We start from the raw sequence: 56,279 nt of genomic DNA on the forward strand, positions 1-56,279 counted from the left end.
CTTGGCCCATAGCGCATCCTTCCACTCGCGTGAGAAAACTGCACCATCAAACCCTGGGATCAAACACCTAGGGATCTTCGTCCCCTTGCGCGATGAAGCCGCCGGCCTCCTCGCCAGCCTTGCGCCAGCGCGGCCGACCGGGAGCGCATCGGCCGGGCCGTGAGACCGCCCCACATCGCCTGCGGATCGCGCTCCAGGAATTTCGGCTCGCGAGCGTCTCTGCGCTTGTGTCATGTATGGTACCAACGCTAGTGTTCGCGGAATGGCTGGCCGGATCGTGAAGCATTCGATCCGGCCGAAAGCGTCTTCGAAGGAGCGGCATCTGTCGCGTTTGGCGGATGCGAAGTCGGTTACCAGAGGAGCGGCACCGAAATCTCGCAGACGTCGAGACAAACGGGCCAGGCCGCGCGGGCGGCGGCGTATCGTTTCAGCGGTTCACCGGACCAATCCCTGATCTTGCCGAGAGGCGGCATCGCACGGGAGGGCACAGGCGGATGCAGGGCAGCGGGTCCACCGTCTCGTCGGACGCCTTCGTCGCGATGATCGAGGCCGCGGGCCTCACCGGACATTGGAGCTGGTGCTTCGCGACGCGCGCCCATGTCTGGTCGGCGGGCTTCTTCCACATCCTCGGGCTCGCCCCCGGGGCGATCGAGCCGGGCTGGGAGATTCTGCGCGATCGCGTCCATCCGGAGGATCGGCCGGGGCTGCCGGCCTGCGATGCGGCGCTCGCCGAGACCCTGTGCGACCATACCTTCCGGGTCCTGCGCTGGAGCGGGTGCGAGCGGACCTTGAAGAGCCGTGGCGAGCTCGTCCGGGATCTGGACGGTGCCGTGATCGGCGTGGCCGGCGTCGTCTTCGACATCACCGAGCAGGATTCCCTCTGGCGCAGCCGCGAGGCCGACCTGCGGCGCAACCGCGCCCTGTTCGATCACGCCAGCATCGTGTTCTCGTCGATGGACAGCTTTCCGCCCGACGATTACCCGCCGGAGCTTCGGGCGCTCACCGGCCTGCGCAACCTGGACCTGTTGAAGGATTTCGCCCGCTTCGTGCTGCCCGAGCAGCGGGCCTATCGGCGCAACCGGCTGGCGCAGCTGGTCCGGCAGGGCCAGCCCTTCTCCATGACGCCGACGCTCGCCCTCGCGAACGGCCACGGCAAGGCCTTCACGGCCGTGATGGTGCCGGTGGAAGATCCGACCGGCCGGGTCGAGGGCTGGGCCAGCCTGATGGTGCCGGCCGGCCCCGAGCGGACGCCGCCGGACACGGCCCGCGACGTCGATCCCCAGATCGCGGCGCCGCACCTACGCGCCGCCCGCAACCTGCTCGGCTGGTCGATGATGCATCTCGCCAAGGCGAGCGGGCTCACCTCCGCGGTGATCCGCCGGCTGGAGGCGCCGGATGCGCCCTCCGATCCTGATGCCTGCGCGGAGGCGGCCCGCGGGGCCGTGATCCTGGCGCTGCGCAATGCCGGGATTACGTTCGCGCTGATCGAGGGCGGTGCGATCGCGGTGGCGCGCCTCGACTGAACGGCCCTCAGGCGGCGTTGGCGATCCCGGGGCCGGACGCGGCGCCGAGCGCCCGCCCGGCCGGGCTCGCCGCGTAATGCGCCCGCTGGGTGCGGGGATCGCGGCGCGTTACCGTGACGAGCGCCGCTTCCTCCAATTCCGAGAGGCCGCGCAGGGCGTGCGCGTGCGCGAGGGCGAAGGTCCGCGCGAAGGCGCGGGTATCGGCCGCGACCCCGAGGCGTAGGCCGGCCAGGAGCCCGGCGGCCAGCGGCGACAGGTCGGGCCGCTACCGCGCGAGCGCCTCGGCCGCGGCCAGGAACGCCGCGTCGGAGATCGGCGCGGGTTCCGCGTCCCGCCGCGCCGGCATCAGGCCGCCACCGCGGCGGCGCGGGCGCGCAGCGTCACCAGCACCGATTTCGAGGTCGGTGTGTCGCTGCCCGTCCCGAAGGAGGAGAGCGGCACGAGCACGTTCAGCTCCGGGTAATACCCCGCGAGGCTGCCGCGCGGCATCTCGAAGGGCACGAGGCGGAAATCCTCCGCCACGCGGTCGATCCCGTCCGGATGCAGCCCGACGATGTCGACCCGGTCGCCGAGGCGGGCCCGGATCTCCGCGAGGTCGTCCGGATGGGCAAACAGCACCCGGCGCTCGCCGTAGACGCCGCGGTAGCGGTCGTCGAGGCCGTAGATCGTGGTGTTGTACTGGTCGTGCGAGCGGAAGGTCTGCAGCACGAACGTGTCGGGGGCACGCCGCGCCTGCTGGTGCTCGGTCGATTCCGGCAGGGCCTCGGCCGCGAAGCCGGCCCTTCCGGTCTCGGTCTCGAACACGCGCTCGGCCGCGAGGTTGCGCAGCATGAAGCCCCGTGGGCGTCGGACCCGGACATTGTAGCCAGTGAATCCCGGGATGGTGGCCTCGATCAGCGAGCGGATCCGGTCGTAATCCTCGCTGAGCCCGGCCCAATCGACCTTGTCCGAGCCGATGGTGGCCGCGGCCATGCCGGCGATGATGGCGATCTCGGAGCGCAGCGCCTTCGAGGCCGGCTTGTTGATGCCGCCGGAGCCGTGGACCATGCTCATCGAATCCTCGACGGTCACGATCTGGGTCTTGCCGGCGGCGTTGCGGTCGATCTCGGTGCGGCCGAGGCAAGGCAGCAGGTAGCCGACCGTGCCCGGGAGAAGGTGGGAGTGGTTGAGCTTCGTGGCGATGTGCACCGTGAGGCGGCAGCCGGCGAGCGCCCGCGCCACCCGGCACGAATCCGGCGTCGCCCGCGCGAAATTGCCGCCGAGCCCGATGAAGGCCTTGGCCGAGCCGTCCAGCAAAGCGTTGATCGCCGCCACCACGTTGTGGCCGTGCCGGCGCGGCGCCGGGAAGCCGAAGGTCCGCTCCAGCGCGTCGAGGAGGGCGGCCGGCGGGCGCTCGTTGATGCCGACCGTGCGGTCGCCCTGGACGTTCGAGTGGCCGCGCACGGGGCAGAGGCCGGCGCCGGGGCGGCCGATATGCCCGCGCAGGAACATCACGTTGGCCATCTCGCGGATGGTCGCCACCGAATGCCGGTGCTGGGTCACCCCCATGGCCCAGGTGCAGATCGCCTTGTCCGCCCCGAGATAGACCTCCGCGGCGGTCTCGATCTCGTCGCGGGCGAGGCCCGACTGATCGAGGGTGGTCTCCCACGCGGTCGCCTCGACGAGGGCCCGGTAGGCCTCGTAGCCGGCTGTGTGGCGGGCCAGGAACGGCCGGTCGAGCACGGAGGGGCGGCCCGCCCGCAGGGCCGCGTCGTCGGCCGCGAAGATCGCCTTGGCGATGCCGCGGAACACCGCCATGTCGCCGCCGAGGCGTGGCTGGAAATAGTGGCTGGCCACGGGCGCGCTCGCGCCGCGCAGCATCTCGACGGTGTTCTGCGGGTCGGCGAAGCGCTCGAGCCCGCGCTCGCGGACCGGGTTGAGCACCACGACGCGGGCGCCGCGCTGGGCGGCACGGCGCAGGTCGCCGAGCATGCGGGGATGGTTGGTGCCGGGATTCTGGCCCACCACGAAGATGGCGTCGGCCTTCTCGAAATCCTCCAGCAGCACCGTGCCCTTGCCGATGCCGATGGCGGCCTGCAGGGCGACGCCGCTCGCCTCGTGGCACATGTTCGAGCAATCGGGGAAGTTGTTGGTGCCGTAGTGCCGGGCGAAGAGCTGGTAGAGATAGGCGGCCTCGTTCGAGGCGCGGCCGGAGGTGTAGAACTCGGCCTGGTCCGGATGATCGAGCCCGCGAAGCGTCGCGCCGATCTCCGCGAAGGCCGCCTCCCAGGTGACCGGAAGGTAGCGGTCGGAGGCCGGGTCGTAGCGCAACGGCTCCGTCAGGCGGCCCTGGCCCTCGAGGGCGTAGTCGCTCCAGCCGCGCAGTTCCTGGACGGTGTGCCGGGCGAAGAAGGCTGGGGGCGTGCGCTTGTCGGTCGCCTCCCAGGAGACCGCCTTCACGCCGTTCTCGCAGAACTCGAACGAGGAGCCGTGCTCCGGGTCGCCCCAGGCGCAGCCGGGGCAGTCGAACCCGTCCGGCTGGTTGGCCTTCAGCATGGCGCGGGCGCCCGAGAGCGGGGCGCGGCTGCCCAGCAGGTGCTTGCCGCAGCTCTTCAGGGCCCCCCAGCCGCCGGCGGCCGAGGAGCGCTTGGTCCCCTCGACCTTGGCTTCGCCTTCGGTCTCGCCCCGGCCGGGTCCGGCGTGGCGCGTAGCGGTCTTGCGAGACCCGACCGGGTGATCCATCGATGCATCCTGAAACGGGGGGAGCGCGGGCCCCGTCCGGAGGCGGCAGGTCTCGCAGCCGCGAGATAAGCGTCGCTCGGGACGGCGCTCAATCGCACGCGAACGCAGGCCCCTCATGCACCCGGCACCTGAGCGGCGGCTTCCCTTCGGTTTCGCCCTGCGGGGGCGCGCGATCCGAGCGCGCGGAATGGGGGGCATGCGCTGAGGGACGGACGCCCGCGCCCGGTTGAGCCCAGGGCACCGGCGGCCTAACCCATCGCGGTGATGCGGAGGAGCGCGGATGCAGGTGCGGGTGCGGGTTCTGGCGGCGCTCGCGGCGGGAATCGCCGTCGGGCTCGCGGTCATGGCCTATGATCGCGGGCGCGACATCGAATGGGCCGTCACCGCCGCGCAGATCGCGGATGCGCGGACCTACGGCAAGCCCGGCGTCGAGGTGTCGCCCGGCCGCTTCGTCACCGAGCCGATGCGGGCCGAGGGTGCCGGCTGGCTCCCGCTGAAATGGAGCCTGCTCGGCCTCGCGGCGGCCTGCGCGGTGCTCGCCGGGACGGGGGGACGCGGCCTGCGGTGAGGCCTAAGCGGCGGAGCTTCAGAGCCGGTTAAGGCCGGCGATCGAGCGCGCCGGAGCGGTTCCCGATCGCGTTGCCGTCGCGAGCGGCTCTAAGCCTTCGACGCGCTCCCCGCCGCTGAACCGGTCTCCGCTTCGGCGGCGAGCGCTCGCGCGTCGCGCCCGACCGCCTGCGACAGGCCGGTCAGCCCCTCGGCCTTGATCCGGGCGAGGAGGCCGGCCTTGATCTCGGGGATCAGGCCGGGGCCCGCATAGACCAGCGCCGAGTAGAGCTGCAGCAGGGTGGCGCCGGCCCGGATCTTGGTCCAGGCCGCCTCGGCGGAATCGATGCCGCCGACCCCGACGAGGGGCAGCCGGCCGCCGACCCGCAGGTAGGTCTCGGCCAGGAGCCGCGTCGCGGGGCCGAACAGGGGCCGCCCGGAGAGGCCGCCGGTCTCGCGCGCGAGGGTGGTCTCGGCCAGGCTCGCGGGCCGCGCGATGGTGGTGTTCGAGACGACGAGCGCCTGCACGCCCCGCCGTTCCGCCGTGGCGCAGATGGCGTCGAGGGCGCCGAGGGTGATGTCGGGCGCGATCTTCAGGAGGATCGCGGTCGCCGGATGGACCGCGTCCCGGGCCTCGACCACCCGCGCCAGCAGCGTGTCGAGGAAGGCCTCCCCCTGCAGGTCGCGCAGGCCCGGGGTGTTCGGCGAGGAGACGTTGACGGTCACGAAGGCGACGTGCGGTGCCAGCGCCCGGGTGCAAGCGACGTAATCGGCGAGGCGATCGGTCGCCTCCTTGTTCGCCCCGATATTGACCCCGACGAGGCCGGGACGCCGCGCCCGCGTTGCGAGCCGGCGCGCGACCACCGCGAGCCCTTCGCTGTTGAGGCCGAAGCGGTTGATGACGCCGCCGTCTTGGGTGAGCCGGAACACCCGGGGCTTCGGGTTGCCGGGCTGAGGCTTGGGCACCACGCCGCCCACCTCCACGAAGCCGAAGCCGAGGCCGAGCAGCGCGTCCGGCACCTCGGCGCCCTTGTCGAAGCCCGCCGCGAGGCCGACCGGGTTCGGGAAGCGGTGCCCGAGGCAATCGACCGCGAGCCGCGCGTCGTCGGCCGGTGGGCGCCGGGGCGGCATCAGGGCCAGCGCCCGGAGCGTCAGGTTATGCGCGGATTCCGCGTCGAGCCCGTGCAGAACCGGGCGGATGAGAGGGAACAGGCTGCCGATCATGCCGCGATCTCCGCCGGGAACAGGTGGCGGCCATCCGGCCCGAGGGGCAGTTCGGCGACCGCCCGCACCGCGCTCAAGGGGAGGGGGCCGTAGAGATGCGGGAACAGGTCGCCGCCGCGGGAGGGCTCGTAGCGCAGGGCGCCGCCCAGGGCCTCGGCCTCGACCGAGACGAGGAGGAGGTCTTGGGCGCCCGCGAAATGCCGCGCTGCGGTCTTGGCGGCCTGCGCCGCGGTCGAGAAGTGGATGAAGCCGTCGGCGTGGTCCACCGGCGCGCCGTCGAAGCGGCCGGCTTCCTCGGCCTCGCGCCAGAGCGCTCGGGGACAGATTTTGTAGATGAGGGGCATCGGCACCGTCCGTATGACGGGGCGTCGATAGAGCGAGTGGCCTCCGCTGCGCAACAGCGCCGCGCCGGCCCGCCCGGCTCAGCCCCTCTCCGCGAAGTCCCGGGGACGCGTCCGGAGCGTACGGATTCGGGTGCGAAATACGCAGAACGCCGATTGCATTTTGAGCTGTTTAGTTCTACTTTCCTACAACTAGGCCGTGCGTCTTAGCGGCCCGCGCAGGCTCGAACCCCTCATGCTGTCCCACGAGCAGATCTGGACCGCGATCGACCGCCTGGCCGAGCGGCACGGTTTCTCGGCCTCGGGCCTCGCCCGCCGCGCAGGGCTCGACGCCACGAGCTTCAACCGCTCGAAGCGGATCGGACCCGACGGGCGCAAGCGCTGGCCCTCCACCGAATCGGTCTCGAAGGTGCTCACCGCCACCGGCGCCAGCCTCGACGAGTTCCTGCGCCTGATCGAGCCCCGCGAGGGGCCGCCCCGGGCGATGATCCCGCTCATCGGCATGACCCAGGCCGGCGCCGGCCGCCTGTTCACCGACGAGGGCATGCCGACGGGCGGTCCGGGCTGGGAGGAGATCGAGTTCCCCGATCTCGGCGAGGAGCGGGCCTTCGCGCTGGAGGTCCAGGGCGATTCGATGAACCCGCTCTACCGGGACGGCGACGTGCTGATCGTCTCGCCCTCGGCGAGCGTGCGCAAGGGCGACCGGGTCGTGGTCCGGCTCCATGCGGGCGAGGTTCTGGCCAAGGAGCTGCGCCGCCGCACCGCCCGCACGGTCGAGCTCTCCTCCCTCAACCCGGATCACCAGGACCGCGTCGTCAATGTCGGCGAGATCGCCTGGATGGCCCGGGTGATGTGGGTGCGGCAATAGTCCGAGCCTCCGGCAATAGTCCGAGCCTGCGGGATGGGCCGGTGCGTCACCGCGCGGCACCCCGCGCCGGCACGCCTTGGCCATGCCGCGCGTTGCCGCTATCGAGAGCGGGTCGGGAGCGCGGACCCGTCGAGCCGGGATCGATCATGGTGCAGCCCGAAGCGGACGGCCGGTATCAAGCTCCCGCCGACCGCGCGCCGCCGGCAATCCCCGGTGCCTGGGAGCCGATCCTCGCGGCCTCGCCGGTCGCGACCGCCCTGACCGCGCCCGACGGCGCCATCCTGTACGCGAACCCCGCCTTCCTGGTCCTGACCGGCTTCGCGCCCGAGGCGGTGCGCGGGCAGGAGATCCGCGCGCTCCTGCGCGAGGGACCGGGCGCCACCGGTTCGGCCGAGGAATTCCTGGCGCTCACCCGGGACGGCATCGGGTTCTGGGCCTGCGTCAGCCTCGCGCCGATCGCCGGGAGCGATCTCAGCCTGTGTCAGGTCCTCGACGTGACCCGGCGGCGGGAGGCCGAGGGGGCGCTTGCCCTGTCGCGCCAGCGCGAGGCCCTCGGGCTCCTGACGAACAGCGTCGCGCACGAGTTCAACAACTTCCTGCAGATCCTGATCGGCTACGTCGACGGCCTGACGCGGCGGCTCGGCGACCGGCCGGAGCCCTTCATCCAGCGCGCGCTCACGCGCTCGACCGACGCGGTCGAGCGGGCCACGATCCTCACCCGGCAGCTCCTCGCCTTCTCCCGCCGGATCGCCCCGGACGTGTGCCCCGTCGATCTCGCCCGGCTGGTGCGCGACGTGGCCGAGCGCCTGCGCCCGGGCCTGCCGCCGAGCATCACCCTGGACCTCGAGATCGCCAGCGACCTCCCGCCCGCCCTGAGCAACCCGACGCAGGTGGAGCTCGCCCTCGGCCACATCGTCGCCAATGCCTGCGAGGCGATGCCGAGCGGCGGCGCCCTCACGATCGCGGCCTTCCGGTTGCCGCCGGGCGACCGGACGATCCAGCGGCCCGGCGACGGCGCCGTGGGCATCCTGGTGCGCGACACGGGCTCGGGCATGTCCCCCGAGATGCTCGCGAGGGCGCTCTCGCCCTTCGCCACCAGTCACGAGGCTGGGCGCGGGGCGGGGCTCGCCATCGTGCACGGGCTGATGAAGCGCCAGAACGGCACCATCACGCTCGAAAGCCAGCCCGGGGCCGGCACCAGCGTGCGCCTGATCTTCCCGGCCGTGGTGTAGAGGCCGCGCAGGCCTCGATCCGGGCGTACGCACGCTGAATTAACCACCCACGGTCGAAGACCGGGTTTCATCCGAAAAAACTTAGCGGTTGTGCGGACTAAAACTCCGGCACGCACGTCTCCATATTATCGTCGGCGATCACGCCACGACATTTACTCTCGCAGAGGCGAATCGATGCTCACCTCCACCACGCGCCGCAAGCGTACGGCGACCATCCTGGCGCTCGCGGCAGCGCTGACGGTCGCGGCGCCCGTCGTCGAGGCCCGTCCGGGCGGCGGCGGCAGCGCCGGCTCGCGTGGGTCGCGCACCTTCAACGCGCCCTCCGCGACCACCACGGCGCCCGGTGCTGCCGCGCCGATCCAGCGCTCGCAGACCCAGCCCGGCCCGGGCATGTCCAACCCCGGCATGCAGGCGCCCGCCCAGGGCCGCCGCTTCGGCGGCGGCTTCATGGCGGGGCTCCTCGGCGCGGGCCTCCTCGGCGCGCTCATCGGCGGCGGCTTCTTCGGCGGCCTCGGCGGCATCGCCTCGTTCCTCGGGCTGATCCTGCAGGTTGGCCTCCTCGTCCTGCTCGTCTCCTTCGCGGTGCGGTGGTTCCGCCGCCGTCAGGGCCAGCCGGCCGGCGCCGGCGCGCCCTACGCCCGGACCGGGCTCGACAACGGACCGGGCGCGCCGAACCAGGGGCTCGGCAATGCCGGTCCCGGCCTCGGTGCTTCAGGTCCGGGTGCGTCCGGTCCGGGTGCGTCAGGTCTTGGCGGCATGATGGGCGGGGGCGCGCAGCGTCCCGTGCAGCAGCGCCAGATCCAGATCGGCCCCAACGACTTCCAGTCGTTCGAGCGGCTGCTCGGCGAGGTTCAGGACGCCTATTCGCACGAGGACAAGGTCGGCCTGCGCAACCTCGCGACGCCCGAGATGGCGGGCTATTTCGAGGAAGAGCTTCAGGCGAATGCCGCCCGCGGCATCGTCAACCGGATCTCGAACGTCAAGCTCCTGCAGGGCGACCTGTCGGAAGCCTGGGGCGAGGGCTCGTCGGAATACGCGACCGTCGCGATGCGCTATGCGCTGAACGACGTGAAGCTCGATCGCAACACCAACCGGGTGGTCGAGACCGAGCCGGCGGAGGCCACCGAACTCTGGACCTTCGTCCGCCAGCCCGGCCGGCCCTGGATCCTCTCGGCGATCCAGCAGACCAGCTGACGCACCGGTCGGGTCCCGACCGAGCACGGGCCGGCACCGCGCGCGCGGTGCCGGCCTTTTTCATGCGCGTCGCGGGCGTCTTCCGAGTCGCCTCGCCGGGCTCACGCCGCGCCGAGAGTCCGGCGCGCGTCGTAGGCGTTGGCCAGAGCCACGAAACCCGCCAATGGCACCTCCTCGGCCCGGGCGGTCTCGGCGATGCCGGTCGCCGACAGGAGGGCGCCGGGCTCGGGCGTCAGCGCCTTCAGGCTCTGGCGCAGCATCTTGCGGCGCTGGCCGAAGGCCGCCCGGGTCACGGCCTCGAGGGCGCCCGCCCGGCAGGGCAGGGGCGCGGCGCGGGGCACGAGGCGCACGACGCTCGAGGTCACCTTCGGGGGCGGCACGAAGGCGGAGGGCGCGACGTCGAACAGGATGTCGGCCTGCGTGCGCCAGCCGCAGAGCACGCCGAGGCGCCCGTAATCCGCCCGCGCGCTGACATCGGCGACGATCCGCTCCGCCACCTCGCGCTGGAACATCAGGGTCGCCGAATCCCACCAGGGCGGCCAGGCCTCGCCCTCCAGCCAGCCGGTGAGGAGGGCTGTCCCGATGTTGTAGGGCAGGTTCGCGACGATTCGGGCCGGGCGGTCGCCGATCAGCGGGCGCGGATCGAAGGCGAGCGCATCCGCGTCCACGACGGTGAGCCGGCCCGGATAATGCGCCGCGATCTCCGCGAGCGCCGGCAGCGCCCGGGAATCGCGCTCGATGGCGATGACGCGGCCCGCGCCCGCCGCGAGCAGGGCCCGGGTGAGGCCGCCGGGGCCGGGGCCGACCTCCACCACCGTCACATCCGCGAGGGGCCCGGCACTCCGGGCGATGCGTCCGGTCAGGTTGAGGTCGTAGAGGAAATTTTGCCCTAGCGCCTTCTTGGGCTCCAGGCCGTGCCGCTGCACGACCTCGCGGAGCGGCGGCAGGCCGTCGCCGGTGCTCATAGCTCGTCGGTCGGGTCGAAATGGGAGGGCGGCGCCGAGGCCGGCCGCACCCGATCGGCGTAATCGTTGAACGGGACGATCTCGGCGGTGGGGGCCTTGGCCGGCGCGGCGTTCCGGGCGAGCCGGTCGGCGAGGCGCAGGGCGGCGATCAGGCTGTCCGGCCGGGCGATGCCCTGGCCGGCGATGTCGAAGGCGGTGCCGTGGTCGGGCGAGGTGCGGATGAAGGGCAGCCCGAGGGTGACGTTGACGCCATCGTCGAACGCGATGGTCTTGATCGGGATGAGCGCCTGATCGTGGGTGGGGGCCAGCGCCGCGTCGTAGGTCGCCCGGGCGCGGGCGTGGAACAGGGTGTCGGCCGGCAAAGGGCCCCGGATGTCGATGCCCTCGGCGCGCAGGCGCTCCACCGCCGGCGCCAGCACGTCGCGGTCCTCAAAGCCCATGGTGCCGGCCTCGCCCGCATGCGGGTTGAGGCCCGCGAGCACGAGGCGCGGCGCCGCGAGGCCGAAGCGCGTCGCGAGGTCGCGGGCGACGATGCGGGCGGTACGCTCGACGAGGTCCTGCGTCAGCAATTCGGGGACGCGGCGCAGCGGCACGTGGATCGTGACGGGCACGACCGCGAGGTCCTGGCTCCAGATCATCATCACGGGCAGCGGCGCGGGGCTCCCCGGCGGCACCGCGAGCGCCGCCAGGAACTCGGTATGGCCCGGATAGGCGAAGCCCACCTGCGTCAGGACGTATTTGGCGATCGGGTTGGTGACGACGGCCGCGGCCCGCCCGGCCTGCACGAAGCCGACCGCGGCGGTGATCGATTCGAGGGTGGCGCCGGCATGCGCCGGATCGGGCTTGCCGGGCTCCGCCGCGATGGTCGTGCCGCTCGGCAGGGCGACCACCGGAAGGGCGCGGGGAAACACCTCCGCGGCGGTTTCGGGGTCGATCTCGGCCACCGGCACGTGCAGGCCGAGGCGGCTCGCGCTGCGCTCGACGAAATCCGGGTCGGCCACGAGGAAGAACGGCCGCAGGGCCGAATGAGCGCCTTGCGCCGCGCGCCGGGCCCAGGCGGCGAGCGCGAGCTCGGGCCCGATGCCGGCCGGGTCGCCGAGGGTGAGGGCCAGGGGTGTCATGGGCTACCCGAGCGGGTTCGAGGGGGAGGCGGGCCGCCCGGACCGCCTGCGCAACACCCAAGCTCGGCCCGAGCCCGCGAAGCCGGGGCCGGTCGCGTCTGCGACGCCCGGTGCCGGGCTTGCGGCGGGTCCCCGGCTCGCGGCGGGCCCCAGGCCCGCGGCAGGCCCCCGGATGAGCGTTTGGCGTGGTGGCATCCGGCGCTTCTAGCAGCCCCGGTCCGTCGCCGCGAGCGGTTGCGGCTCAGCGGATCGCCGCGATGCCGTCGGCGGTGGTGGCGGTGCCGACGTTCTGGCGCAGGTCCGCCTCGCCGAGCGTCTTCAGCTCGACCCGCAGCAGCACGGTCTGGTTGCGCTCGCGCACCCCGATGGCGGTGGCGATGGGCGAGACGATGTAGTTCAGCGAGACCGTGGTGCACTCGTCCTGGTAGCCGCCGCCGAAGCTCATGCCCGAGAGGTAGAAGCGGCCCGGATTTTGGTAGATCGGCGCGACCCCGACCGGGTTGGCGAGATAGGCGTTGAGGGCGTCCGCGTAGACGTCGCGGGTGTCGAGATAGTGGGTCAGGTCGATGAGGGCCGAGCCGGTGACGAACCAGTTCGGCGTGATGTTGTAGGTGGCCGAGGCGGTGATGCCCTCGCGGCGATGGCTGAAGCCCAGCAGCGGCTGCGCCTCGTAATAGGAGTAGAAGGCCGAGACCGAGAGGGGCAGGAACGGCGCGAAGCGCGCCGTGATGCCGGTCTCGAAGCGGTTCACGCTGAAATCGTTGTGGTCGAACCGGGCGCGGCTGATCAGGCTGATGTTCTGGTTCGGCGAGAGCTGGAAACGCCCGACGAAGTCGGAGCGGCGGGATTCGAGGCCGGAATCGAAACCCACATTGGCGAGGTCGCCCCGGCGGAACGAGTTGACGCCCGCGAGCTGGATCGACTCGCCGAACAACACGTTCGCGTACCAGCCCGCCGGCGTGACCACCGAGTACTGGCCGCCGAGATTCGTGCGCACGCCGCCCTCGACCCGGTCGTAGCCCGAGAACTTGTCCCACTCGAAGAGCGAGGTGTCGTCGAAGACGAGGCTCTGCGCGTCCTCGTTGGGGAGGCGGCCGATGCGGGTCTCGCTCGGGCGCGCGATGATCTGGGCGATCGGCTCGATGGTGTGGACGCCGAGGCGCCCGAAATCGCTGACGAAGGGATAGCGGTAATCGATGCCGAGTGCCGGCATCACCCGGCCGGACGAGCCCTCGCCGATATTGGCGATCGTGGGCGCCAGCGCGTTCTGGTAGCCCGAGAGGCTCGGATTCACGAAGAAGGTGTCGGCGCGCAGATACGCGAAGGGCGTGATCGCCTGACCCAGCGGATCGATGAAGGTGCGGCGCCAGGAGACCTGCGCCGAGGCGCGGGTATCCGTGCCGGCCAGCCCCCGGATCAGGCAGGACGAGTTGTTGAAGATCGTGCAGGTCTCGTAGAGCGGGTAGCTGACGCCGTTGAAGCTTGGGCTGAACAGGTAGCTGCCGGTGCGCGGCAGGCCCTGGAAATCCGTCGCCTCGCGGGTCAGGCTGGTGAGGTTGCCCTCGAACCGGACCTCGCCGCCCAGGAAGCCGGGACCGTTGATGCGCTTGTCGTAATCGATGACGGGCGCGACGACGGGCTGCTCCTTCTGCCAGTCGAAGCTCGACAGGCCCTTGAAGTAGTAGCCCCGCGCCTCGAACCAGGAGCGGTCACCCTGGCCGATCAGGTAGGCGGTCGAGACCGCCTCGCGGAAGTAATCCGTGGTGATGTTCTGGTTGCGGATCCGGTAATTGTCGAGGAACCACTTGTCGGTGACGCCGACTACGTCCCAGCCGGTGCGCCAGCGGTCGTTGATGTAGAACCGGCCCCGGCTCTCGATCGAGCCGCGGAAGTCGCGGTCGCCCGCGCCGAGGGGACCGGGCAGGAAGGCGCTCGGCGTGGTCTGGAAGATGCCGCTGACGCGCAGGTTGTAGAAGCCGGTCTCGAGCCGGTGGCGGAACTCGGCCTGGCCGAGCACGCCCTGCCGGCTCACGAAGGCCGGCGAGAGGGTCAGGTCGTAGTTCGGCGCGAGGTTGAAGAAGTAGGGCACAGCGGCGCCGGTGCCGAGCGCCGTCGAGGAGATGAAGCGCGGCGTCAGGAAGCCGCTCTTGCGCTTCACGGTCGGGTCCGCGGCCTCGAAATAGGGCAGATAGGCCACCGGGATGCCGGCGAGCTCCAGGGTCGATTCCTCGAACGAGACCGTGTGGGTCTCGTTGTTGTGGATGATCTTGGCGGCGCGCACCTGCCACAGGGGCGGCTTCTCCGGGTGGTCCTTACAGGGCTCGCAGGCCGTGTAGGTGCCGTAATCGAAGCTCGTCTGCTCCCCGTCGACGCGCTCGGCGCGCGGCGCCGAGAACCGGGTACGGACCACCTCGCCCTTCTTCTCGACGGTCTGCTGGATGCGCAGGGAATCGATGAAGCCGTTCCGGAAATCGTCCGTCAGCTCCATCCGCTCGCCGGTGACGACGGCGCCGTCCTGGTCGGTGAGGCGGACATTGCCCTCGGCGAAGACGCGGCTCGTGGCCCGGTCGTAACGGACGCGGTCGGCCTGGAGGGTGCGCGGGCCGTAATGCAGCTCGGCATTGCCGCGCGCCGTCACGGTGTTCTTGTCGTTGTCGTAGATGAGCTCGTCGGCCTCGACCAGGAGCTTGTCGCCCGGCTTGCCCGTCGCGGCTTTCGGCAGGGCCTGAGCGGCCGCCGGCACGGGCAGCCCGAGCGGCAGGGCAGCCGTCAGCAGCGCCAGAACGGCGGCCATCCTCGCGATGTCGGCGACCTTACGCAACGCGCGTCACAACTCCAGCCACGGTCATCCCTTCGTCTCCCGTCCGGGCCGCAGCCTCAGCCGTCTTCCTGGTACAGAAGCGTGAGCGTACCGAGAAGACTCCCTACCACGGCCGGGAACCACGCCGCCACCGGCGGAGCCACGATCCCGGACGCACCCAAGCCTTCCATGACCTGACGGGCGACGTAGAGGGCAAACCCCGCCGCCACCCCGCCGAGCACGAGTTTGCCCACACCACCAAAGCGGAAGAACCGTAAGGAAACGGTTGCCGCCACGAGGACCATTGCGACGAAGAGGATCGGCCGAGCCCACAACACATCATACTGGAGTCGGTATCGGGTCGCATCCAACCCGGCCCGCTCGCTGCGCGCGATGGTCTCGGGAAGTTGCCAGAAAGGCACAGATTCCGGGGGTGTGAAGCGCTGCCGCACCTGCCCGGGCTCCAAGGTCGAGGCGATCAGGTAGCTGCCATAGCTCTCGGGAGGCACGCCAGGGGCGAGAACGCGCGCCTCGCTCAACTCCCAGTAGCCGACGTGCAGACTCGCCCGCGCAGCCTCGATCTGGGAGACGAAGATGCCCGCCTCGTCGAAGGTGAAGACCGAGACGCCGGCCAGCGTCGTGGTCCCCTCGATCGCGGTCTCGGCCCGGATGATGGCCTGCCCATCGAGGCTCTTCTGGCGGATCCAGAGGTCCTTGCCGGAGCTGGCCTTGGTCGAGCGGGCGAAGATCTTCGCCTCGATTTCTGTGGAGCGCTGCTTCAGCACCGCCGAGAGCGGGTTGTAGACGCCCACCGTGAAGGCCCCGAGCGCCAAAGCCACGAAGATCCCGGGCTGCAGGAACTGCCAGGCCGAGATCCCGGCGGCGCGGGCCACCACGAGTTCCAGCTTGCGCGAGAGCTGCAGCAGGGCCGCCATCGAGCCGAACAGAACCGCGAAGGGCAGCACGCCCTCCGCCACAGCCGGCGTCCGGTAGAGGGAGAGCTGCGCCATCAGCCCCGTCGTCGCGCCCTCGGCATCGCCCGCGCGCCGCAGGAGCTCGACGAAATCGAGGGTGTAGACCAGGGCGAAGACGGTGAGGAACACGCCCAGCACCGTGCGCACGAAGCGCATGGCGAAGTAGCGCCCGAGGGTCAGGCCGATCAGCATGGGGCCGGCTCCTCAGCGCGCCGCGAGGCGGGGCACGCCGAGGCGCCCGCTCACCGACCGGCGCAGGCCGGCGCCGAGGGCGCGCATGGCGGCCCCCTGGAAGATGATCAGCGCCGAGAGCGCGATGGCCAGGAGCGGCACCGCGTAGACGGCGATGACCGCGCCTTGGCTGCGCGCCGCCGCGCTGCTCGCCGCGAAGCCCGCGATGCGCAGCACCACCACCGCCAGGACGGCGCCCGCCACCGCGAGGCCCCGGCCCTGGCGGGTGGTGCGCGGGTCGCCGAGGGCCGCGAAGGCGATGAAGGCCAGCGCCAGGGGATAGAGCCAGGAGGAGAGCCGGTCGTGCAGCTCCGCCCGGAACCGGCCCTTCTGCAACTGGTAATAGCCCTCGCTCCGGTCGGGGAAGAGCAGCTGCATCGTCGAGCGCTCGCGCGGCTTGTAGACCACGTCGGCATCGGGGGGCGCGAAGGCCGCGAGGTCGATCGTATAGCGCTCGAAGGTGAGGATCGAGGAGTCGCGCGAATCCTTCTGCTGCTGGTGCACGCTGCCCTTCTCGAGGGCGAGGTAGCTCTGGCCGTCGACGTCGATCGCCTGACCGCGCTCGGCGAGGTAGACCTTGGTCTTGCCGGCCTCGCGCCGGTCCTGGATGAACAGGCCGAGCAGCATCCCGCCCTGGCCGCGCTCGCGGAAGTGGAAGGTGATGCCGTTGTCGAGCGCCGTGAACTGCCCCTCCTTGACGACGTTGGCGATGAAGTCGCCGCGCACGCGGGTCACGACGTCGCGCAATTCCTGGAAGCTCGACGGCATCACCTGGATGGTCAGGAAGGACACGAGCACGCTGATCGCCAGCGCCAGGGTCAGGAACGGCCGCAGGAGGCTGCGCGGCGTCATTCCGGCCGCCGACATCACGATCAGCTCGGAATCGCCGTTCAGCTTGTTCAGCGCGTAGATCACCGCGATGAACAGCGCCATCGGGGCGATCACAACCACGAGGGTCGGCAGCGACAGGCCGGTGACGAACAGGAAGATCAGGAGTGTCTGACCCTTGGCGGTGATCAGGTCGAGCTCGCGCAGGGCCTGCGTCACCCAGATCGTGCCGGTCAGGCCGATCAGGCAGGCCAGGAAAGCCGAGAGCGCGATGCGGAATATGTAGCGCTCGATCTGCGTCATCGGGTCTCGCGATCAGGCACCCGCCGGGCTCCTCCCGGCAGATCCCCCCTTGCGTGCGGTGCGCCCCCCACACGGTCGAGCCCCTCTCAGGACCCGGAACTTGGGCCGTTTTAAGGGCAGGCCGGTCGCGTTGCGTTCTCCGCCTCAGCGGCTACACAGGAAGCCGGCCGCGCGCCCGACCGCGCCAGAGACATCATCGCAGGACGGAAAGCAACGACATGGCGGACGGCATCACCATCAGCTTCGGGCCGGTCGGCCCGGCAGGCCCCGGCGATCTCGTCGTGTTCGTTGGCGACGACCTGTCCCTCAGCGGAGCGGCCCGCGACCTCCTCGGCTCCGCCGGCGCCGACCTCGTGGCGCGCGCCGCCGCGAGCGAGCGCTTCAAGGGCCGCTCGCTGACGGCCCTCGCCCTGCCGGCGCCGGCCGGCATCGAGGCCGAGCGCCTCGTGGTGATCGGCCTCGGCACCGAGAAGGATAGGGCCAAGCTCGACTGGCCGGTCCTCGGCGGCTTCACGGCCGGCAAGGTCTCGGGCCGCACCGCCCGGGTGCTCCTCGACTGGCCGGGCGCCCCGGTGAGCGGCGAGAATGCGGGCGAGTTCGCCCTCGGCGCCCGCCTGCGCAGCTACAGCTTCGACCGCTACAAGACCAAGAAGAAGCCCGATGCCGACGAGAATGGCGGCACCAGCCTGACCCTGATGCTCGCCGAGCCCGCGGGCGCCGAGGCCGCCGCCCGGGCGAGCGAGGCCGTCGCCGAGGGCGTGGTGCTCGCCCGCGACCTCATCAACGAGCCGCCGAACGTGCTCTTCCCCGAGGAATTCGCCCGCCGTGCCGCCGAGCTGACGCGCCTCGGCGTCGAGGTCGAGGTGATCGAGCCCGAGCGGATGCGCGCGCTCAACATGGGGGCGATCCTGGCGGTGGCGCAGGGCTCGGCCCGCGAGCCGCGCATCGTGGTGATGCGCTGGAACGGCGCGCCCGACCGCTCGGACCCGCCGCTCGCGCTGGTCGGCAAGGGCGTGGTCTTCGATTCCGGCGGCGTCTCGATCAAGTCGGCCGGCGGCATGGAGGACATGAAGGGCGACATGGGCGGCGCCGCCGCCGTCGTCGGCACGCTCCACGCCCTGGCGAGCCGCAAGGCCAAGGTGAACGTCGTCGGCGCCATCGGCATCGTCGAGAACATGCCGGACGGCGCCGCCTACCGGCCCTCCGACATCGTCACCTCGATGTCGGGCCAGACCATCGAGGTCATCAACACCGACGCCGAGGGCCGCCTCGTGCTGGCGGACGTGCTCTGGCACGTCCAGAGCACCTACAAGCCGAAATTCATGATCGACCTCGCGACGCTCACGGGCGCCATCATCGTGGCGCTCGGCCAGGACATCGCGGGCCTGTTCTCGAACGACGACGAGCTCGCGGCCCGGATCACGGCGGCCGGCGAGGCCACCGGCGAGAAGGTCTGGCGGATGCCGCTGATCCCGGCCTACGACAAGGCCATCGACTCGAAATTCGCCGACATGAAGAACACCGGCGGGCGTCACGGCGGGGCGGCCACCGCCGCGACCTTCATCAAGCGCTACGTCAACGACGTGCCCTGGGCCCATCTCGACATCGCGGGAGTCGGCATGTCGTCGAGCGCCAACGAGATCAACCGGAGCTGGGGCGCCGGCTGGGGCGTGCGCCTCCTCGACCGGCTGGTGCGCGAGCATTACGAGGCCAAGTAGCCCCCGGCGCCCGCGCGTCCTCGGCCGCGGGATGCGGCGGATCGCGTACCGGGCCTTTCGCCCCGCGCCGGGCGGAGCCATCCTCCGGCCCTCCGCATCCCGAGGGCCCGCATGAGACCCGCGACCGTCGCCGTGCCCGCCGCGCCCCTCGCCGCCGCGCTGCTGGCCCTCGCCGCCGTGGCCGCGACGGGCTTCGACCAGCGCAGCGCCCTGCCGCCGGCGGCGGAGCGCGTGTTCTACGGCTTCTTCCTCGACCGCTACCCGCTCTTCGCCTTCGCGCTGGTCTACGCGCTCGCCCGCATCCTGGCGGTCGCGGCGGGGCCCGGGCCGGCGGGGCCGGTCCGGCGGATCCTCGGGGCGCTCGTGGGCCTCGCCCTGGTTCTGACGCTCGGCCTCTACCCGACCTTCGGCGGCATGGTCCTGCGCAGCGGCTTCGCCACCGGCGGCATCGCCTTCTTGAACCAGGCGCCGATGTGGCTCGCCTATGCCCTCGGGGCGGCGGCGGCGGCCGCGAGCTACGGCGCCGCCCTCGGTCTCGGCGTCCTCCTGACGAACCGCGACCCGCGCCCGCGTTCGGGCTGGGGGCGGGCCCTCGCCGCGGGGGCCGGCCGCCTCGCCCTGGGCTTTGGCGCCCTCTGGTTCGCCCTCGCGGTGCTGGGCCTCGCGCGCGACGCCGGGATCGGCCCCTGGCCGCGCCGCGCGCTCACCATACCGGAATTCGGAATTTCCGCCGTCCTGCTGGTCCTGGCCTTCCTGCCGCACAGCGTGGTCGTCACCGGCCTTTCACATACTCGAACCAGTAATCCCTTGATCGAACCACCCCGATCCCGCTAAGCCCTGACTCAAAGGGGCCATAACCCGAAGGCAGATCCATGCTGCCGCGTCATCAGGGAGGATCGCCATGATCCAGGAGTGCCGAGCCACGCGCCCGTGGCTCTCCGCCTATCCGCCGGGCATGCCCGCGGAGATCGACGTCGAGCGGCTGGGCACGCTGGTCGACCTGTTCGAGACCAGCATCGCCCGCTACGCGGACCGGCCGGCGGTGACCTGCTTCGGCACGTCGGTGACATACGGCGCCCTCGGGGCCACCTCCGAGGCGCTCGCGGCCTGGCTGCAGGGGCAGGGCTTCGGCAAGGGTGACCGCGTCGCCATCATGATGCCGAACGTGCCGGCCTACGCGGCGGCCCTGTTCGGCACGCTGATCGCGGGCTGCACCGTCGTCAACGTCAACCCGCTCTACACCCCGCGCGAGCTCACGGCGCAGCTCCAGGATTCCGGGGCCCGGGCCCTGTTCGTGCTGGAGAACTTCGCCCACACGGTCGCGGCCTCCCTGGCGAACCTGCCGCGCCTCGAGCAGATCGTGGTGGCGGGCCCGGGCGACGGCCTCGGGGTCAAGGGGAAGGTGATCGACCTCGCCTCGCGTCATCTCAAGAAGGCAGTGCCGGCCTTCGCGCTGCCGCCGAGCCGCACCACGCGCTTCTCGGCCGCGGTGAAGCGGGGCAAGTGCCTGACGCGCCGGCGCGTGGCGGTCACGCCCGAGGACATCGCCTTCCTGCAATATACCGGGGGCACCACCGGCATCGCCAAGGCGGCGATGCTGACCCACCGCAACATCATGGCCAATGTCGAGCAGAGCCAGCTCTGGTTCGAGGCGACCGACGCCGAGGCCGGCCGCACCATGGTGACGGCCCTGCCGCTCTATCACATCTTCGCGCTCACCTGCTGCTTCTTCTTCTTCATGCGCCTCGGCGGCTGCTGCCTCCTGATCCCGAATCCGCGCGACGCGGACGGCTTCATCCGGACGCTGTCGAAGAGCCGCTTCACGCATTTCTCGGGCGTGAACACGCTCTTCAACCTGCTGGTGAACCACCCCAAGATCGGCACCATCGATTTCTCGCACGTCGATTACGTGGTGGCGGGCGGCATGGCGGTGCAGAAGGCCGTGGCGGCGAAGTGGAAGGCGGTCACCGGCCAGACCATCATCGAGGGCTACGGCCTCTCGGAGACCTCGCCCGTCGTCTGCGTGAACCCGTACCGCCTCGCGGAATGGTCGGGCACGATCGGCTACCCGCTGCCCTCGACCGAGGTGTCGATCCGCGGGCCGGACGGCATGCCGGTTCACACGGGTATGCCGGGCGAGATCTGCGTGCGCGGCCCGCAGGTGATGCGGGGCTACTGGAACCGGCCCGACGAGACCGCCCGCGCCACCACCGAGGACGGCTTCTTCCGCACCGGCGACGTCGCCGTGATGACGGCGGACGGGCAGGTCCGGATCGTCGACCGGATGAAGGACATGATCCTGGTCTCGGGTTTCAACGTCTACCCGAACGAGGTCGAGGACGTGCTGGCCTCCCACCCCGCCATCCTCGAATGCGCCGTCGTCGGCGCGCCCTATCCGGAGACCGGGGAGATGGTGGTCGCGCACGTGGTCCTGCGCGACAAGAGCGTGACCCAGGACGCCATCCGGGCCCATGCCCGGGCGCAGCTGACGGGCTACAAGGTGCCCCGCCAGGTGGTCTTCCACGAGGCCCTGCCGAAGACGAATGTCGGCAAGGTGCTGCGGCGGGCATTGCGCGAGGACCACCCCTCCGCCTGAGCCCGCGTCGCCGGGACGCAGCGCCCGCGCGAACTTTCGGGCCCCGTGCGGCGTAACCCGCGCGGACGCCGCGCCGAATGGCGAGGCAGTGTCACAGGCCCAGCCAATTGCCCCGGCGCGCGCGTCGAGACGGGGCGCGCCGGGAGGGCGCCGGGCGCCCGGAGGAGCCACCATGTACATCAAGCGTCAGCGCGGCTGGGAGATCCCCGAGCATCTCGCGACCCCGGAGGCGGTGTTCCTGAGCCGCCGCACCCTGCTCGGCGGTGCAGCGGGCCTCGCGGTGGCCTCGGCCTTCGGCGGGGGGCGCGCCGTCGCGGCCGCGGAATCCGGCGCCTATCCGGCGCCGCAGAACGGTGCCTACACCCTCGACCGGCCGGTGACGCCCGAGCGCTATAGCGGCGACTACAACAACTTCTACGAGTTCGGTACCTCCAAGACGGTGCTGCCGGCCGCCAACGCCCTCAAGACCGATCCCTGGACGATCAAGATCGACGGCCTCGTGGAGAAGCCCTTCGAGATCGGCGTCGAGGACCTGATCCGGAAGATCGGCCTCGAGGAGCGCCTCTACCGCCATCGCTGCGTCGAGGCCTGGTCGATGGCGGTGCCCTGGACGGGGTTTCCCCTGTCCAAGCTGGTGGCCCTCGCCAAGCCGGCATCCGGGGCGAAATACGTCCAGTTCCAGACTTTCCTCGACAAGGCGATGGCGCCGGGCCAGCGGCAATTCTTCTACCCCTGGCCCTATATCGAGGGGCTCACTTTGGCCGAGGCCGACAACGACCTCGCCTTCATGGTGACGGGCGTCTACGGCAAGCCGCTGCCCAACCAGTTCGGCGCGCCGATCCGCCTCGCGGTGCCGTGGAAATACGGCTTCAAATCCGCCAAGTCCCTGGTGAAGGTCTCCTTCGTGGCCGAGCGCCCAAAGACCTTCTGGGAGGGCCTGCAATCCGCCGAGTACGGCTTCTGGGCCAACGTGAACCCGGCCGTGTCCCATCCGCGCTGGAGCCAGGCGAGCGAGCGCGTGCTCGGCACGGACCAGCGGGTGCCGACCTTGATCTATAACGGCTACGGCGAGCAGGTCGCCGGCCTCTACAAGGGGCTGGAGAAGGAGCGGCTGTTCGTCTGAGCTTAGGCCGTCCCGAGGCCTGCCCACGGGCGGCGGCCTCGGGGGCGCTCAGTAGGTCCAGCGCTGCGCCTTGGTCACCAGGAAATCGCGAAACGCCTGGACCCGGGCCACCGTGCGCATCTCCTCGGCATAGACGAGGTAGCTCTCCAGGTTCGGCATCTCGCTGTCGCGCAGGACCTGGATCAGGCGGTCGTCGCCGTCGATGGCGTAATCCGGCAGGATGCCGATGCCGGCGCCGGTCTCCATCGCGAGTTGCAGGGCCGCGACGTTGTTCACCGTGAAATGGATCGGCCGGCGCTCGCGCCCCTCCCGCCCGACGCTCGCCAGCCAATGGGCGGCCAGCAGGTAGGACGGCTCGTTGCCGCCGAACGACACGAGGCGGTGGTTGTCGAGATCCTCGATGCTCTTCGGCTCCCCGAAGCGCTTGATGTAATCCGGGCTCGCGAAGGCGTGGTAGTGGACGGTGAAGAGCCGGCGCTGGATCAGATCCGGTTGGGCCGGGCGCCGCATCCGAATCGCCACGTCGGCCTCGCGCATGGCGAGATCGAGCTCCTCGTTCGTCAGGATCAGCTCGATGCGCACATCCGGGTAGAGGTCGAGGAACTCGGCCACCCGCTGCGCCAGCCAGGCGGTGCCGAGGCCCACCGTCGTCGTCACCCGCAGGTCCCCGGAGGGGCGCTCGCTCGTCTCGACGAGGCGCGCCTTGGTGTTCTCCAGCCGGAGCTTCATGTCCCGCGCGGCGCGAAACAGAAGGTCGCCCTGCTCCGTCAGGATCAGGCCGCGGGCGTGTCGGTGAAAGAGGGGCGCCTTCAGCTCGCGCTCCAGGGCGCTGATCTGCCGGCTGACGGCCGACTGGCTCAGGCCGATATCGTCACCCGCCCGCGTGAAGCTGCCGGCCTCCGCCACGTTGAGGAAGATCCGGATCTTGTCCCAATCCACGGCGTAAACTCCCGAACCTAGACCGGTCCCGCGGACTCACCTGCCACGCCGCCGGCCCGTGCCGTCGGATGGAGCGCGCCCCATCGCCCTGATCCCGCCCCGGCCCAAGCATTCGCCGCAGTGCCCACAAGGTCCGGGGCGCCGCGTGCGGGACGAGACGGTGCCGGCGCAGGCCGACACCCTGAGGATAGGACTTCCCTCTTGCGGTTTGGTTGCCGCGCAAGGCAAGTCCATTTGCGAAGATATTGTTGACGACCGATCGCGGACGCCCCCAATGAGGCCGGAAAGCGTTCATCGATGTGGCAGGGTTCGGGGCCGGAGCGGCGCCCCGCCATCACTCGGCGGCGGCCTGCCGCGGGGTCTCGCCGATCTCGAGATTGGCCAGGTACTTCTCCGCCTCGAGGGCGGCCATGCAGCCCATGCCGGCCGCCGTGATCGCCTGCCGGTAGACGTCGTCGGTGACGTCGCCCGCCGCGAAGACGCCGGGAATCTCGGTCTCGGCGGTGCCGGGGCGCACCGTCAGGTAGCCGCCGTGGCGCATCGGCAACTGGCCCTCGAAGATCGCGGTGGCGGGCTGGTGGCCGATCGCCACGAACAGGCCGTCCGCCTTCAATTCCGAGATCTCGCCCGTGCGGGTGTCCTTGAGGCGCAGATGCGTCATGCCGGGCGCCGGCTGGGTCTCGCCGCAGACCTCCTCGATGGCCTGGTGCCAGCGCACCTCGACATTCGGGTGCTTGAACAGGCGCTCCTGCAGGATGCGCTCGGCCCGGAACTCGCCGCGGCGGTGGATCACCGTCACCTTCTTGGCGAGATTGGCGAGGTAGAGCGCCTCCTCGACCGCGGTGTTGCCGCCGCCGACCACCGCGACCTCGCGGCCCCGGAAGAAGAAGCCGTCGCAGGTGGCGCAGGCCGAGACGCCGCCGCCCTGGAACTTGGCCTCCGAGGGAATGCCGAGCCACTTGGCCTGGGCGCCCGTCGCGATGATCAGCGCATCGCAGGAATAGGTCTCGCCGGAATCCGCCTCGAGCCGGAAGGGCCGGGTCTTCAGGTCGACCTTGGTGATGAATTCCGAGACGATCCGGGTGCCGACATGCTCGGCCTGCAGGCGCATCTGCTCCATCAGCCAGGGGCCCTGGATCGCCTCGGCGAAGCCTGGGTAATTCTCCACATCGGTGGTGATCATCAGCTGCCCGCCCGGCTGGAAGCCGGAGATGAGCAGGGGCTCGACCAGGGCGCGGGCCGCGTAGATGGCGGCCGTGTAACCGGCCGGTCCGGAGCCGATGATCACGAGCTTGGCATGGGTATGGGCCATATCGTCCTCAACTCCTCGGGCCGTCAGCGGGCCCCGCGATGCGCCGCGTAAGCCTCCGCCAGCGCCCGCGCGATCACGGGCGTCGCGTCGATCGGCTTGTAATCCAGAGGCTCCAAACGACCGATGAAGGGCTTGAGGGCCCCGGCCATCGCGAGTCCCGCGAACATGCGGCGATGACGGATATAGGTACGCGGAAGGTCGAACAGCAGGACCGGGGCGCCGGTGCTCACGGCCTCGCTGACCATGTTGGCGGAATCGGAGGTCACCACCACGGTCTCGGCGAGCGCCAGCATCGCCACGTAGGGGTTCTCGCCGGTGCCGTCCCAGAAGAAACCGCCGGTGCCGAGGACGAGCTTGCGCAGGGCCTCGCTCAAGGGCGCGGGGGTCCGGCGCGACACCGTCACCATCAGGCGGCAGCCCGCATCGGCGAGCTTGCGCAGGTCGCTCACCAGCCGCTTCATGTCGGCCTTGCGGTAGCTCAGATGCCGGCTGTCGCCGCCGATCAGCACCGCGACCCGGCGGCCGTCGAGCCCGGCCAGGCGCGGATCCAGCTCGGCCCGCGCCGCCGCGATCCGGATCGGCGTGACGAGGTGGGGGGCGGTCAGGGTGGTGAAGACGTTCGGCCCGCGCAGGTCGTCGTAATCCGGCACCCAGATGAAGTCGGCGCTGTCGTGCCCGGTGCGGGGATCCTTCAGGAAGGCCGTGAAGGTGCGGCCCCCGGTGGCGCGGCGCACGGCGCGCAGATAGGGCACCGCGCGCCGGCCCGAGGCGATCAGCAGGTCCGGGAAGGGTCCCGCGAGGGCGCCCCGCGCCCGCCCCGGCGCCTCGCGCGGGTCGATCGGGCCCCAGGGCGCGGTCCAGCCGAAGGGGCCGCGGGCGGGCACGCGGCGGATCTCGTAGGAGAGGCCCAGCGTCTCGGCGATGCCGACGCACTGGTTCTCGTCCCCGGCCTTGCCGTCGGTGACGATCCAGCTCCGGGCGCCGGCGAGCGGCGGGAGGGCGTGGATATCCGTCGCGGGAGGGCGGGCGAGCGTGTCGGCCACGGGGCTCAGTCGACGGGAAGCTGGCGGCGCAGCCACTCGGCGTAGATGTCCGCGATCACCGTGACGCGGCGGCGCTCGGAGGCGGGATCGTACCAGGCCCCGCCATAGCTCGACGGGGTCGCGGTGAGCTGGGGATGACGCCCGAGGACCTCGCCTCGGCGCCCGACTAGGAGTGCCTCCCCGTCGAGGTAATCGGTCTGGGTGCCGCCGCCGATGCCGCGTCCCATCGTCTGGCCGCCCGCGTAGGGAGGCAGGGACAGGCCGCGGATCAGCACCACCAGGCTCGGGCCGCGCCCGCCGAGACGATCGGCGAAGCTGCGCCGGAGCGCGGCGGTGAGATCCGCCCGCAGGGCCTCGGCCTGCGGACCGTTGCCCTGCGCGATCAGCGGCCGGACATCGACCCGCACATCGGCGTAGCGCTCGCCGTTGAGATTCGGGAAATCGCCGGCCAGCGCCGCCCCGCCGAGCGCGAGCGCCGCGAGGCCGGCGGCGAGGCCGCGAACGAGCGGGCCGAGCCGGCGCACGCGCAGGATGTGCAGGACGTTCAGGCGCATGGGGCTTCGATGCATGGGGCTCAGGCGCCGTACTGGACGCCGACGACCTCGTAGGACTTGCCGCCGCCGGGCGTCGTGACCTCGACGGTGTCGCCCACGCCCTTGCCGATCAGCGCGCGGGCGATCGGCGAGGTGATGGAGACCCGGCCCGAGCGCACGTCGGCCTCGGGCTCGCCGACGATCTGGTAGGTCTTCTCTTCCTCGGTGTCCTCGTCGACGAGCTTCACGATCGCGCCGAACTTGATCTTGTTGCCGGACAGCTTCGTGACGTCGATGATCTCGGCGCGCGAGATCATGCTCTCCAACTCGAGCACGCGGCCCTCGTTGTGGGACTGCGCCTCCTTGGCGGCGTGATACTCGGCATTCTCCGAGAGATCGCCCAGCGCCCGCGCCTCCGCGATCGCCTGGATGATGCGCTGCCGCTCGACCTGCTGGCGGTGCTTCAGCTCCTCCTCGAGGGCCGCGAAGCCACGCACCGTGATCGGAACCTTGTCTATCGCCATCGTCTCGCGCCACAATGAATAGGCCCGGCCGGGAACGCCTACGCTCCCTCCGGGCCATGATGAGAAGGCCCTGAACCCCGGACGCCGCGGCCGGCGCGAAATGCGCTGGCCGCTCAGTGGGTTCAGGCCGCGAAGTATTCCTGCAAGGCGCGGACCTGAAGATCGCCCTCGAGGTAGGCCTTGATCCCCTCGGCCGCCGCCATCGCGCCGGCTAGAGTGGTGTAGTACGGCACTTTATGCAAGAGGGCCGCCCGCCGGAGGGAGCGGGAGTCGGACAGCGCACCGGCTCCCTCGGTGGTGTTCAGGACGAGCTGGATATCGCCGTTCTTGATGGCGTCGACCACGTGCGGCCGGCCCTCCAGAACCTTGTTGATACGCTCCGTCGGGACGCCGTTCTCCACCAGGAAGCGCTGCGTGCCGCCGGTGGCCAGGATCGTGAAACCCAGATCCGACAGGAGCTTGATCGAGGGCAGGATGCGGTCCTTGTCGGCGTCCCTGACCGAGACGAAGACGGTGCCGGATCGCGGCACGGGCGAGCCGGCGCCGAGCTGGCTCTTGGCGAAGGCGACGCCGAAGCCGCCGTCGAGGCCGATGACCTCGCCCGTCGAGCGCATCTCGGGGCCGAGCAGCACGTCGACGCCGGGGAAGCGCGCGAAGGGGAACACCGCCTCCTTCACGGCGATGTGCTTGAGCGGCTTCGGCCTGAGGCCGAAGCTCGCGAGAGTCTCGCCGGCCATGATCCGGGCCGCGATCTTGGCGATGGGCTCGCCGATCACCTTGGCGACGAAGGGCACTGTCCGGGAGGCGCGCGGGTTCACCTCCAGCACGTAGATGACGCCGTCCTTGATGGCGTACTGGACGTTCATCAGGCCGCCGACCTTGAGGGCGAGCGCCATCGCCTTGGTCTGGCGCTCGAGCTCCGCGATGATCTCCGGGGAGAGCGAGCGGGAGGGCAGCGAGCAGGCGGAATCCCCCGAATGGATGCCCGCCTCCTCGATGTGCTCCATGATGCCGGCGATGAACACCTCGGTGCCGTCGCAGACCGCGTCCACGTCGATCTCGACCGCATCCGAGAGATAGCGGTCGAAGAGGAGCGGGTTCTTGCCCAGCACCGTGTTGATCTGGCCCGTCTTGTCGTTCGGGTAGCGGGCCTTGACCTCGGAAGGGATCAGGCTCGGAAGGGTGTCGAGGAGGTAGTCGGCGAACTGGCTCTCGTCGCGGATGATCGCCATGGCGCGGCCGCCAAGCACGTAGCTCGGGCGCACCACGAAGGGCAGGCCGAGATCGGCCGAGACCAGGCGGCTCTGCTCCACCGAGTAGGCGATGCCGTTCTTCGGCTGCTTCAGCCCGAGCTTGTCGAGGAGGCGCTTGAACTGGTCGCGGTCCTCGGCGAGGTCGATGGCGTCGGGCGCGGTGCCGAGGATCGGCACGCCCGCGGCCTCCAGCGCCCGCGCGAGCTTGAGGGGCGTCTGCCCGCCGAACTGCACGATGACGCCGTGCAGCGTGCCGGCCTGCCGTTCGGTCTCGATGATCTCGAGCACGTCCTCCTGGGTCAGCGGCTCGAAATAGAGCCGGTCCGAGGTGTCGTAATCGGTCGAGACCGTCTCCGGGTTGCAATTGACCATGATGGTCTCGTACCCGGCCTCGGTCAGCGCGAAGCAGGCATGGCAGCAGCAGTAATCGAACTCGATGCCCTGGCCGATCCGGTTCGGGCCGCCGCCCAGGATGATGACCTTCTTGCGCTCGCTCGGCAGCGCCTCGTCCGCGACGGTGCCGGCGAACGGCGCCACGTAGGTCGAGTACATGTAGGCGGTGGGCGCCTTGAACTCGGCCGCGCAGGTATCGATGCGCTTGAAGACCGGGCGCACGTCGAGCGCCCGGCGCATCGCGCGCACCTCCCCTTCCTCGGCCCCCACCAGCACGGCGAGACGCGCATCCGAGAAGCCGGCCGCCTTGAGCTGGCGGAAGGCCCCGGGAGTGCTGGGCAGGCCGTGGGCCTTCACCCGGTTCTCGAGGTCGACGATGGCCTGGAGCTGCTCCAGGAACCAGGGATCGATCTTGCAGGAGGCGTGGACCTCCTCGTGGCTGACGCCGAGGCGCAGAGCCTGCGCGACCTTGAGCAGGCGGTCCGGGGTCGGCGTGCCGATCGCTGCCTTGATGGCGTTGTGGTCGTCGCCCTTGCCGAGGCCCTCGATCTCGATCTCGTCGAGGCCCATCAGGCCGGTCTCGAGGGAGCGGAGCGCCTTCTGCAGCGATTCGGCGAAGCAGCGGCCGATCGCCATGGCCTCGCCCACGGACTTCATGGCGGTGGTCAGCGTCGGCTCGGCGCCCGGGAATTTCTCGAAGGCGAAGCGCGGGATCTTCGTGACCACGTAGTCGATGGTCGGCTCGAAGGAGGCCGGGGTCGCGCCGCCCGTGATGTCGTTGGCGATCTCGTCGAGGGTGTAGCCCACCGCGAGCTTGGCCGCGACCTTGGCGATCGGGAAGCCGGTGGCCTTCGAGGCGAGCGCCGAGGAGCGCGAGACGCGCGGGTTCATCTCGATGACGATCATCCGGCCAGTGGCCGGGTCAATGGCGAACTGGACGTTCGAGCCGCCGGTCTCGACGCCGATCTCGCGGAGCACCGCCAGCGAGGCGTCGCGCATCACCTGATACTCCTTGTCGGTGAGCGTCAGGGCCGGGGCGACCGTGATCGAGTCGCCCGTATGGACGCCCATCGGGTCGATGTTCTCGATGGAGCAGACGATGATGCAATTGTCCGCGCGGTCGCGGACCACCTCCATCTCGTACTCCTTCCAGCCGAGCACGCTCTCCTCGATCAGGACCTCGTTCGTCGGCGAGGCGTCGATGCCGCGCTCGACGATCTCGAGGAACTCCTCGCGGTTATAGGCGATGCCGCCGCCGGTGCCGCCCATGGTGAAGGAGGGCCGGATGATCGCCGGCAGGCCGACCTCGGCCAGGGCCGCCAGGGCCTGCCCGAGGGCGTGCTCGCCGTAGCGCTTGCGCCGCTCGCTCTCGCCGGCCTGCCACTTCTTCTCGAAGGCCGCGAGGGCCGCCTTGCGGGCCTCCGGATCGGCGATGTCCGCCTCGATTCGGGCGACCTCGTCGAGGTGCTTCTGCTTGTCGGCCTTCTTGGCGGCGGAGGCGTTGGCGAGCGCGGATTTCGGCGTCTCGAGCCCGATCTTCGTCATCGCGTCGCGGAAGAGGTGGCGGTCCTCGGCCTTGTCGATCGCCTCCGCGGTGGCGCCGATCATCTGCACGCCGAACCTGTCGAGCACGCCCATGCGCTGGAGCGAGAGGGCGCAGTTCAGCGCGGTCTGGCCGCCCATGGTCGGCAGGATCGCGTCGGGGCGCTCCTTCTCGATGATCTTGGCGACGATCTCGGGCGTGATCGGCTCGACATAGGTCGCATCCGCCATGTCCGGATCGGTCATGATGGTGGCGGGGTTCGAGTTGACCAGCACGATTCGGTAGCCCTCCTCGCGGAGGGCCTTGCAGGCCTGGGTCCCGGAATAATCGAACTCGCAGGCCTGCCCGATGATGATCGGACCCGCACCGATGATCAGGATCGAGGAAATGTCGGTGCGCTTCGGCATCGTTGGCCTTCGGTCAGGCGCGCGCGCCCGTCCTCGGGCGGCGCCGCGGGAGCGGAGCCGCCTGGAGGCGAGCGCATGCGGCGTGGATTGTCGTTGAGGCCCGCGTTTACACGCAGCCGGGCGCGTTTGAAAGAGCGCGCGGAATGCCGGGAGCGGGGGGCCGGGATGTCGCGGACGGGACGCGCCCGGGCGCTCGGGCCCGGGGCCAGTCTTCGAATGCCCGCGCGGCGCTAGAGACCGATATAGAGGGCCGCGACGGCCCGGTCGATCGACAGGTAGAACACCCCGAAGGCGACGACCGCGGCGGCGGCGAATTCGAGGGTGAGGTTCGAGAGCGTCTGCGAGCGGCGCATGACCTCGCGGCCGAAATAGACGCTGAGCCACGCCACCGTCAGGACGGCCGGCATCACGAACAGGAAGGAGAGCGTGCTCTCGACGCGGCCGAGGCCGGCAGGGTCGAGGAGGGCGCGGATGTTGCGCACCCACGGCGCGTAGCAGGAGGCGTACAGGGTGGTCATCCAGGCAAGGCCAACGGCGACGCCGAGATGAAAGGTGAAGATGCGATGCAGGCGCGAGAAGTCGTCGCGCGCGTCGTCTAAGGTCATTCGCCAGCCCCCTGAATCAGCCATGCGCCCCGCGACGAACGTTGTGGCATCGTCGTTAAGGAGCGGTTGACACGGGGTATGTTGAGGAAAGCCGGGTTTTTTGTGACGCCGGCGCGCGCGCCGGCGCCACGGATGTGGCGATCCGTGGGCGCTCAGCCCTTCTGCATCGCGGTCTCGGGCTTGTTCTCGCGCATCAGCATTACGAAGCGCTCGAACAGGTAATGGCTGTCGCGCGGGCCCGGCGAGGCCTCGGGGTGGTGCTGCACCGAGAAGGCCGGGCGGTCGCTGAGCGTCAGGCCGCAATTCGAGCCATCGAACAGCGAGACATGGGTCTCGACGGCGTTCTCCGGCAGGCTCTGCGGGTCGACCGCGAAGCCGTGGTTCATCGAGACGATCTCGACCTTGCCGGTGGTCTTGTCCTTCACCGGGTGGTTCGCGCCGTGATGGCCCTGCGCCATCTTCACGGTGCGCCCGCCGAGCGCCAGGCCCATGAGCTGGTGGCCGAGGCAGATTCCGAAGGTCGGCACCCGCTCCTCCAAAAGCTCCCGGATGACCGGCACCGCGTAGGCGCCGGTGGCGGCCGGGTCGCCCGGCCCGTTCGACAGGAAGACGCCGTCGGGCTTGAGGGCCAGGATCTCGGCGGCGCTGGTGGTGGCGGGCACCACCGTCACGTCGCAGCCGGCCTCGGCCAGGAGCCGCAGGATGTTGCGCTTGACCCCGTAATCGATCGCCACGACCCGGTAGCCCTGGCCGGGCTCGCGCCGGCCGTAGCCGCCCTTCACGGCCCAGACGGTCTCGGTCCAGTCGGAGGTCTCGCGGCTCGTCACCGGCGGCACGAGGTCGAGACCCTCCATCGGGGCGAGCGCGGCGGCGCGCGCCTTCAGGGCCTCGCGGTCGAAGCGGCCCTCGGGATCGTTGGCCAGGACCGCGTTCGGCATGCCGTGGTCGCGAATGCGGGCGGTGAGCGCGCGGGTGTCGATGCCGGTGATGCCGGCGATGCCGCGGGCCTTCAGCCAGCCGTCGAGGTGGCGCGACGAGCGCCAGCTCGACGGCTGGGTCACCGCCGAGGCGATCACCACGCCGCGCACGCCCGAGGCCGGGGCCGCGTCGAGGCTCTCGAGATCCTCGTCATTCGTGCCGACATTGCCGATATGCGGGAAGGTGAAGGTGACGATCTGCCCCGCATAGGAGGGATCGGTCAGGATCTCCTGATAGCCCGTCATCGCGGTGTTGAAGCAGACCTCGCCGTCGGCGATACCGGTCTGGCCGATGCCGAACCCTTCGAGGATCGTCCCGTCCGCCAGGACCAGGAGGGCGGTGGCGACGGGCTCGGCCCAGGGCTCCGGCGAAGAGCGCTCGGGCGCGGGGCGGGGATGCGCGGGGGCGCCATCGTCTTGCAGCATCGGCGTGATCTCGCTTATGTCCGGCCGGACCCCGCGCCCCCGAAGGCGCGCGTGCAGGTGGCTTGAAACGTACGGCGCTCATACCGAGCGCGCTGTCACGGGGTCAATGTGGTCCCGGCGCGCCGGTCCCTCAACCGCCGCAAATCGCAGGCCACCCAACAGATTTTCGAATTGGAGACGAACATGCCGTTGCGCGAGCGCTTCACCGCCGAGATGAAGGAGGCCATGAAGGCCGGCGAGAAGGCGAAGCTCGCCACCGTCCGGATGATTCAGGCGGCGCTGAAGGACAAGGACATCGAGGCCCGCGGCCTCGGCAAGGACCCGGCGAGCGACGAGGACATCCTGGCGCTGCTGCAGAAGATGATCAAGCAGCGCAACGAATCGGCCAGCGTCTACGACCAGGGCGGCCGCCCGGAACTGGCCGGGAACGAGCGCGCCGAGATCGCCATCATCGCGGGCTTCCTGCCCCAGCAGATGGACGAGGCCGAGACTGAGGCGGCGATCGCCGCCGCCGTCGCGGAGACGGGCGCGGCCGGCCCGAAGGACATGGGCAAGGTCATCGCCGTCCTGAAGGGCAAGTATGCCGGCCGCATGGATTTCGGAAAGGCGAGCGGGCTGGTCAAGGCGGCGCTCTCCGACAAGGCCTGAGGAACTCAGCCCGGGGGGCCTCAGGTGCGGCCCTGCTTGCCCCGGGCCTTGATGTAGCTGCGCAGCACGGCGTTGATGCGGCCCTGGTAGCCGCTGCCGCCGTGCTTGAAGAAGGCCAGGATGTCCTCATCCAGCCGGATCGAGATCGGCACCTTGCGCGGTGGATCGATGGCCTCGGCCTGCGACCAATCGATATCGAGGGGGGCCGCATCCGGATCCTCGGCGACGGCGGCGGCGATGGCCTCGTCCGACAGGCCCGCGATGCGGGCCGTATCCGTCAGCCCCCTGGTCAGCCCTTTGAGCCGCTCATGTCTTGAAACGCGCGTCGTACGCTTCCCGCTCATTTCGCCTCGCCGCTCTGGCCGAGATGATCCGCACGACGCCGTCGCGATCGGTCCAAACCACCGCCGCGAGGGCCGGCCCGATCCGGCCCAGGCTGACCTGTCGCGGCTCGCCCGCATGCTGCGAGGCGAATGTGAGGTGTGGATAATCGAAGATCGCGATCGCATCGCGAAAATCGATGCCATGCTTCTCCAAGTTGCTGATTCGCTTGCGCTCGTCCCACGCGAACGCTTCGGGCATGGGTGCGTGACGCTCTCGGCGGAATCGCGTGGTGGCCCAGCTTGGCGGGACGAATTGTTAAGCCATTTTTGACGATGATGAAGAGGCCGCTCAGAGCCAACGTGACGTCCTCGATCCGGGCTCGATCCCGCTTGAAAATACAATTGTATATACAAAGCCGTTTCTCGGCAATCGCACGTCATCCCTCACGCAAGGCGCCGACCCGCGAACTGGCCATCTGATGCGCTACCCGCCCCACCTCCTGGACGAGATCCGCGCCCGGCTGCCGGCCTCCGACGTGATCGGCCGGCGCGTGCGGCTGAAGAAGGCCGGCCGCGAGTGGCGCGGCCTGTCGCCGTTCAACGCCGAGAAGTCGCCCTCCTTCTACGTGAACGACCAGAAGCAGTTCTATCACTGCTTCTCATCGGGCAAGCACGGCGACGTCTTCACCTTCCTGATGGAGACGGAGGGGCTAAGCTTCCCCGAGGCCGTCGAGAGGCTCGCCGGGGAGGCGGGCGTATCCTTGCCGGCGCCGAGCGCCGACACCCGCGAGATGGAGACCCGGCGGCGCGGCGCCATCGAGGTGATGGAGCTCACCGCCGCTTATTTCGAGGAGCAGCTACGCGGCGCGGCGGGGGCGCAGGCCCGGGCCTATCTCGACCGGCGCGGGCTCGGGACCGAGATCCGCACCCGCTTCCGGCTCGGCTACGCCCCCGGGGCGCGCTACGGCCTGCGCGACTTCCTGGCGGGCAAGGACGTCGAGAAGGACCTGATGGCCGAGCTCGGCCTCCTCGTCACCGGCGAGGACATCCCTGTCCCGTACGACCGCTTCCGCGACCGGATCATCTTCCCGATCGCGGACCTGCGCGGCCGGGTCATCGCCTTCGGCGGCCGGGCCATGCAGGCCGATGCCAAGGCGAAGTACCTGAACTCGCCGGAGACCCCGCTCTTCCACAAGGGCCAGGGGCTCTACAACCTGCACCAGGCCCGCAAGCCGGCGCATGAGCGCGGCACCCTCATCTCGGTGGAGGGCTATGTCGACGCCATCGCGATGACGATGGGCGGGCATCCGAACGTGGTGGCCTCCCTCGGGACGGCACTGACCGAGGAGCAGATCGCCCTGCTCTGGCGCCACGCCGACGAGCCGATCCTCTGCTTCGACGGGGACGGGGCCGGCCAGCGCGCTGCCTTCAAGGCCCTCGACGTGGCGCTGCCGCTGCTGGCGCCCGGAAAGTCCCTGCGCTTCGCGCTCCTGCCCGAGGGGCAGGACCCGGACGACCTTCTGCGCTCGGGCGGCCCGTCCGCCCTCGATCGGGTGCTCGACACGGCCAAGCCCCTGGTCGAGGTGCTGTGGTCGCGCGCCACCGAGGCCGGCCCGCTCGACACGCCCGAGCGCCGTGCCGGCCTCGCCAAGACCCTGCGCGAGATGGTGGCGGGCATCCGCGACGAGACCGTCCGGCGCTTCTATCGCGACGAGATCGAGGAGCGGCTGCGGGGCATGTCGCCCCGCGCCAGCGCCCAGCGCGCGCCCTATCAGCCGGGCGCCCGGCCCGGCGGGTTCCAGCGCCGGCCCCGCCCGGGCGACCCGCCGCCCTCGCCGCGGCTCACCGCGGGCCCGAGCGCGCAGCTCGCCCGCTCGACCGGGTTTGCCGGCAGCGGCAGCTCGCGCGAGGCCATGATCGTCGCGAGCCTGCTCGCCCATCCGGAGCTTCTGGGCCTCGGCGCCGAGGATCTGGCCGAACTCGATCTCGAAGACCCGGACGCGCAGGCCTTGCGCTCGTTCCTGCTCGACCGGGCGGCCGATGCGGCACAGCCGGACGCGTCCGTGGTGGAGAACCGCCTGAGCCGCTCCGGACTCGAGGCGGCCGCCGAGCGCCTGGCCGCCAGGGTGCGCCCCGGCGACCGCTGGACCCTCGACCCGCATGCCGATCCCGTGCGTCTCGAAGACGCATTGCGTCAGGCCGTGATCTTGCACCGCAAGGCCGGCGCGCTAAATAGCGAACTCCGCCAGGCTGAACGGGCATTGGTCGAAGAGGAAACCGAGGCGAACTTCGCGTGGCTGTGCGACGTCAAGGAGCGCTTGGCGGTGATCGCCGGAGCGGAGGCGGAGACGGACTTGCCTGACACGACCGACTCGACCGCGCCTTGAAGCTCGTGCAATGGCAGGGTTACGCAACGCCCCGGCGTCGCATAGTTAACAATCGGTCAAGCGTCTTGCTTGCATACCGGGATCTGAGATCGACGCGGCCGGTGGGTGAGCGGGCTGCGGTTCACATGCATTGCGGCGTCGATGGCGCGGGGCGGCCCGAAAGCTTCGGCATCACGCTGCCACGAAAACAATAGGCTGATCATGGCGACGAAGGCAACTGAACGGGACGAGACGGACACCGCTCCGGAGCAGCAGACCGACGGGCCGCTCCTCGACCTGACGGATGCCTCGGTCAAGCGGATGGTGAAGCTCGCCAAGAAGCGCGGCTACATCACCTATGAGGAGGTCAACGAGGTCCTGCCCGACGGCCAGTCCGACCCGGACCAGATCGAGGACGTGCTGTCCCAGCTCTCCGAGATGGGCATCAACGTCGTCGAGGCGGAGGAGACGGACGACGCCGCCAACGAGCGGCCGGCCGCCGGCGAGACCGCGGAGGACGAGGAAGGCAGCGAGGGCACGGAGGTGGCCGAGGTCGCCCCGACCCGCGCCGTCGCGGTCGCGACCACCACCAAGGAGCCGACCGACCGCACCGACGACCCGGTGCGCATGTATCTGCGCGAGATGGGCTCGGTGGAGCTGCTGTCCCGCGAGGGCGAGATCGCCATCGCCAAGCGCATCGAGGCCGGCCGCGAGGCGATGATCGCGGGGCTCTGCGAGAGCCCGCTGACCTTCCAGGCCATCATCATCTGGCGCGACGAGCTCGTCGACGGCAAGGTGCTCCTGCGCGACATCATCGATCTCGAGGCCACCTATGCGGGCCCCGACGGCAAGAACGCGCCCCAGATCGCCGAGGGCGAGGAGGCCGAGGAGGGCGACGGCGAGCCCCCGGCGGCGCCCGAGGGCGGCGACGACGAAGACGACATGGAGAACAACGTCTCGCTCGCCGCGATGGAAGCCGAGATCAAGCCCCGCGTCCTCGAGACCTTCGACGCCATCGCGGACAATTACCGCAAGCTGCGCAGGCTCCAGAACGAGCATGCCGAGCTGAAGGCCGGCGGCGGCGCGGCCACGAGCGGCCAGGACCGGAAGCGCTCGGAGCTGAAGGACGCCGTCGTCGCCGACGTGAAGTCGCTCTCGCTCAACAACAACCGTATCGAGGCGCTGGTCGAGCAGCTCTACGACATCAACAAGCGGCTCCTCTCGCATGAGGGCCGGCTGATGCGATACGCCGAGACGCACGGCGTCGCCCGCGAGGAGTTCCTGCGCCATTACCAGGGCTGGGAGCTCGACCCGAACTGGATGGAGCGCGTCGGCACGCTCGGCGGCAAGGGCTGGAAGAACCTCGTCGAGAAGGGCGGCAACCAGGTCGCGCAGCTGCGCGAGCAGATCCTGACGCTCGCCTCCGAGACGGGCCTGGAGATCGGCGAGTACCGCAAGATCGTCAACATGGTCCAGAAGGGCGAGCGCGAAGCCCGTCAGGCCAAGAAGGAGATGATCGAGGCCAACCTTCGCCTCGTGATCTCGATCGCCAAGAAGTACACCAACCGCGGCCTGCAGTTCCTGGACCTGATCCAGGAGGGCAATATCGGCCTGATGAAGGCGGTCGATAAGTTCGAGTACCGGCGCGGCTACAAGTTCTCGACCTACGCCACTTGGTGGATCCGGCAGGCGATCACCCGCTCGATCGCCGATCAGGCCCGCACCATCCGCATCCCGGTGCACATGATCGAGACGATCAACAAGATCGTCCGGACCTCGCGCCAGATGCTGCACGAGATCGGCCGCGAGCCGACTCCGGAGGAGCTGGCCGAGAAGCTCGCCATGCCGCTCGAGAAGGTCCGCAAGGTCCTCAAGATCGCCAAGGAGCCGATCTCGCTGGAGACGCCCATCGGCGACGAGGAGGACAGCCACCTCGGCGACTTCATCGAGGACAAGAACGTCGTCCTGCCCATCGACGCGGCGATCCAGTCGAACCTGCGCGAGACCACGACGCGCGTGCTCGCCTCGCTCACCCCGCGCGAGGAGCGCGTGCTCCGGATGCGCTTCGGCATCGGCATGAACACCGACCACACCCTTGAGGAGGTCGGCCAGCAATTCTCGGTGACCCGCGAGCGCATCCGCCAGATCGAAGCCAAGGCCCTGCGCAAGCTCAAGCACCCGAGCCGCTCGCGCAAGCTCCGCAGCTTCCTCGACAACTGAGCCGGACCCGGCACAGGCCGGGCCCGGACATTCGTGCCGATGCCCGAGGACGCGAAACCTCCACGAAGTTTCGCGTCCTCGGCCTGTTCTCGTCGTCAGGTTTCGCCGCGTCGCTGCATTTACGACAGGGTGCGACCGTCAGTAAGGTTTCGGCGTCGCGAATCCGTCCGTGACCATTGCCGCCTTCCCGCCGCCGCACCACCTTGGCCGTATGCTCGACCTTGGCCCGCAGAAGACGCCGTCCTTGCCGACCGCCGAAGCCGACGGCTCGGAGGCCGAGGGCGTGCCGTTCGGCCTGATGCAGGATTGCGTCGCCCTGCGCGACTGGCTCCTGAGCGAGGGCACGCGCGTGCTCGCGGCGGATGACCTGCTGGCCGGTCTCGCCGAGCGCCTCAACGAACTCGACGTGCCGGTGGACCGGGCGAGCACCGCCATCGATACCCTGCACTCGGAATATGCCGGCGTCGGCCGTTCCTGGAGCCGCGAGGGCGGCGCGACCGTGCGCCTGTTCCCGCATGGCGAGGCCTCCGACGCGGCCTACCGGGCGAGCCCGTTCTACACGGTCCACCAGACCGGCGCCTGGCTGAGCCTCGACCTCGACGAGACCCCGGACGAGACCTACGCGATCCTGCCCGAGCTGAAGGCCGCGGGCTACCGCCACTACCTCGTGGCGCCGCTGATCTTCACGAACGGGGCGCGCAACGGCATTACCTTCGCCACCCGGGCGAAGACGGGGTTCCGCGACGACCACATCGCGATCCTGCGCTTCATCATGCCGACGCTCGCGGCCGTGATGGAGATGCGCCTCGTCAACAAGCAGCTCGATCAGGTGCTGCGGATCTATGTGGGCGACGAGCCGCACCGGGCGATCCTGTCGGGCTCGATCCGCCGCGGCCACGTGCAGCGCATCCGCTCCGCGATTCTCTTCGCGGACATGCGCGACTACACCCACATCTCCGCCGACATGACGCCCGAGGAGGCGGTCGACCTCCTCAACATCTTCTTCGATTGCCTCGTCCCGGCGATCGAGCGCGAGGGCGGCGAGGTCCTGAAATATCTCGGCGACGGCCTGTTGGCGATCTTCCGCGAGCCCGGCGACGACCTCGGCGGCGCCGCCAAGGGCGCGCTCACCGCCGCGCAGGCGGCGCTGACCGCCCTCGACGAAGCGAACGCGCTCGGGCGCTTCGCCGACCCGGTCGCGGCCGGCATCGCGCTCCATCACGGCGAGGCCGCCTACGGCAATGTCGGCTCGGGCACGCGCCTCGACTTCACGGTGATCGGGCGCGACGTGAACCTCGCGAGCCGCATCGCCCGTCTGAACAAGACGCTCGGCGAGCCGCTCCTGATGTCGAAGCCCTTCGTGGATTTCCTCTGGGGCGATCCCGAGCCGCTGGGCGAGCACGTCCTCGACGGCTTCCCGGAGCCGATGCTGGTCTACCGCCCCGGGCGCAAGCCCGCCGCCTGCCGCGATCGGGCCTGAGGCGGGCCCTGCGTTCGGGCGCCCCCGGGCCTTGACCCGACGCCGCCCGCGTCCCAATCTAAGGGCGTTCCAGGGAGATCCCCGGCAAGGGGCTGAGAAACCGATGGACCTTTCCTTCGCGGAAAGGTCGGCGCGGAAATCCTTCGAACCTGATCCGGCTCATACCGGCGTAGGGATTGGACCGCGGGTTTCGAGAAAGCCCGGTTGCTTCGAAGAGAAGCTGCAGGACACCAATCTCTGCGGGCCATCGCGGAGATCGATCCTTGGCATCCGTGCCGACATCCCCCATCGGACTGCGCCGCGCGGCGTCCCCGCCCGCCGCCGCCGCCGCCCTCCTGCCGGCGCGCGCCGATTGCGTCGTGGTGGGCGCCGGCGTCATCGGCCTGTCCATCGCCTGGACGCTCGCCGAAGCCGGACGCTCCGTCACGGTGGTCGAGCGCGGCACGATCGGCGCGGGCGCGAGCCTCGCGGCCACCGGCATGCTGGCGCCGGCCGCCGAGCACGAGCCGGGCTCAGACCGGCTGCTGCCCCTGGCGCTGGAGAGCCTACGCCGCTGGCCGGCCTTCCGCGACGCCCTGCAGGCGGCCTCAGGCCTCGACATCGATTATCGCCAGGAGGGCACCCTCGTCCTCGCCATCGGACGGGACGAGGTGGAGCGCCTGCGCTTCCGCCACGACCTGCAGCGCCGCTCCGGCGTCGAGGCGCAGTGGATCGCCGCCACCGAGGTGCGCCGGCGTGAGCCGATGCTGCGGCCCTCGGTGACGGCCGGCCTGTTCTGTCCCCTCGATCATCAGGTCGATCCGCGCCTCGTCATGGCGGCCCTGATCGAGGCCTGCGCCCGGGCGGGCGTCACCATCGTGGAGGATTGCGCCGCCGAGGCTCTGGTCTGGACGAACGGGCGCGTCACGGGCCTGCGCACCGGCCCTGGCGCCGGCTCCCGCACCGGCGCTGCCGCCGGCGCGATCGAGGCCGAGAGCGTGATCCTGGCCACCGGCGCCTGGAGCGGGGAGGGCGGGCTGCTGCCCGAATCCCTGGCGCTGCCGGTGCGGCCGATCAAGGGCCAGTCGCTGGCGCTGCGGACCACGCCGCGCACGGGCACGCTCAGCCACATGGTCTGGACCGAGCAGGTCCACATGGCGCCGAAGAGCGACGGCCACCTCATCGTCGGCGCCACCGTGGAGGATTGCGGCTTTCGCCCGGGCGTCACCGCGGGCGGGCTCTACGCCCTCCTCGAAGGCGCGCGCCGCGTCCTGCCCGGCATCGAGGAGATGGAGGTGGAGGCCGTCTGGAGCGGCTATCGCCCGACCTCGGACGACGATGCGCCGATCATCGACGTGATCGCCCCCGGCCTCATCGCCGCCACCGGCCACCATCGCAACGGCTACCTCCTCAACCCCGCCACCGCCGACGCCGTGGCGGCCCTCGTGATGACCGGGGCGCTTCCCGATTTCGCGTGCGATTTCGGCCTGTCGCGCTTTGCCCGAACCGAATCCCTGCGCGCATCGGCGTGAGAGCAGCATCATGAACCTCACCGTCAACGGGCAGCCCCGTGCCTGCGAGGCCGCCGACATCGAGACCCTGTTCCGCCTCGAGGCTGAGGAGACCGGCATCGAGAGCCCGCAGGGCATCGCTATCGCGCTGAACGGTCGGGTCGTGCGCCGCCGCGACTGGGCCGCGACGCCCGTCAACGAGGGCGACCGCATCGAGATCGTCCGCGCCATGCAGGGAGGCTAGAGGACCATGAACCCGACCGACACCGTCACGCCGATCCGCCCCCCCGACGACGATGCCCTCGTGATCGCGGGCGTGCGGCTCTCCTCGCGCCTCTTCATCGGCACCGCCGGCTACCCGACGCAGGCGATCATGCGCGACGCCGTCGCGGCCTCCGGCGCGGAGGTCGTCACCGCCTCGATCCGCCGGGTCTCCCTCCAGGGCCACGGCTCGGACACGGTGCGCATCCTCAAGGGCAGCCGCTTCCTGCCGAACACCGCCGGCTGCGAGACGGCCCGCGACGCCATCATGACGGCCGAGCTCGCCCGCGAGGCCCTCGACACCAACTGGATCAAGGTCGAGGTCATCGGCGACCGCGAGACCCTCTACCCGGACGTCACCGAGCTGATGGAGGCCTGCCGCCACCTCGTGGATGACGGCTTCGTGGTGCTGCCCTATTGCAACGACGACCCCGTCATCTGCCAGCGCCTGCAGGATATCGGCTGCGCGGCCGTGATGCCCATGGGCTCGCTGATCGGCTCCGGCATGGGGGTGGCGAACCCGGCCCAGATCGAGCTGATCTGCCGCCGCGCCAGCGTGCCGGTGATCGTCGATGCGGGCATCGGCACCGCCTCGGACGCGGTCCTGGCCATGGAGCTCGGCGCCGCGGCCTGCCTGATCAACACGGCGGTGGCCAAGGCCGACGACCCGGTCCGCATGGCGCGAGCCATGCGCCACGCCGTCGAGGCCGGCCGCCACGCCCATCTCGCCGGGCGCATCCCCCGCCGTGGCCGGGCCGACCCGTCGAGCCCGCAGCTCGGCCTCGTCGGCTCGTGAGCCTGCCGTCGCCGCTCCTCGCGGCGACGGACCGGCACGGCTGCGCCGACCTCGTGGCGCGCGTGGCGGCGATCCTGGCCGGGGGCGGGCGCTGGATCTGGTTTCGTGAGCCCGATCTCGCCCCGCCCGAGCGGCGCCGCCTGGCCGAGGCCCTGCTCCCGCTGGTGCGGCAGGCCGGGGGTGCCCTCAGCATCGGCCGCGACGTGGCGCTCGCCGCCGCGATCGGAGCCGACGGGGTGCACCTGCCCGGCGACACCGCGCCGGACGCGATCGCGACCGCCCGGCGGGTTCTGCCGCGGGGCGCCCTGATCGGCGTCTCGACGCATGGGCCGGCCGAGGTCGCGCGCGCCGCGGGCGCCGATTACGTCACCCTCAGCCCCGTATTCGCGAGCGCGAGCAAGCCGGGCTACGGTCCGGCCCTGGGGCCGGAAAGCCTCGCGGCCGCCGCGAGATCGGGCATCCCGGTCCTGGCGCTCGGGGGCCTGGATCGCGACACCCTGGCACCGTGCCGGCAGGCCGGCGCGGCGGGATTCGCCGTGATGGGCGGCCTCATGCGGGCGCGGGACCCGGCGCGGGCGACCGCGACGCTCCTCGCGGCCTGGGATCGGTCCCGCCCGCCCGCCGGGTCCTATTTCGGCGCCGGACCGTAGGGCGGGCGCGGGATCGCGCGATGGGCCGCCCGGAGGGCCGCCGACCAGCGCTCGCGCAGATCGTGGAAATAGGTCTCGCCGGCCTCGATCCGGTGGTTCACCTCGAGATCGAGGGCGCCCCGGCGGGCGACCGCGATGTCGATCGGCAGGCCGACGCCGAGATTCGACCGCATCGTCGAATCCATCGAGACGAGGCCGACCTTCAGGGCGTCGTAGAGGTCGGTCTGGAATTTCACGGCCCGGTCGAGAATCGGCTTGCCGTATTTGTGCTCGCCGATCTGCAGGAAGGGCGCGTCGCCGCTGCACTCGATGAAGTTGCCGGCCGAGTAGATCAGGAACAGCCGCATCGGCTCGTCACCGATCTGGCCGCCGAACAGGAGCGAGACCGAGAAGCGTAGGTTGGCCGCCTCGAAACCGTCCCTCTCGATGATCCGCACCCGCCGGATCGCCCGGCCGATGAGCTGGGCCGCCTGGAACATGGTCGGAGCCTCGACGAGCTTCATCTTCGGCTCGCCCGCATCTCCCTCGACGCCCTCCGCCAGGAGGCTGAGGACGGATTGGGTGATCGAGAGGTTGCCGGCCGAGGCCAGCATCATCACCCGCTCGCCGGGCACGTTGAAATGGTGGAGCTTGCGATAGGTCGAGATGTCGTCGAGGCCCGCATTGGTGCGGGTGTCGGCGATCATCACAAGGCCCTCCTCGACGAGGAGACCGACGCAGTAGGTCATCGCGAATGGCCTTAGACAGGATCTGGTGTCGAGGATGCCGGATGGCACGTCGGTCACAGGCTGGCAAGGCCGCCCGTCACCGGCGCCATGCATCGTGCGGACCAACCGGATCGGACGCCGCCTCGGCCGGTCCAAATCGGCCGGCGAAACGCCGTTCCTGAGCGTCGGCAACGGCCCCGGGGGCGCAGAATCGCCCCCGGGGCCACCCGGATCACATCCTCGGGACCGTGGTTCGCACCAGGCCTCAATCGAAGGTCGCGCTGTCGGTCAGGTAATCGACATAGGTGCACAGGCGTCCCTGGTACGGGCCGCCGATCGGACCGACCTGATATTCCTTGAGCCGGTCGACCGCGTTCGGCGGAACGAGGTTCGCGATCGTGACCGGGGCGTGAAAGTTGGCCGCCTGCCCCTGCGCCACGATGCGGGTCCCCGCCTCGCTCAGGATCTCGGCATTCGCCACGGTGTTGGTCGCGCCCTGTGCGGCGTTGGCGCCGAGGGCCAGGAACGACGCGGCGGATTGCACGTCCCAGGTTCCGTCCGGGTTGTAGCTGACATTGAAGGATTGATAGCCCGGCGTCGCGTCGCAGAGCGCGGCCGACCGCGACGAGGAGGTGAAGTTCATCACCGTGCCGGCCGTGTAATTCCCGGTCGCGACGTAGAACTTCAGCACGGGCTGGCAGTCGAGATTGCTGTTGGGCAAGGCCGTCACGAAATTCGAGAGCGTGATGCCACCCGACACGTTCTGGATCGCCGAACCCGCATTGTATTTCTGCAGGGTGGGATTGAAGGGCGGCGTGACGATCCGGAAGGATCCGGCCTGAGGACCCTGTGTCGAGACCGGCGTCGACAAGCCCAGCGACGGCTGCACCGTCATCGAGGTCGTGTTGTTGGTTTCCGCGCCGCCGGCCGCGGGCGTCAGGCCGATGGCCTGGCTGGCCGCGAGTTGCCCGGAGGGCTTGCCGACGACGGGGGGAGCGACTTGCTGCTGAACGCCGGCGACGAATTGCAGCACGAGCGAGAAGGTGAGAACGGCACCTGATGTGCTGTAGGGCAGAACGGTCTGTGAGAAGAGGCTATTCGTGTAGACCTCGGATCCACCGGTATAGATCGCCGGCGCCTGGAAGAAGAAAAAACTCTGGGCCGTGTCGCTGTTGTTCCTGACATTGATCGTGATCGGCGTTGCCATCGAGATATCTCTTCATGTTCAATGCGGGCACGTCGAGCCTGTGCTCTGCGTCTCACCCACAGAAATCATAGAATGGATATTTTCGATGTGGCCTAATTTGCATTGCTCCGCGAGCAATTTCAGGAGAATAGTCTTGCATCGCGCGCAACATTCGGTGCCACGCAACCTCAGCCATCCGTGATTGAATCGAAGAACTGCAGGAGCAGGGATTTCGACGTATCGGTCAGGGGCCGTGCCGCCCGCCGAAACGACACCGCGAGCTTCTCGTCCGCATCACCGCCGGGCAGCGACGTGAGCTTGTGCTGATCGATCAGGCCCTTTCCGGTCAGGAACCAATCCAGCGATATATCGAGGCAATCACAGACCGAGATGGCGTGATCGATGGACATGGGCCCGTCGTTCTTCCATCGCGTGATCGTGCTTTCATTGACGTTGACGTCGTAGGCCAAGGCGAATTGTTTTCGAATTCCGCGCCGTTTCATCGCCTCGACAAGCCTTTGCCCGCGCGTGGACATTCCAAGCGTCTTGCCCTCGTTCCGGGTGCCGGCCGCTCTGAGAAGGACGATCAGCAACCTGAACGGTATTTCCTAGACGTAAAATCGTTTAGGTATAGTTTGGCTGCTCGCACGTGAGATCACACGCGTTGCTTTCGCGCATAGAGTGCGCTGCAGTGAAATAGCAATTTATAGTCGTAGTGCGCGGCGCATGTGACCGGCGTGTCGCTCGCGCTCGGTCACGTGCGCCACCTCGCCCGTTCGCGAATGATCGAACCCGCGATCGCGGAGTGGTGAGGGATGCGGCCACTCCAAGTTCGGGCAATCAAGGGCCAAGGACAGGAACGCGCAGACGACGCCGCTCGTATCGGCCGATCACGTTCGAGAGACGCCGCCCGCCGGGATCGCGGATTCGAGCCAGCCGAGACCGGCCGGGAGGGCGAACGCTCAGCTCTGGCTTTGCCGCTGCTGGATTGGCGCCTGCGCCGGCTCCACCCGGAGGCGCACGTCCAGGGTCTCGGTGCCGCCGCCCGTGCGGCTGCCGCGGATCGGCGCGGCACCGAGATAATCGAGGCCGATCGCCACCCGGATATAGGCCTCGTCGGTGCCGAGACCCTGCGACGGGTCGAACCTGACCCAGCCGAGATCTGGCACCAGCGCCTCGGCCCAGGCATGCCCCGCCTCGTGCTCGGCCGTCCCGTCGGGGCGCAGATAATAGCCCGAGACGTAGCGGGTCGGGATTTGGAGGTGGCGGGCGGCCGCGATGAAGACGTGGGTGAGGTCCTGGCAGACGCCCTTGCCGGCCTCGAAGGAGCGCGCCGCCGTCGTGCTGGCGCTCGCAGGGCCGGGCTCGAACGCCATGTGGTCGTGCACGGCCGCGAGCAGGCGGTGCAGGCAGGGCAGGACCGACCGTTCCCCCGCGGCCTGCGTGCGCTCGGCCAAAGCCTGGATCTCCGGGCTCGGCGAGACGAGGTCGGTCTCGCGGAGATAGAACAGATCGGGCAGACGCTCGACCACGCCCCGCACGATGCCGTGCGTCTCGTTCGTGTCGACTTCGCCGGAGACCCGGATCGTCAGCGCGCTGGCCGGCTCGTCCGGCGTGAACCAGTGCACGATGTTGCCGAATCCGTCCTCGCGCTCGGTGAGGCGCCCGTCCACCGAGGGCTCGATGCGCCAGCGCCGCACGTATTGCCCGTCATGGTCGCGCGGGGTCAGCCGCATCACCTGGATCAGCCCGCGCGCCGGCTGCTCGTAGGAATAGATGGTCTCGTGGACGACGTGGATGCGCATGCCTGGATATTACCGTTCAGATCCGCGTCCGCCAGAACGGGAGCAGCGCTCACGCGTCGCGGAATCGCGAGGTCGTCGAGGGTAGCCGCGGGCCCGGAGGCTCGACAAGGCGTCCTGGTCAGACAAGGTACTGGGCGATGATCGCCTCGCCGACCCGGCCGTTCTCCTCGATGAAGGCGCTGACGAATTCGTGCAGGCCCGAGGCGAAGACCCGGTCGATATCGTCGCCCTCCAGCCGCGCCAGCAGGTTGCCGGCCAGCCGCTGGCTGGCGCCGCGCCGGCCATAGGCGTCGGCGATGAGGTCGAGATGCTCCACCAGCACCCCGTAGCAATTGGTGAAGGAGCGCGGCATCTGCCGGTTCAGGATCAGCAGGTCGGCCACCAGCAGCGGCTTGATGCTCTCGCGGTAGACCCAGTGATAGGCGTTGAAGGCCGAGACCTCGCGCAGGATCGTGGTCCACTGGAAGTAATCGAGGCTGCCGCCGACCTTCTCGGAGGCCGGGAGCAGGATCTGGTACTTCACGTCGAGGATGCGGGCGGTGTTGTCGGCCCGCTCGATGGCGGTGCCGAGCCGCGTGAACCAATAGGCATCGTTGCGCAGCATCGTCCGGTAGGCCGAGCCGTCGAAGGTCAGCGAGATGCCCTTCACCCAGTCGAGGAAGCGCGAGAACTCCTCCCGGTTGAGGTCCCGGCCCTCGTAATTGCGCAATTCGAGCCAGGCGCCGTTGATCGTGTCCCACATCTCGGTGGTGAGGGCGGTGCGGACGCTGCGGGCATTCTCGCGGGCGGTCTCGATGCAGCTCCGGATCGAGGAGGGGTTGTGCGGGCTGAAGGCCAGGAAGTTGCTGACCGTGTCGGCGTTGATCCCGTCATAGAGGGGCTTGAACACCGCGGTGTCGCCGGCCGAGGCGAGGGCCGAGGCCCATTCATTGGTCTCGCCGCCGCCATAGGCGCTCGGCAGGGAGGCGAGCCGGTGCGCCGCGTCGAGGATGCGGGCCACGAACTCGGCGCGCTCGACGTAGCGCGAGAGCCAGTAGAGGTTGTCGGCGGTCCTGGACAGCATGGGCACTTCGCTACGAACGCTTCGGCCGCGACCGAAATGAGGGAATGCCTCGGATCGAGGCAGGTTAGCCTGCCGAATTTTGAGGCGGGCGCTCAGGCATCGAGGACCCAGGTGTCCTTGGTGCCGCCGCCCTGGCTCGAATTCACCACGAGCGAGCCTTCCTTCAGGGCCACGCGGGTGAGGCCGCCCGGCACGATCCGGATCTCGTCGGCGCCGCAGAGCACGAAGGGCCGCAGGTCGACGTGCCGGGGCGCGACGCCGGAGGCCACGAAGGTCGGGCAGGTGGAGAGCGACAGGGTCGGCTGGGCGACGAAGCCCTCGGGCGCGTGGCGCAGCCGCCGGCCGAACTCCTCGATCTCGCGCTTCGTCGCGTGCGGGCCGACAAGCATGCCGTAGCCGCCGGAGCCGTTGACCTCCTTCACGACGAGTTCGTGCAGGTTGTCCATGACGTAGCTGAACGCCTCCTTCTCGCGGCAGCGATAGGTCGGCACGTTGTGCAGGACCGGCTCCTCGCCGGTGAAGAACTTCACGATCTCCGGCATGTAGCTGTAGACCGCCTTGTCGTCCGAGATGCCGGTGCCGACGGCGTTGGCCAGCGTCACGGTCCCGCGCTCGTAGGCGTTCATCAGGCCGGGCACGCCGAGCACCGAATCGGGCCGGAAGACCAGCGGGTCGAGGAAGTCGTCGTCGAGGCGGCGATAGACCACGTCGACCCGGCGCGGCCCCTCGGTGGTGCGCATGTAGACGACGTCGTCCTTGGTGAAGAGGTCGGAGGCCTCGACCAGTTCGACGCCGAGCTTGTCGGCCAGGAACGAGTGCTCGTAGAAGGCCGAATTGTAGCGGCCGGGCGTGAGCAGCACGACGGTCGGATCGCGCGTCGCGGTCGTGGGCGCGAGGCTGCGCAGGGTCGCCAGCAGCGCGTCCGGGTAGTTCTCGACCGGGGCGACCCGGTGGCGGGAGAACAGATCCGGGAACAGGCGCAGCATCACCTCCCGGTTCTCCAGCATGTAGGAGACGCCCGACGGGATGCGGGCATTGTCCTCCAGCACGAAGAAGTCGTTCTCGCCGGTGCGGACGATGTCGATCCCGGCCACGTGGACATAGAGGTCGTGCGGCACCCGGAAGGCGCGCATCTCCATCCGGTAATGGGCGTTGCGGTAGACGAGGTCGGCCGGGATGATGCCGGCCTTGATGCATTCCTGCGCCCCGTAGATGTCGCGCAGGAAGGCGTTGATCGCGGTGACGCGCTGCTTGAGGCCGCGCTCCAGGAAGCCCCATTCGGGCTTCGTCAGCACCCGCGGGATGATGTCGAACGGGATCAGGCGCTCGGTGGATTCGTTGTCGCCGTAGACCGCGAAGGTGATGCCGATGCGCCGGAACAGGAGCTCGGCCTGGCTGCGGCGGGTGTTGAAATGTTCCGGGGGCGTCGCGTCGAGCCAAGCCTTGAGCTGGCCATAGGCCTCGCGAACCGCCGCGGGACTGAGCCCAGAGCCGTCCAGGCCCGTCATCTCGTCGAACGCCACGCCCGCCATTGCCCGCCTCCCTGACATCTCACGCTAGAGGCAAGAGGCGCGCCACGCAAAGGCAAAGACGGGCCCCGACATGACGTGCGGGTGATCGCGACACCGCCGCGGCGGAGGCCTCGGGATCACCCGGCTACGGCGGGCCATGTCGGGTCCGCCGGTCCTCAGATGAGTTTCAGGCCCTTGAGGCTGGCGTGGCCGTTGCGGCCCAGGATGATGTGATCGTGAACCACGATGCCGAGGGGCGCGAGGACGGCGGTAACCTCGCGCGTCATCTTCACGTCGGCGGAGGAGGGCGTCGGGTCGCCGGACGGGTGGTTGTGGGCCAGGATGATGGCGGTGGCGGAGAGTTCCAGCGAGCGCCGCGCCACCTCGCGCGGATAGACCGGGGTGTGGTCGACGGTGCCCCGGCCCTGCACCTCGTCAGCGATGAGGTGATTGCGCTTGTCGAGGAACAGGATGCGGAACTGCTCGCGGGGCGAGAACGCCATGGTGGCCCGGCAATATTCCAGCACGGCGCCCCAGGAGGACAGGAGTGGGCGCTCCGCGATGGCCCCGCGGGCGAGCCGGTGTCCCGCCGCCTCGATCAGCTTCAGGTCCGCCACGATGCCGGCGCTCATGCCCTCGACCTCGGCGAGGCGGGCGGGCTCGGCGCTGATCACCTCGGCAAAGCTCCCGAAGCGGCGGATCAGCCCCTTGGCCAGGGGCTTCACGTCCCGGCGGGGAATCGCCCGGAACAGGGCCAGTTCCAGAAGCTCGTAATCCGGCAACGCGTCCGCGCCCCCTTGCGCGAAGCGGGCGCGCAGGCGGTCGCGGTGGCCGAGATAATGCGGCGCCTCCCCGGGCTCGGGCGCGGCCGGAGCGTCGGCCCCGGCGAGGAGATCGGGTTCCGGCTCCGGCCGCCGCACCGACGCGGCCTCAGGCCGGAAGGTTCGACGGCTGGTGGTAGCCCTTGGGCGAGGCTGTGAAGATCTCGACGCCCGTCTCCGTCACCGCGACGGTGTGCTCGAACTGGGCCGAGAGCGAGCGGTCGCGGGTCACCGCCGTCCAGCCGTCGGAGAGCACCTTCACGGCCGGCCGCCCGAGATTGATCATCGGCTCCACGGTGAAGAACTGGCCGGGCTTCAGGGGCACGTCGTAGCTCGGCTCGACATAGTGCAGGATGGTGGGCGCGTCGTGGTAGATGCGCCCGAGCCCGTGGCCGCAGAAATCGCGCACGACGGAGCAGCGCTCGGCTTCGGCGAAGCTCTGGATCGCCCGGCCGATGTCATTCGTCGAGCCGCCAGGCTTGATCGCCGCGATGCCGCGCATCAGCGCCTCGTAGGTGATCTCGCAGAGGCGCTGCGCCTTGCGCGGCACCTCGCCCACATAGGCCATCCGGCTCGAATCGCCGTGCCAGCCATCGAGGATCAGGCAGATGTCGAGGTTGATGATGTCGCCCTCGCGCAGCGGCTTGTCGTTCGGGATGCCGTGGCAGACCACGTGGTTGATCGAGGTGCAGATCGATTTCGGGTAGCCCCGGTAGAACAGCGAGGCCGGGTAGGCGCCGTGGTCCATCGCGAAGGTGTAGACGAGGGCGTCGAGATGCTCCGTCGTCACGCCGGGCTGGGTCGCCGCCATCAGGAGGTCGAGGGCCTCGGCGGTGAGGCGGCCGGCGCGGCGCATGCCCTCGAAATCCGCCGGGCCGTGGATCGGCGGCTCGGGGGCGCGGCGCGCGCCCTGCACGGACGCTTGGTCTTGCTGGGTCATGGAATCGGGAGTCTTCGTGAAACCGGCTTGGTTCAGCCCCTATGTACGGTGCGGGCGCGGTGACGCCAACCCGCCGGCGGACCCGACGCGGCCGGACGCGCACTAGGATTGCGCCGCGCGAGCGGCTAGAGCCTGGGCCGCCCGTGGCGCCAGAGCCCGGGCCCGGATACGATGCACCCACGATGGACCCTGCGCGGCGCCGACGAGCCCGCGCCCCGGGAAGGCAGGACGGCGCGATGGCTGACAAGGCGGTACCGCACTTCCACAACGATATCGGCGTGGCGGTGATCCATGTGGGCTCGCGCGAGTTCATGTGCATCGGGGCGCTGCCGCCCTTCGACCACCCCCACGTCTTCCTCGACATGGGCGCCGATCACGAGATCATCTGCCAGTACTGCTCCACCCTCTACCGCTATCGGCCGAGCCTGAAGGCGGGCCATGCCGACCCCGAGACCTGCGTCTGGAACGATCGCGCCAAGGCCGCGGCTGAGTAGGGCCGGGCTCGCCGCGCGCCGTGAGCGCCCTCGATATCGTCATCGTCGGGGCCGGGATCGGCGGCCTGACGGCCGCGCTCGCCCTCAACGCCGCCGGCCACAGGGTGACGCTGGTCGAGCGCCGCACCGGCTTCAGCGAGGTCGGCGCCGGGCTCCAGCTCTCGCCGAATGCGAGCCGGGTCCTGATCGGCCTCGGCCTCGGCGCGGCCCTGCGCCGGGCCGCCTCCGAGCCGCCGGGCGTGATCGTGCGCGCCCTCGATTCGGGACGGCGCATCGGCGGCGTCACCCTCGGGACCACGGCCCGCGAGGCCTACGGCGCGCCCTACTACGTCATCCACCGGGCCGACCTGCAGACGCTCCTCCTCGACGCGGTCCGGGCCCGGCCGGGCATCCGCCTGCTCGTCGGGCGCGACGTCAGCGGCCTGTCCGAGACCGATGCTTCCATCGCCCTGACCCTCGCGAGCGGCAATGGCGGGCGCAGCGAGACTCTGACGGGCGATCTCGTCATCGGCGCCGACGGCCTGCGCTCGCGCATCCGCCAGCACCTCGATGCGCGCCCGCTCTCCCCCGGCCGCATGGGCGCGTGGCGGGCGGTGGTGCCGCGCGAGGCGGTGCCCGCCGACTTGCAGGGGGAGGCGACGGGGCTCTGGCTCGGGCGCGGCCGGCACGTGGTGCATTACCCGATCCTCGGCGGGCAGCGCCTCAACGTCGTGGCGATCGTGCCCGAGCGCCAGGGCGACGAGGATTGGGGCCGCCTCGGCGAGCCCGCGGTGCTGCGGGCGCATTTTCGCGATGCGGCGCCGCCCCTGGCCGAGCTTCTCGGCCTGCCGGATTCCTGGCTGGTCTGGTCCCTCGTCGAGCGGCGCGTCGCCCGCCCGATGGCGCGGGGCCGCGTCGCGCTGCTGGGCGATGCGGCGCATCCGGTCCTGCCGTTCCTGGCTCAGGGCGCCGCCCTGGCGATCGAGGACGCCGCGGTGCTCACCCGGTGCCTGTCCGTCGCGGACGTGTCGGGCGCGCTCGCGGCCTATACGGGCGCCCGCACGCGCCGGGCCCGAAGGGTCCAGCGGGCGGCGCGCCAGAACGGGCGCACCTACCACGCGCGGGGCATCACGGCCTTCGTGCGCAACGCCGTGATGCGCCGCCTCGGGCCCGACCGCATGCGCGAGCGCTATGCCTGGCTCTATGGCTGGACGCCCGAGACCCGCTGAGCCGCGCTTGATCTACGCAGCCGCTCTCGCTACCGCAGGGACGGATGCGGACGTGGCGAAACCGGTAGACGCACGAGACTTAAAATCTTGCGGCCGTGAGGCTGTGCGGGTTCGAGTCCCGCCGTCCGCACCAACACTTAGTTCGGTTTCGGGGTTCAGGCTGAAGCGGCTGGGGTAACGCTGAGGGTAACAGCGCGACCAGTCGCTTAGGAGATTGGGCTCACGGGTTTGTGAGCACCTGGGTCGGAAAAGACTCAGCTGCCGGCGAAGCTCCGGCGGGCAAGCAGGCTCGATCTGCCCAAGTTTGCGCCACTCTCATACGCGATTACCCTCGGTCGAGAGCAGCCCCAGACCATCGACCGAGCAACAGCGAGAGCCGCATCTCGGCCATGGCCCAGCGGGCGTGCGCGAGGGCAACCCGAGCAAGGATTAGGCGCATGGGTCCGCTCCCGCCTCACACGCCGATTCGTTCTCCAGCTGGAAGAGGCGATCCCAATCAAGAATGATGCGCTCTGCGAGTTCTTTGAGCGCATCGCCCATGACGTCGACCCCGCTGGGATCAAGGAGGCCTCGAGCGGAGCCCATGGTCTGCAGAGCTAGCGCCCAAGAGCGTATTTTGTACACGTCCATCTCCATGTCGGTGACGATGGAAGCGACTTCCTCGCGACGGCTCGCACTCATAACTCGGCCCTCCGCCAGTCGCAGCGGAGGGGCTCAAAACGAGGGCGGCACGGGATGAGGGCTGCGCTTGCACGGCCGGGTCGTCAGATGCGTGGTACCCACCGCCCCCGTTGGCGACCGGCAGATAGTCGAACACCTGATCTCGCTTTTCGTCGTACCAGACGCAGCGAAAACCAGGGCCATAGTCGCTCTGCCCTCCCTTCCGGCCGCGCTCCCATTTCAGATAGCGCCGCTCCATCGCGAGCCAGGTTTCGTAACTGTCGAGAAGTTCGTGAGTGACGGGTTCGGCGACAGCGGTAGGGGCGCCGATGTGAGTGATTCCTCCACCGACGAGTGGAAGGCGTGCGAGGCCGCGAAGAAAGCCGCGACGGGATGCGGGGCCACTCATGCGCGCCTCCCATCGAGCCGATCTAATAAGGCGATGTCGTTCTCGATCCGGTCGGCGATGGCTTGGCGCAGCTCGCGGAGGCTCTGCCGGTCCGGATCTGCAGCATGCATGGCCGCGAGGGCGACCGTGACGAGACCCGGCCGGCGCGAGGGTCCCGTGGGTAATAAGCCTCGGCGCTCGCCACGGCCGAAGCGGATAACAGGACAGCCCCGGTCGCCAAGATCCAATCTCGTTCCATCGAGCCACCCCAACCCCCTGCCGGCCATCTCAGACGCAGCGTAGTGCAGACGTGGTTGCAGGCTCGTTGCCGGGAGCATTCGCATAATCAGCGCGATTTCCTTCGCGTAAGTTCCAGTATGGAGCTGCTCCCGCTCACAGCCCCGGACCAACCAATCCGGGTACGTCTCGATCCGCTTGCCGCCGCAGGCCGTGCACCACAGCGGAAGGGCGATATCCACGTACCGGAACCGTTGAGGAGCACACAGCGCTACTAGCCGTATGACTCTGCTCGACGACACCGTGCTCTCACTCCTCGCATTGGCAGCTTCTTACAAGCCTGGAACCATCATCGAGGCTGAGCGAGCGGTAGATGCCTACCTAACCCAGTTCCAAGGCATCCAAGCGCGTCTGGCTGCGATGGATGCCCTGTTCCACGAACTCGCATTGCCGGAGCATCGCGCTCGCAATCGCGGCGGCTTGTTCGAACTGATCGAACTGCACCTGGAGCGCAGACACCGCGAGATCGTACGCCAGTTTCAGTAGGCGTCGGCCGCGCGAGCTTCGGAAGGGTTGGGCGGGACAGCTATGACTGGCAGCCCGACGTGAGCAGCGCCGTTCTGAGATTGGATATTACGGAACCTGAAGAGCGCCGGCTTCCGAAATTCAAGAACTTTGTGTCTTGGGCACTTGCCCGCGTTTTTACGGCTTCGCCATTGCGAAACCCTGATCCGCATTGCCGCTGCTTCTCAAACCTGTGGCGGCTTACCCGCGTCGAGCTGCTGCAGGAGCTGAGCGATGCGGGTGCTCTGGGGCTCCTCAAGCACAGGGGCGTAGAGCTTCTGTAACTGGCGACCGAGGCCTAGGCGGATGGCCGCCTTCAGCATCGGACGGTGAGGCCCTTGCCACCCCCGGTCATTATTCCCCGGCTTGTCGGGCATGCCGTGCTCCAGCCCCGCCATCAGACTGCGCGGGACGAAGGCCCGAACCTGCGGTCAAGTTTGCAGCCGTTCAGCTAAGGTCGCGTTAACGCTATTCGAGCCGCGCGCTCGTATCGCCTGATTGCGCGCGTGCGCGAGGCACTCAGGCAGCTCCTCCATGCAACCCTGAACGACATCATCGCTGAGGAAGGCTGCGCCCGGGAACTCAGCGAGCTGACTTTTGAGTTGCCCCGCGACGGACACGAACGGGTTAGCCGACGCGGTCCGGATGGCTATCCGTCAGCATCACACCAAAGAGCGGGACTGCGCGGCAAACCGGCCGCGCCCATTGAGTGGCGGTGGGTAGCGCAAGCTGGGGGCCTCCGGCGGCGCGCTGCTTCTGAGGGCAAGAGACCACGTATTTTTCCCTTATTGTCACGCTTTCCTTGACCAGTGTCCTCGCCTAAGAGGCCCCCCGCTGAGTAGGGACCTCACTAAGGCTTAACCGTATGCCCGCATGTCGTTGAACGGCGCTGTATCCGCCCCCGTCGCTCTGGTGGTCGAAGACGAGGACCTCGTGCGCATGATGGCCATGGACATGCTGGAGGAAGCCGGCTTCGCTGTGCTCGAGGCCGCGACAGCGGATGCGGCCCTGCAGATCCTAGAGGGCCGGGCTGACATCAGCCTGGTGTTCACCGACGTGGAGATGCCGGGGTCGATGAACGGCTTTGCCCTGGCGCGCCATGTCGCCTCGCGCTGGCCCATGATCCGTGTCGTTGTCGCATCTGGACGCTGCTATGCGACGCCCGGTGAGATCCCACCCCACGTGCCGTTCCTACGCAAGCCGTACTACGAGGCGCAGCTAGCCGACGCGATCAAGGGTGCCGCATGAAGAAAGGGAGCATCAGGCTGCAGGTCAGAGTGTTCTCACGACCCAGCGAATTCCTGCGCCACGACAGCCCAGCTTTTCCAGGCGTCCTTCAGCAGTGGGGGATAAGAACTGGAACGGATGTTCGGGCACCTTTACGGGAGCAGGGCCGTCTCTGAATGGGAGCAAGTTCCACGAAGTTGCCGACTTTGCGCCCGGGATGATCTGGCGCTTCCGCCTCGACAGTCTGTGCGACTGGTTCAACAAGCCCCGGCTCGGCGTCAGCGATCAAACCATGGCTGGAGAGTTCGGCAATGGCTGGGCCAGGCGAGCGCTCGGCGCTGGGCGTCTCAGCCGGCCTTTCCGGTCTGCGGTTCGGGGTGACATTCAGCGTCGAGGTTCAGAGAGACGGTGCAGAGCACCTGCCCGTTGGTATCGCGAACATACGCCAGGAAGTGGCGCCGTCCGTCCTTCGGCGGGGCTTCCCGACCCACGTCGGGCAACGCAGCGATCGCCGCGTCACGCGCGGCTTGCAGGCCATCAAACTCCTGCCCCTCCTCATCCGCCAGACGCAGGCCGCCGTCGTCATAATCAATGAAATAGCGCGGCATGGGTTGAGGTTTATCCAGCAAGGGCCTGACGGGCGTCCGGAGCTAAAAAGCCTGTCCAGGCGGTTGGTTGCGTTGCTCACTCCGGCGAACGCCAGCTCTCATCACCAGCGCATGAATGGCTGGCTGATTTTGCATCCAATGTGCACTTGTAGACAGACAGCCGCCAAGGCGCTGCAGTAGGGTGATTGTGCCAGACTACCATCGAACAAGCTGCCGCTGCCTTCATGACCTTTCCCCATGAACTCTCCCCCAGCGGCAACCTTCTCTTGGAGACGCTGCGCGCGAAGGATCGCGCGCTCCTCGTGCCCTATCTGGAACTGAAGGAGCATCAGCGCGGAGACGTGCTGTTTGAGGTGGGCGAGA

52 protein-coding genes, 1 tRNA gene and 1 riboswitch (1 of these 54 running past the window's edge) are annotated in these 56,279 nt (G+C 69.7%); of the genes, 23 read left to right on the forward strand and 30 right to left on the reverse strand.

From position 1 onward, the window contains the following. Positions 1–494: 494 nt before the first annotated feature. Positions 495–1,523 carry a PAS domain-containing protein gene (locus tag F6X53_RS25505; protein ID WP_191971002.1) on the forward strand — a complete coding sequence of 343 codons (1,029 nt, stop codon included), beginning with the start codon at positions 495–497 and terminating at the stop codon, positions 1,521–1,523. A 7-nt stretch (positions 1,524–1,530) separates the two neighbouring features. Here F6X53_RS25505 and F6X53_RS33885 read toward each other — a convergent pair whose 3' ends face one another. Then, positions 1,531–1,659, reverse strand: coding sequence for a hypothetical protein (locus tag F6X53_RS33885; RefSeq protein ID WP_306426609.1), 129 nt, complete (start codon positions 1,657–1,659; stop codon positions 1,531–1,533). Between the two features lie 209 nt (positions 1,660–1,868). After that, positions 1,869–4,244 carry an FdhF/YdeP family oxidoreductase gene (locus F6X53_RS25515; protein ID WP_151003623.1) on the reverse strand — a complete coding sequence of 792 codons (2,376 nt, stop codon included), beginning with the start codon at positions 4,242–4,244 and terminating at the stop codon, positions 1,869–1,871. Between the two features lie 280 nt (positions 4,245–4,524). Here F6X53_RS25515 and F6X53_RS25520 point away from each other — a divergent pair, with 280 nt between their 5' ends. Continuing rightward, positions 4,525–4,812 carry a hypothetical protein gene (locus tag F6X53_RS25520; RefSeq protein WP_151003624.1) on the forward strand — a complete coding sequence of 96 codons (288 nt, stop codon included), beginning with the start codon at positions 4,525–4,527 and terminating at the stop codon, positions 4,810–4,812. Positions 4,813–4,901: 89 nt separating this feature from the next. Here F6X53_RS25520 and F6X53_RS25525 read toward each other — a convergent pair whose 3' ends face one another. Together F6X53_RS25525 and F6X53_RS25530 are read right to left on the reverse strand one after the other, a co-directional pair. Continuing rightward, positions 4,902–6,014, reverse strand: coding sequence for a quinone-dependent dihydroorotate dehydrogenase (locus F6X53_RS25525; protein ID WP_151003626.1), 1,113 nt, complete (start codon positions 6,012–6,014; stop codon positions 4,902–4,904). Beyond that, positions 6,011–6,358, reverse strand: coding sequence for a DUF952 domain-containing protein (locus F6X53_RS25530; protein ID WP_151003628.1), 348 nt, complete (start codon positions 6,356–6,358; stop codon positions 6,011–6,013). The genes F6X53_RS25525 and F6X53_RS25530 overlap by 4 nt, the downstream gene beginning before the upstream one ends. 232 nt (positions 6,359–6,590) lie before the next feature. On the opposite strand from F6X53_RS25530, the gene F6X53_RS25535 reads away from it, so the two are divergent. The 3 genes from F6X53_RS25535 to F6X53_RS25545 all read left to right on the forward strand — a co-directional run bounded on the left by F6X53_RS25535 (position 6,591) and on the right by F6X53_RS25545 (position 9,649). Then, positions 6,591–7,223: a S24 family peptidase gene (locus F6X53_RS25535; protein ID WP_151003630.1), complete on the forward strand. Its 633-nt coding sequence runs from the start codon at positions 6,591–6,593 to the stop codon at positions 7,221–7,223. 146 nt (positions 7,224–7,369) lie between these two features. Beyond that, complete coding sequence (locus tag F6X53_RS25540) at positions 7,370–8,455, forward strand: two-component system sensor histidine kinase NtrB (RefSeq protein ID WP_151003632.1); 1,086 nt, start codon at positions 7,370–7,372, stop codon at positions 8,453–8,455. 174 nt (positions 8,456–8,629) lie between these two features. Continuing rightward, the gene (locus tag F6X53_RS25545; protein ID WP_151003634.1) at positions 8,630–9,649 is read left to right on the forward strand and encodes a TIM44-like domain-containing protein; all 1,020 of its coding nucleotides are present in this window, start codon (positions 8,630–8,632) and stop codon (positions 9,647–9,649) included. A gap of 101 nt (positions 9,650–9,750) precedes the next feature. On the opposite strand, the gene rsmA is transcribed toward F6X53_RS25545, so the two are convergent. From rsmA to lptF, 5 genes are all read right to left on the reverse strand, one after another. After that, positions 9,751–10,614 carry a 16S rRNA (adenine(1518)-N(6)/adenine(1519)-N(6))-dimethyltransferase RsmA gene (gene rsmA / locus F6X53_RS25550; protein WP_151003635.1) on the reverse strand — a complete coding sequence of 288 codons (864 nt, stop codon included), beginning with the start codon at positions 10,612–10,614 and terminating at the stop codon, positions 9,751–9,753. Further along, the gene (gene pdxA / locus F6X53_RS25555; RefSeq protein ID WP_151003637.1) at positions 10,611–11,735 is read right to left on the reverse strand and encodes a 4-hydroxythreonine-4-phosphate dehydrogenase PdxA; all 1,125 of its coding nucleotides are present in this window, start codon (positions 11,733–11,735) and stop codon (positions 10,611–10,613) included. Before pdxA ends, rsmA begins: the two co-directional genes overlap by 4 nt. Positions 11,736–11,976: 241 nt before the next feature. Beyond that, complete coding sequence (locus F6X53_RS25565) at positions 11,977–14,529, reverse strand: LPS-assembly protein LptD (protein WP_151003641.1); 2,553 nt, start codon at positions 14,527–14,529, stop codon at positions 11,977–11,979. 83 nt (positions 14,530–14,612) lie between these two features. Continuing rightward, positions 14,613–15,701 (reverse strand): LPS export ABC transporter permease LptG, encoded by a 1,089-nt coding sequence (lptG, locus tag F6X53_RS25570; protein ID WP_151003643.1) that lies wholly within the window; start codon positions 15,699–15,701, stop codon positions 14,613–14,615. A 12-nt stretch (positions 15,702–15,713) separates the two neighbouring features. Beyond that, positions 15,714–16,871 carry an LPS export ABC transporter permease LptF gene (gene lptF / locus F6X53_RS25575; RefSeq protein ID WP_151003645.1) on the reverse strand — a complete coding sequence of 386 codons (1,158 nt, stop codon included), beginning with the start codon at positions 16,869–16,871 and terminating at the stop codon, positions 15,714–15,716. A 218-nt stretch (positions 16,872–17,089) separates the two neighbouring features. On the opposite strand from lptF, the gene F6X53_RS25580 reads away from it, so the two are divergent. From F6X53_RS25580 to msrP, 4 genes are all read left to right on the forward strand, one after another. Then, positions 17,090–18,589, forward strand: coding sequence for a leucyl aminopeptidase (locus F6X53_RS25580; protein ID WP_151003647.1), 1,500 nt, complete (start codon positions 17,090–17,092; stop codon positions 18,587–18,589). Positions 18,590–18,700: 111 nt separating this feature from the next. Next, positions 18,701–19,423 (forward strand): hypothetical protein, encoded by a 723-nt coding sequence (locus F6X53_RS25585; RefSeq protein WP_151003649.1) that lies wholly within the window; start codon positions 18,701–18,703, stop codon positions 19,421–19,423. A 67-nt stretch (positions 19,424–19,490) separates the two neighbouring features. Further along, positions 19,491–21,185 (forward strand): AMP-binding protein, encoded by a 1,695-nt coding sequence (locus F6X53_RS25590; RefSeq protein ID WP_151003651.1) that lies wholly within the window; start codon positions 19,491–19,493, stop codon positions 21,183–21,185. Between the two features lie 172 nt (positions 21,186–21,357). Further along, the gene (gene msrP, locus F6X53_RS25595; RefSeq protein WP_151003653.1) at positions 21,358–22,308 is read left to right on the forward strand and encodes a protein-methionine-sulfoxide reductase catalytic subunit MsrP; all 951 of its coding nucleotides are present in this window, start codon (positions 21,358–21,360) and stop codon (positions 22,306–22,308) included. Positions 22,309–22,356: 48 nt separating this feature from the next. On the opposite strand, the gene F6X53_RS25600 is transcribed toward msrP, so the two are convergent. The 8 genes from F6X53_RS25600 to carA form a co-directional block, all read right to left on the reverse strand. Continuing rightward, positions 22,357–23,247, reverse strand: coding sequence for a LysR family transcriptional regulator (locus F6X53_RS25600; protein ID WP_151003655.1), 891 nt, complete (start codon positions 23,245–23,247; stop codon positions 22,357–22,359). Between the two features lie 334 nt (positions 23,248–23,581). Beyond that, positions 23,582–24,559, reverse strand: a complete 978-nt coding sequence (trxB, locus tag F6X53_RS25605; protein WP_151003657.1) for a thioredoxin-disulfide reductase — start codon at positions 24,557–24,559, stop codon at positions 23,582–23,584. A 23-nt stretch (positions 24,560–24,582) separates the two neighbouring features. Beyond that, entirely contained in the window at positions 24,583–25,602 is a 1,020-nt protein-coding gene (locus tag F6X53_RS25610) for a mitochondrial fission ELM1 family protein (protein ID WP_238296931.1), read from the reverse strand. Between the two features lie 5 nt (positions 25,603–25,607). Continuing rightward, positions 25,608–26,156, reverse strand: coding sequence for a hypothetical protein (locus F6X53_RS25615; RefSeq protein WP_238296933.1), 549 nt, complete (start codon positions 26,154–26,156; stop codon positions 25,608–25,610). Between the two features lie 20 nt (positions 26,157–26,176). Then, positions 26,177–26,653, reverse strand: a complete 477-nt coding sequence (gene greA / locus F6X53_RS25620; protein ID WP_191971005.1) for a transcription elongation factor GreA — start codon at positions 26,651–26,653, stop codon at positions 26,177–26,179. Between the two features lie 128 nt (positions 26,654–26,781). Then, positions 26,782–30,255 carry a carbamoyl-phosphate synthase large subunit gene (gene carB, locus F6X53_RS25625; RefSeq protein ID WP_151003662.1) on the reverse strand — a complete coding sequence of 1,158 codons (3,474 nt, stop codon included), beginning with the start codon at positions 30,253–30,255 and terminating at the stop codon, positions 26,782–26,784. Between the two features lie 230 nt (positions 30,256–30,485). After that, a complete protein-coding gene (locus F6X53_RS25630) occupies positions 30,486–30,860 on the reverse strand; it encodes a hypothetical protein (RefSeq protein ID WP_151003664.1) in 375 nt (124 codons plus the stop codon). Between the two features lie 152 nt (positions 30,861–31,012). Further along, a complete protein-coding gene (gene carA, locus F6X53_RS25635) occupies positions 31,013–32,263 on the reverse strand; it encodes a glutamine-hydrolyzing carbamoyl-phosphate synthase small subunit (RefSeq protein WP_151003666.1) in 1,251 nt (416 codons plus the stop codon). Between the two features lie 183 nt (positions 32,264–32,446). On the opposite strand from carA, the gene F6X53_RS25640 reads away from it, so the two are divergent. Then, positions 32,447–32,911, forward strand: coding sequence for a GatB/YqeY domain-containing protein (locus F6X53_RS25640; RefSeq protein WP_151003668.1), 465 nt, complete (start codon positions 32,447–32,449; stop codon positions 32,909–32,911). A 20-nt stretch (positions 32,912–32,931) separates the two neighbouring features. On the opposite strand, the gene F6X53_RS25645 is transcribed toward F6X53_RS25640, so the two are convergent. Next, positions 32,932–33,255 (reverse strand): BrnA antitoxin family protein, encoded by a 324-nt coding sequence (locus F6X53_RS25645; RefSeq protein ID WP_151003670.1) that lies wholly within the window; start codon positions 33,253–33,255, stop codon positions 32,932–32,934. Next, on the reverse strand, positions 33,218–33,493 hold the full coding sequence (locus F6X53_RS25650) for a BrnT family toxin (RefSeq protein WP_151003672.1): 276 nt from the start codon (positions 33,491–33,493) through the stop codon (positions 33,218–33,220). The genes F6X53_RS25645 and F6X53_RS25650 overlap by 38 nt, the downstream gene beginning before the upstream one ends. 220 nt (positions 33,494–33,713) lie before the next feature. On the opposite strand from F6X53_RS25650, the gene dnaG reads away from it, so the two are divergent. The 7 genes from dnaG (at position 33,714) to F6X53_RS25685 (ending at position 42,497) form a co-directional block, all read left to right on the forward strand. After that, positions 33,714–35,621, forward strand: a complete 1,908-nt coding sequence (gene dnaG / locus F6X53_RS25655) for a DNA primase (protein WP_151003674.1) — start codon at positions 33,714–33,716, stop codon at positions 35,619–35,621. Between the two features lie 201 nt (positions 35,622–35,822). Continuing rightward, the gene (rpoD, locus tag F6X53_RS25660) at positions 35,823–37,820 is read left to right on the forward strand and encodes an RNA polymerase sigma factor RpoD (protein ID WP_151003676.1); all 1,998 of its coding nucleotides are present in this window, start codon (positions 35,823–35,825) and stop codon (positions 37,818–37,820) included. Between the two features lie 211 nt (positions 37,821–38,031). Then, on the forward strand, positions 38,032–39,300 hold the full coding sequence (locus F6X53_RS25665) for an adenylate/guanylate cyclase domain-containing protein (protein WP_151003732.1): 1,269 nt from the start codon (positions 38,032–38,034) through the stop codon (positions 39,298–39,300). A gap of 62 nt (positions 39,301–39,362) precedes the next feature. Next, positions 39,363–39,494, forward strand: a riboswitch (TPP riboswitch). Between the two features lie 69 nt (positions 39,495–39,563). Continuing rightward, positions 39,564–40,811: a glycine oxidase ThiO gene (gene thiO / locus F6X53_RS25670; RefSeq protein ID WP_151003678.1), complete on the forward strand. Its 1,248-nt coding sequence runs from the start codon at positions 39,564–39,566 to the stop codon at positions 40,809–40,811. 10 nt (positions 40,812–40,821) lie between these two features. Beyond that, complete coding sequence (gene thiS / locus F6X53_RS25675; protein WP_151003680.1) at positions 40,822–41,034, forward strand: sulfur carrier protein ThiS; 213 nt, start codon at positions 40,822–40,824, stop codon at positions 41,032–41,034. 6 nt (positions 41,035–41,040) lie between these two features. Then, positions 41,041–41,847 (forward strand): thiazole synthase, encoded by an 807-nt coding sequence (gene thiG, locus F6X53_RS25680; RefSeq protein ID WP_151003682.1) that lies wholly within the window; start codon positions 41,041–41,043, stop codon positions 41,845–41,847. Then, positions 41,844–42,497, forward strand: a complete 654-nt coding sequence (locus F6X53_RS25685) for a thiamine phosphate synthase (protein ID WP_151003684.1) — start codon at positions 41,844–41,846, stop codon at positions 42,495–42,497. The genes thiG and F6X53_RS25685 overlap by 4 nt, the downstream gene beginning before the upstream one ends. On the opposite strand, the gene F6X53_RS25690 is transcribed toward F6X53_RS25685, so the two are convergent. From F6X53_RS25690 to map, 8 genes are all read right to left on the reverse strand, one after another. Beyond that, complete coding sequence (locus F6X53_RS25690; RefSeq protein WP_151003686.1) at positions 42,476–43,225, reverse strand: proteasome-type protease; 750 nt, start codon at positions 43,223–43,225, stop codon at positions 42,476–42,478. The two genes, F6X53_RS25685 and F6X53_RS25690, sit on opposite strands and share 22 nt — an antisense overlap. A 244-nt stretch (positions 43,226–43,469) precedes the next feature. Beyond that, the gene (locus F6X53_RS25695) at positions 43,470–44,411 is read right to left on the reverse strand and encodes a hypothetical protein (RefSeq protein ID WP_151003688.1); all 942 of its coding nucleotides are present in this window, start codon (positions 44,409–44,411) and stop codon (positions 43,470–43,472) included. Positions 44,412–44,578: 167 nt separating this feature from the next. Beyond that, complete coding sequence (locus tag F6X53_RS25700; protein WP_238298722.1) at positions 44,579–44,983, reverse strand: helix-turn-helix domain-containing protein; 405 nt, start codon at positions 44,981–44,983, stop codon at positions 44,579–44,581. Between the two features lie 369 nt (positions 44,984–45,352). Next, the gene (locus F6X53_RS25705; RefSeq protein ID WP_151003690.1) at positions 45,353–46,195 is read right to left on the reverse strand and encodes a transglutaminase family protein; all 843 of its coding nucleotides are present in this window, start codon (positions 46,193–46,195) and stop codon (positions 45,353–45,355) included. Positions 46,196–46,313: 118 nt separating this feature from the next. Continuing rightward, on the reverse strand, positions 46,314–47,258 hold the full coding sequence (locus F6X53_RS25710; RefSeq protein ID WP_151003692.1) for an alpha-E domain-containing protein: 945 nt from the start codon (positions 47,256–47,258) through the stop codon (positions 46,314–46,316). Positions 47,259–47,350: 92 nt separating this feature from the next. Continuing rightward, the gene (locus tag F6X53_RS25715) at positions 47,351–48,790 is read right to left on the reverse strand and encodes a circularly permuted type 2 ATP-grasp protein (RefSeq protein ID WP_151003693.1); all 1,440 of its coding nucleotides are present in this window, start codon (positions 48,788–48,790) and stop codon (positions 47,351–47,353) included. 155 nt (positions 48,791–48,945) lie between these two features. Then, entirely contained in the window at positions 48,946–49,689 is a 744-nt protein-coding gene (gene radC / locus F6X53_RS25720; RefSeq protein ID WP_151003696.1) for a RadC family protein, read from the reverse strand. Between the two features lie 10 nt (positions 49,690–49,699). Further along, positions 49,700–50,530, reverse strand: a complete 831-nt coding sequence (map, locus tag F6X53_RS25725) for a type I methionyl aminopeptidase (RefSeq protein WP_151003698.1) — start codon at positions 50,528–50,530, stop codon at positions 49,700–49,702. A gap of 236 nt (positions 50,531–50,766) precedes the next feature. Here map and F6X53_RS25730 point away from each other — a divergent pair, with 236 nt between their 5' ends. The 3 genes from F6X53_RS25730 (at position 50,767) to F6X53_RS25740 (ending at position 52,365) form a co-directional block, all read left to right on the forward strand. Beyond that, positions 50,767–51,024, forward strand: coding sequence for a zinc-finger domain-containing protein (locus tag F6X53_RS25730; RefSeq protein ID WP_151003701.1), 258 nt, complete (start codon positions 50,767–50,769; stop codon positions 51,022–51,024). A gap of 20 nt (positions 51,025–51,044) precedes the next feature. Continuing rightward, entirely contained in the window at positions 51,045–52,232 is a 1,188-nt protein-coding gene (locus F6X53_RS25735; RefSeq protein ID WP_151003703.1) for an FAD-dependent oxidoreductase, read from the forward strand. 46 nt (positions 52,233–52,278) lie between these two features. Further along, positions 52,279–52,365: transfer RNA gene (locus tag F6X53_RS25740), tRNA-Leu, on the forward strand. Positions 52,366–52,661: 296 nt separating this feature from the next. Here F6X53_RS25740 and F6X53_RS25745 read toward each other — a convergent pair. Both F6X53_RS25745 and F6X53_RS25750 read right to left on the reverse strand, forming a co-directional pair. Further along, positions 52,662–52,913 carry a hypothetical protein gene (locus F6X53_RS25745; protein WP_151003705.1) on the reverse strand — a complete coding sequence of 84 codons (252 nt, stop codon included), beginning with the start codon at positions 52,911–52,913 and terminating at the stop codon, positions 52,662–52,664. Positions 52,914–53,297: 384 nt separating this feature from the next. Next, positions 53,298–53,759: a hypothetical protein gene (locus F6X53_RS25750; RefSeq protein WP_151003706.1), complete on the reverse strand. Its 462-nt coding sequence runs from the start codon at positions 53,757–53,759 to the stop codon at positions 53,298–53,300. A 40-nt stretch (positions 53,760–53,799) separates the two neighbouring features. Here F6X53_RS25750 and F6X53_RS25755 point away from each other — a divergent pair, with 40 nt between their 5' ends. Further along, complete coding sequence (locus tag F6X53_RS25755; protein WP_151003708.1) at positions 53,800–54,063, forward strand: hypothetical protein; 264 nt, start codon at positions 53,800–53,802, stop codon at positions 54,061–54,063. 891 nt (positions 54,064–54,954) lie between these two features. Beyond that, on the forward strand, positions 54,955–55,329 hold the full coding sequence (locus tag F6X53_RS25760; protein WP_151003710.1) for a response regulator: 375 nt from the start codon (positions 54,955–54,957) through the stop codon (positions 55,327–55,329). Between the two features lie 326 nt (positions 55,330–55,655). Here the strand turns inward: F6X53_RS25760 and F6X53_RS25765 are convergent, their stop codons facing one another. Next, a complete protein-coding gene (locus F6X53_RS25765; RefSeq protein WP_151003712.1) occupies positions 55,656–55,916 on the reverse strand; it encodes a DUF6894 family protein in 261 nt (86 codons plus the stop codon). A gap of 224 nt (positions 55,917–56,140) precedes the next feature. Here F6X53_RS25765 and F6X53_RS25770 point away from each other — a divergent pair, with 224 nt between their 5' ends. Beyond that, positions 56,141–56,279 carry the start of a Crp/Fnr family transcriptional regulator gene (locus F6X53_RS25770; RefSeq protein WP_151003714.1) on the forward strand. 650 nt of this gene lie beyond the right edge of the window, so only the first 139 of its 789 coding nucleotides appear in the window; it begins with the start codon at positions 56,141–56,143; its stop codon lies beyond the right edge, outside the window.

It is taken from the genome of Methylobacterium soli, assembly GCF_008806385.1.
Taxonomy (GTDB): Bacteria; Pseudomonadota; Alphaproteobacteria; order Rhizobiales; family Beijerinckiaceae; genus Methylobacterium; species Methylobacterium soli.

Excerpts from the sequence above, each read along its gene's own strand:
- F6X53_RS25505 (WP_191971002.1), top strand. The coding sequence starts at position 495 with ATGCAGGGCAGCGGGTCCACCGTCTCGTCGGACGCCTTCGTCGCGATG.
- F6X53_RS25515 (WP_151003623.1), bottom strand. The coding sequence starts at position 4,244 with ATGGATCACCCGGTCGGGTCTCGCAAGACCGCTACGCGCCACGCCGGA.
- F6X53_RS25520 (WP_151003624.1), top strand. The coding sequence starts at position 4,525 with ATGCAGGTGCGGGTGCGGGTTCTGGCGGCGCTCGCGGCGGGAATCGCC.
- F6X53_RS25525 (WP_151003626.1), bottom strand. The coding sequence starts at position 6,014 with ATGATCGGCAGCCTGTTCCCTCTCATCCGCCCGGTTCTGCACGGGCTC.
- F6X53_RS25530 (WP_151003628.1), bottom strand. The coding sequence starts at position 6,358 with ATGCCCCTCATCTACAAAATCTGTCCCCGAGCGCTCTGGCGCGAGGCC.
- F6X53_RS25535 (WP_151003630.1), top strand. The coding sequence starts at position 6,591 with ATGCTGTCCCACGAGCAGATCTGGACCGCGATCGACCGCCTGGCCGAG.
- F6X53_RS25540 (WP_151003632.1), top strand. The coding sequence starts at position 7,370 with ATGGTGCAGCCCGAAGCGGACGGCCGGTATCAAGCTCCCGCCGACCGC.
- F6X53_RS25545 (WP_151003634.1), top strand. The coding sequence starts at position 8,630 with ATGCTCACCTCCACCACGCGCCGCAAGCGTACGGCGACCATCCTGGCG.
- rsmA (WP_151003635.1), bottom strand. The coding sequence starts at position 10,614 with ATGAGCACCGGCGACGGCCTGCCGCCGCTCCGCGAGGTCGTGCAGCGG.
- pdxA (WP_151003637.1), bottom strand. The coding sequence starts at position 11,735 with ATGACACCCCTGGCCCTCACCCTCGGCGACCCGGCCGGCATCGGGCCC.
- F6X53_RS25565 (WP_151003641.1), bottom strand. The coding sequence starts at position 14,529 with ATGGCCGCCGTTCTGGCGCTGCTGACGGCTGCCCTGCCGCTCGGGCTG.
- lptG (WP_151003643.1), bottom strand. The coding sequence starts at position 15,701 with ATGCTGATCGGCCTGACCCTCGGGCGCTACTTCGCCATGCGCTTCGTG.
- lptF (WP_151003645.1), bottom strand. The coding sequence starts at position 16,871 with ATGACGCAGATCGAGCGCTACATATTCCGCATCGCGCTCTCGGCTTTC.
- F6X53_RS25580 (WP_151003647.1), top strand. The coding sequence starts at position 17,090 with ATGGCGGACGGCATCACCATCAGCTTCGGGCCGGTCGGCCCGGCAGGC.
- F6X53_RS25585 (WP_151003649.1), top strand. The coding sequence starts at position 18,701 with ATGAGACCCGCGACCGTCGCCGTGCCCGCCGCGCCCCTCGCCGCCGCG.
- F6X53_RS25590 (WP_151003651.1), top strand. The coding sequence starts at position 19,491 with ATGATCCAGGAGTGCCGAGCCACGCGCCCGTGGCTCTCCGCCTATCCG.
- msrP (WP_151003653.1), top strand. The coding sequence starts at position 21,358 with ATGTACATCAAGCGTCAGCGCGGCTGGGAGATCCCCGAGCATCTCGCG.
- trxB (WP_151003657.1), bottom strand. The coding sequence starts at position 24,559 with ATGGCCCATACCCATGCCAAGCTCGTGATCATCGGCTCCGGACCGGCC.
- F6X53_RS25615 (WP_238296933.1), bottom strand. The coding sequence starts at position 26,156 with ATGCGCCTGAACGTCCTGCACATCCTGCGCGTGCGCCGGCTCGGCCCG.
- carB (WP_151003662.1), bottom strand. The coding sequence starts at position 30,255 with ATGCCGAAGCGCACCGACATTTCCTCGATCCTGATCATCGGTGCGGGT.
- F6X53_RS25630 (WP_151003664.1), bottom strand. The coding sequence starts at position 30,860 with ATGACCTTAGACGACGCGCGCGACGACTTCTCGCGCCTGCATCGCATC.
- carA (WP_151003666.1), bottom strand. The coding sequence starts at position 32,263 with ATGCTGCAAGACGATGGCGCCCCCGCGCATCCCCGCCCCGCGCCCGAG.
- F6X53_RS25640 (WP_151003668.1), top strand. The coding sequence starts at position 32,447 with ATGCCGTTGCGCGAGCGCTTCACCGCCGAGATGAAGGAGGCCATGAAG.
- F6X53_RS25645 (WP_151003670.1), bottom strand. The coding sequence starts at position 33,255 with ATGAGCGGGAAGCGTACGACGCGCGTTTCAAGACATGAGCGGCTCAAA.
- F6X53_RS25650 (WP_151003672.1), bottom strand. The coding sequence starts at position 33,493 with ATGCCCGAAGCGTTCGCGTGGGACGAGCGCAAGCGAATCAGCAACTTG.
- dnaG (WP_151003674.1), top strand. The coding sequence starts at position 33,714 with ATGCGCTACCCGCCCCACCTCCTGGACGAGATCCGCGCCCGGCTGCCG.
- rpoD (WP_151003676.1), top strand. The coding sequence starts at position 35,823 with ATGGCGACGAAGGCAACTGAACGGGACGAGACGGACACCGCTCCGGAG.
- F6X53_RS25665 (WP_151003732.1), top strand. The coding sequence starts at position 38,032 with ATGCTCGACCTTGGCCCGCAGAAGACGCCGTCCTTGCCGACCGCCGAA.
- thiS (WP_151003680.1), top strand. The coding sequence starts at position 40,822 with ATGAACCTCACCGTCAACGGGCAGCCCCGTGCCTGCGAGGCCGCCGAC.
- thiG (WP_151003682.1), top strand. The coding sequence starts at position 41,041 with ATGAACCCGACCGACACCGTCACGCCGATCCGCCCCCCCGACGACGAT.
- F6X53_RS25690 (WP_151003686.1), bottom strand. The coding sequence starts at position 43,225 with ATGACCTACTGCGTCGGTCTCCTCGTCGAGGAGGGCCTTGTGATGATC.
- F6X53_RS25695 (WP_151003688.1), bottom strand. The coding sequence starts at position 44,411 with ATGGCAACGCCGATCACGATCAATGTCAGGAACAACAGCGACACGGCC.
- F6X53_RS25705 (WP_151003690.1), bottom strand. The coding sequence starts at position 46,195 with ATGCGCATCCACGTCGTCCACGAGACCATCTATTCCTACGAGCAGCCG.
- F6X53_RS25710 (WP_151003692.1), bottom strand. The coding sequence starts at position 47,258 with ATGCTGTCCAGGACCGCCGACAACCTCTACTGGCTCTCGCGCTACGTC.
- F6X53_RS25715 (WP_151003693.1), bottom strand. The coding sequence starts at position 48,790 with ATGGCGGGCGTGGCGTTCGACGAGATGACGGGCCTGGACGGCTCTGGG.
- map (WP_151003698.1), bottom strand. The coding sequence starts at position 50,530 with ATGACCCAGCAAGACCAAGCGTCCGTGCAGGGCGCGCGCCGCGCCCCC.
- F6X53_RS25730 (WP_151003701.1), top strand. The coding sequence starts at position 50,767 with ATGGCTGACAAGGCGGTACCGCACTTCCACAACGATATCGGCGTGGCG.
- F6X53_RS25745 (WP_151003705.1), bottom strand. The coding sequence starts at position 52,913 with ATGAGTGCGAGCCGTCGCGAGGAAGTCGCTTCCATCGTCACCGACATG.
- F6X53_RS25755 (WP_151003708.1), top strand. The coding sequence starts at position 53,800 with ATGACTCTGCTCGACGACACCGTGCTCTCACTCCTCGCATTGGCAGCT.
- F6X53_RS25760 (WP_151003710.1), top strand. The coding sequence starts at position 54,955 with ATGTCGTTGAACGGCGCTGTATCCGCCCCCGTCGCTCTGGTGGTCGAA.
- F6X53_RS25765 (WP_151003712.1), bottom strand. The coding sequence starts at position 55,916 with ATGCCGCGCTATTTCATTGATTATGACGACGGCGGCCTGCGTCTGGCG.